General features: G+C 56.4%; 58 protein-coding genes, 2 tRNA genes and 1 other RNA gene (2 of these 61 running past the window's edge). 42 read left to right on the top strand and 19 right to left on the bottom strand.

All coding sequences use genetic code 11. The features are described from left to right. The 7 genes from mlaF to murA all read left to right on the top strand — a co-directional run. A protein-coding gene (gene mlaF, locus AC6CWS_RS18025; protein ID WP_004206196.1) for a phospholipid ABC transporter ATP-binding protein MlaF crosses the window boundary here: on the top strand, positions 1-617 show its 3' portion. It extends 196 nt beyond the left edge of the window; 617 of the gene's 813 nt are visible here — the last part of the coding sequence; its start codon lies beyond the left edge, outside the window; its stop codon occupies positions 615-617. 7 nt (positions 618-624) lie between these two features. Then, a complete protein-coding gene (mlaE, locus tag AC6CWS_RS18020) occupies positions 625-1,407 on the top strand; it encodes a lipid asymmetry maintenance ABC transporter permease subunit MlaE (protein ID WP_004150949.1) in 783 nt (260 codons plus the stop codon). A gap of 4 nt (positions 1,408-1,411) precedes the next feature. Continuing rightward, positions 1,412-1,963, top strand: coding sequence for an outer membrane lipid asymmetry maintenance protein MlaD (gene mlaD, locus AC6CWS_RS18015; protein WP_004206195.1), 552 nt, complete (start codon positions 1,412-1,414; stop codon positions 1,961-1,963). 18 nt (positions 1,964-1,981) lie between these two features. Continuing rightward, complete coding sequence (gene mlaC, locus AC6CWS_RS18010) at positions 1,982-2,617, top strand: phospholipid-binding protein MlaC (protein ID WP_023291126.1); 636 nt, start codon at positions 1,982-1,984, stop codon at positions 2,615-2,617. Then, on the top strand, positions 2,617-2,907 hold the full coding sequence (mlaB, locus tag AC6CWS_RS18005; RefSeq protein WP_023291125.1) for a lipid asymmetry maintenance protein MlaB: 291 nt from the start codon (positions 2,617-2,619) through the stop codon (positions 2,905-2,907). The genes mlaC and mlaB overlap by 1 nt, the downstream gene beginning before the upstream one ends. A 136-nt stretch (positions 2,908-3,043) precedes the next feature. Then, positions 3,044-3,298, top strand: coding sequence for a BolA family iron metabolism protein IbaG (gene ibaG, locus AC6CWS_RS18000; protein WP_004144910.1), 255 nt, complete (start codon positions 3,044-3,046; stop codon positions 3,296-3,298). A gap of 53 nt (positions 3,299-3,351) precedes the next feature. Further along, positions 3,352-4,611 carry a UDP-N-acetylglucosamine 1-carboxyvinyltransferase gene (murA, locus tag AC6CWS_RS17995; protein WP_023291124.1) on the top strand — a complete coding sequence of 420 codons (1,260 nt, stop codon included), beginning with the start codon at positions 3,352-3,354 and terminating at the stop codon, positions 4,609-4,611. A 54-nt stretch (positions 4,612-4,665) separates the two neighbouring features. On the opposite strand, the gene sfsB is transcribed toward murA, so the two are convergent. Together sfsB and ispB are read right to left on the bottom strand one after the other, a co-directional pair. Continuing rightward, the gene (gene sfsB, locus AC6CWS_RS17990) at positions 4,666-4,938 is read right to left on the bottom strand and encodes a DNA-binding transcriptional regulator SfsB (protein ID WP_004206189.1); all 273 of its coding nucleotides are present in this window, start codon (positions 4,936-4,938) and stop codon (positions 4,666-4,668) included. Between the two features lie 203 nt (positions 4,939-5,141). After that, on the bottom strand, positions 5,142-6,113 hold the full coding sequence (gene ispB / locus AC6CWS_RS17985; RefSeq protein ID WP_023291123.1) for an octaprenyl diphosphate synthase: 972 nt from the start codon (positions 6,111-6,113) through the stop codon (positions 5,142-5,144). A 260-nt stretch (positions 6,114-6,373) separates the two neighbouring features. Here ispB and rplU point away from each other — a divergent pair, with 260 nt between their 5' ends. From rplU to cgtA, 4 genes are all read left to right on the top strand, one after another. Beyond that, on the top strand, positions 6,374-6,685 hold the full coding sequence (gene rplU, locus AC6CWS_RS17980; protein WP_002918379.1) for a 50S ribosomal protein L21: 312 nt from the start codon (positions 6,374-6,376) through the stop codon (positions 6,683-6,685). 20 nt (positions 6,686-6,705) lie between these two features. Next, positions 6,706-6,963, top strand: a complete 258-nt coding sequence (gene rpmA, locus AC6CWS_RS17975) for a 50S ribosomal protein L27 (RefSeq protein ID WP_002434222.1) — start codon at positions 6,706-6,708, stop codon at positions 6,961-6,963. 93 nt (positions 6,964-7,056) lie between these two features. After that, entirely contained in the window at positions 7,057-8,022 is a 966-nt protein-coding gene (locus tag AC6CWS_RS17970; RefSeq protein ID WP_004206187.1) for a DMT family transporter, read from the top strand. Between the two features lie 15 nt (positions 8,023-8,037). After that, positions 8,038-9,216 carry an Obg family GTPase CgtA gene (cgtA, locus tag AC6CWS_RS17965; protein WP_004206186.1) on the top strand — a complete coding sequence of 393 codons (1,179 nt, stop codon included), beginning with the start codon at positions 8,038-8,040 and terminating at the stop codon, positions 9,214-9,216. Between the two features lie 52 nt (positions 9,217-9,268). On the opposite strand, the gene dacB is transcribed toward cgtA, so the two are convergent. Next, a complete protein-coding gene (dacB, locus tag AC6CWS_RS17960; RefSeq protein ID WP_023291122.1) occupies positions 9,269-10,702 on the bottom strand; it encodes a serine-type D-Ala-D-Ala carboxypeptidase in 1,434 nt (477 codons plus the stop codon). Between the two features lie 235 nt (positions 10,703-10,937). On the opposite strand from dacB, the gene greA reads away from it, so the two are divergent. Then, positions 10,938-11,414: a transcription elongation factor GreA gene (gene greA, locus AC6CWS_RS17955; RefSeq protein WP_002918375.1), complete on the top strand. Its 477-nt coding sequence runs from the start codon at positions 10,938-10,940 to the stop codon at positions 11,412-11,414. 152 nt (positions 11,415-11,566) lie between these two features. On the opposite strand, the gene yhbY is transcribed toward greA, so the two are convergent. After that, the gene (yhbY, locus tag AC6CWS_RS17950; RefSeq protein WP_002918374.1) at positions 11,567-11,860 is read right to left on the bottom strand and encodes a ribosome assembly RNA-binding protein YhbY; all 294 of its coding nucleotides are present in this window, start codon (positions 11,858-11,860) and stop codon (positions 11,567-11,569) included. A gap of 123 nt (positions 11,861-11,983) precedes the next feature. Between yhbY and rlmE the strand changes: the two genes are divergently transcribed. From rlmE to AC6CWS_RS17915, 7 genes are all read left to right on the top strand, one after another. Further along, a complete protein-coding gene (gene rlmE, locus AC6CWS_RS17945; RefSeq protein ID WP_008806638.1) occupies positions 11,984-12,613 on the top strand; it encodes a 23S rRNA (uridine(2552)-2'-O)-methyltransferase RlmE in 630 nt (209 codons plus the stop codon). A 99-nt stretch (positions 12,614-12,712) separates the two neighbouring features. Continuing rightward, complete coding sequence (gene ftsH / locus AC6CWS_RS17940) at positions 12,713-14,647, top strand: ATP-dependent zinc metalloprotease FtsH (RefSeq protein ID WP_004206183.1); 1,935 nt, start codon at positions 12,713-12,715, stop codon at positions 14,645-14,647. 96 nt (positions 14,648-14,743) lie between these two features. After that, complete coding sequence (folP, locus tag AC6CWS_RS17935) at positions 14,744-15,592, top strand: dihydropteroate synthase (RefSeq protein WP_065882607.1); 849 nt, start codon at positions 14,744-14,746, stop codon at positions 15,590-15,592. Continuing rightward, on the top strand, positions 15,585-16,922 hold the full coding sequence (gene glmM / locus AC6CWS_RS17930) for a phosphoglucosamine mutase (protein WP_065882608.1): 1,338 nt from the start codon (positions 15,585-15,587) through the stop codon (positions 16,920-16,922). The genes folP and glmM overlap by 8 nt, the downstream gene beginning before the upstream one ends. A 229-nt stretch (positions 16,923-17,151) precedes the next feature. Continuing rightward, entirely contained in the window at positions 17,152-17,481 is a 330-nt protein-coding gene (gene secG / locus AC6CWS_RS17925) for a preprotein translocase subunit SecG (RefSeq protein WP_002918369.1), read from the top strand. A gap of 9 nt (positions 17,482-17,490) precedes the next feature. Then, positions 17,491-17,577: transfer RNA gene (locus AC6CWS_RS17920), tRNA-Leu, on the top strand. Between the two features lie 144 nt (positions 17,578-17,721). Continuing rightward, positions 17,722-18,123, top strand: coding sequence for a KPN_03583 family lipoprotein (locus tag AC6CWS_RS17915; protein WP_023291120.1), 402 nt, complete (start codon positions 17,722-17,724; stop codon positions 18,121-18,123). Positions 18,124-18,165: 42 nt separating this feature from the next. Here the strand turns inward: AC6CWS_RS17915 and AC6CWS_RS17910 are convergent, their stop codons facing one another. The 3 genes from AC6CWS_RS17910 to argG form a co-directional block, all read right to left on the bottom strand. After that, complete coding sequence (locus AC6CWS_RS17910) at positions 18,166-18,717, bottom strand: YfaZ family outer membrane protein (protein ID WP_032454172.1); 552 nt, start codon at positions 18,715-18,717, stop codon at positions 18,166-18,168. A gap of 348 nt (positions 18,718-19,065) precedes the next feature. Continuing rightward, entirely contained in the window at positions 19,066-19,695 is a 630-nt protein-coding gene (locus AC6CWS_RS17905; RefSeq protein ID WP_023291118.1) for a winged helix-turn-helix transcriptional regulator, read from the bottom strand. A 172-nt stretch (positions 19,696-19,867) separates the two neighbouring features. Beyond that, positions 19,868-21,211 carry an argininosuccinate synthase gene (gene argG, locus AC6CWS_RS17900; RefSeq protein ID WP_004144895.1) on the bottom strand — a complete coding sequence of 448 codons (1,344 nt, stop codon included), beginning with the start codon at positions 21,209-21,211 and terminating at the stop codon, positions 19,868-19,870. Between the two features lie 307 nt (positions 21,212-21,518). Here argG and AC6CWS_RS17895 point away from each other — a divergent pair. The 12 genes from AC6CWS_RS17895 (at position 21,519) to mtr (ending at position 35,219) form a co-directional block, all read left to right on the top strand. Continuing rightward, a tRNA-Met gene (locus AC6CWS_RS17895) sits at positions 21,519-21,595 on the top strand. A 208-nt stretch (positions 21,596-21,803) separates the two neighbouring features. Continuing rightward, complete coding sequence (rimP, locus tag AC6CWS_RS17890; RefSeq protein WP_002918364.1) at positions 21,804-22,256, top strand: ribosome maturation factor RimP; 453 nt, start codon at positions 21,804-21,806, stop codon at positions 22,254-22,256. A gap of 27 nt (positions 22,257-22,283) precedes the next feature. Beyond that, positions 22,284-23,771 carry a transcription termination factor NusA gene (gene nusA, locus AC6CWS_RS17885; protein WP_002918252.1) on the top strand — a complete coding sequence of 496 codons (1,488 nt, stop codon included), beginning with the start codon at positions 22,284-22,286 and terminating at the stop codon, positions 23,769-23,771. A 24-nt stretch (positions 23,772-23,795) separates the two neighbouring features. Continuing rightward, a complete protein-coding gene (gene infB / locus AC6CWS_RS17880; RefSeq protein ID WP_023291117.1) occupies positions 23,796-26,486 on the top strand; it encodes a translation initiation factor IF-2 in 2,691 nt (896 codons plus the stop codon). Between the two features lie 102 nt (positions 26,487-26,588). Further along, entirely contained in the window at positions 26,589-26,990 is a 402-nt protein-coding gene (gene rbfA, locus AC6CWS_RS17875; protein WP_002918248.1) for a 30S ribosome-binding factor RbfA, read from the top strand. Next, a complete protein-coding gene (truB, locus tag AC6CWS_RS17870; protein WP_065882610.1) occupies positions 26,990-27,934 on the top strand; it encodes a tRNA pseudouridine(55) synthase TruB in 945 nt (314 codons plus the stop codon). Before rbfA ends, truB begins: the two co-directional genes overlap by 1 nt. Before the next feature lie 147 nt (positions 27,935-28,081). Next, on the top strand, positions 28,082-28,351 hold the full coding sequence (gene rpsO / locus AC6CWS_RS17865; protein WP_002918244.1) for a 30S ribosomal protein S15: 270 nt from the start codon (positions 28,082-28,084) through the stop codon (positions 28,349-28,351). Between the two features lie 242 nt (positions 28,352-28,593). Then, complete coding sequence (gene pnp / locus AC6CWS_RS17860) at positions 28,594-30,729, top strand: polyribonucleotide nucleotidyltransferase (RefSeq protein ID WP_023291115.1); 2,136 nt, start codon at positions 28,594-28,596, stop codon at positions 30,727-30,729. Between the two features lie 108 nt (positions 30,730-30,837). Continuing rightward, positions 30,838-31,722: a lipoprotein NlpI gene (nlpI, locus tag AC6CWS_RS17855; protein ID WP_004206169.1), complete on the top strand. Its 885-nt coding sequence runs from the start codon at positions 30,838-30,840 to the stop codon at positions 31,720-31,722. 104 nt (positions 31,723-31,826) lie between these two features. After that, on the top strand, positions 31,827-31,907 hold the full coding sequence (yrbN, locus tag AC6CWS_RS17850) for a protein YrbN (protein ID WP_085903200.1): 81 nt from the start codon (positions 31,827-31,829) through the stop codon (positions 31,905-31,907). Beyond that, positions 31,900-33,831: an ATP-dependent RNA helicase DeaD gene (gene deaD / locus AC6CWS_RS17845; protein WP_023291114.1), complete on the top strand. Its 1,932-nt coding sequence runs from the start codon at positions 31,900-31,902 to the stop codon at positions 33,829-33,831. Before yrbN ends, deaD begins: the two co-directional genes overlap by 8 nt. A gap of 143 nt (positions 33,832-33,974) precedes the next feature. After that, positions 33,975-35,219, top strand: coding sequence for a tryptophan permease (gene mtr, locus AC6CWS_RS17840; RefSeq protein ID WP_032454170.1), 1,245 nt, complete (start codon positions 33,975-33,977; stop codon positions 35,217-35,219). A gap of 44 nt (positions 35,220-35,263) precedes the next feature. On the opposite strand, the gene AC6CWS_RS17835 is transcribed toward mtr, so the two are convergent. From AC6CWS_RS17835 to ubiU, 3 genes are all read right to left on the bottom strand, one after another. Further along, positions 35,264-36,271, bottom strand: a complete 1,008-nt coding sequence (locus AC6CWS_RS17835; RefSeq protein ID WP_017899898.1) for a luciferase-like monooxygenase — start codon at positions 36,269-36,271, stop codon at positions 35,264-35,266. Between the two features lie 143 nt (positions 36,272-36,414). Continuing rightward, positions 36,415-37,293 carry a U32 family peptidase gene (locus tag AC6CWS_RS17830; protein ID WP_023291112.1) on the bottom strand — a complete coding sequence of 293 codons (879 nt, stop codon included), beginning with the start codon at positions 37,291-37,293 and terminating at the stop codon, positions 36,415-36,417. Positions 37,294-37,298: 5 nt separating this feature from the next. Continuing rightward, positions 37,299-38,294 carry a ubiquinone anaerobic biosynthesis protein UbiU gene (ubiU, locus tag AC6CWS_RS17825; protein WP_004206164.1) on the bottom strand — a complete coding sequence of 332 codons (996 nt, stop codon included), beginning with the start codon at positions 38,292-38,294 and terminating at the stop codon, positions 37,299-37,301. A gap of 221 nt (positions 38,295-38,515) precedes the next feature. Here ubiU and ubiT point away from each other — a divergent pair, with 221 nt between their 5' ends. Together ubiT and AC6CWS_RS17815 are read left to right on the top strand one after the other, a co-directional pair. After that, positions 38,516-39,040 carry a ubiquinone anaerobic biosynthesis accessory factor UbiT gene (ubiT, locus tag AC6CWS_RS17820; RefSeq protein WP_002918231.1) on the top strand — a complete coding sequence of 175 codons (525 nt, stop codon included), beginning with the start codon at positions 38,516-38,518 and terminating at the stop codon, positions 39,038-39,040. Continuing rightward, positions 39,034-39,537 (top strand): GNAT family N-acetyltransferase, encoded by a 504-nt coding sequence (locus AC6CWS_RS17815; RefSeq protein WP_065882611.1) that lies wholly within the window; start codon positions 39,034-39,036, stop codon positions 39,535-39,537. The genes ubiT and AC6CWS_RS17815 overlap by 7 nt, the downstream gene beginning before the upstream one ends. Here AC6CWS_RS17815 and AC6CWS_RS17810 read toward each other — a convergent pair. Continuing rightward, positions 39,524-39,814 carry a GIY-YIG nuclease family protein gene (locus AC6CWS_RS17810; RefSeq protein WP_074186135.1) on the bottom strand — a complete coding sequence of 97 codons (291 nt, stop codon included), beginning with the start codon at positions 39,812-39,814 and terminating at the stop codon, positions 39,524-39,526. The two genes, AC6CWS_RS17815 and AC6CWS_RS17810, sit on opposite strands and share 14 nt — an antisense overlap. Before the next feature lie 49 nt (positions 39,815-39,863). Between AC6CWS_RS17810 and AC6CWS_RS17805 the strand changes: the two genes are divergently transcribed. Continuing rightward, positions 39,864-40,307, top strand: coding sequence for a YhbP family protein (locus tag AC6CWS_RS17805; protein ID WP_065882612.1), 444 nt, complete (start codon positions 39,864-39,866; stop codon positions 40,305-40,307). On the opposite strand, the gene AC6CWS_RS17800 is transcribed toward AC6CWS_RS17805, so the two are convergent. After that, entirely contained in the window at positions 40,269-40,805 is a 537-nt protein-coding gene (locus AC6CWS_RS17800) for a type 1 glutamine amidotransferase domain-containing protein (protein WP_004206160.1), read from the bottom strand. The two genes, AC6CWS_RS17805 and AC6CWS_RS17800, sit on opposite strands and share 39 nt — an antisense overlap. Before the next feature lie 128 nt (positions 40,806-40,933). On the opposite strand from AC6CWS_RS17800, the gene AC6CWS_RS17795 reads away from it, so the two are divergent. Both AC6CWS_RS17795 and AC6CWS_RS17790 read left to right on the top strand, forming a co-directional pair. Beyond that, entirely contained in the window at positions 40,934-41,581 is a 648-nt protein-coding gene (locus AC6CWS_RS17795) for an NAD(P)H-binding protein (RefSeq protein ID WP_023291107.1), read from the top strand. Between the two features lie 75 nt (positions 41,582-41,656). Next, positions 41,657-42,697 carry a permease gene (locus AC6CWS_RS17790; protein ID WP_023291106.1) on the top strand — a complete coding sequence of 347 codons (1,041 nt, stop codon included), beginning with the start codon at positions 41,657-41,659 and terminating at the stop codon, positions 42,695-42,697. Positions 42,698-42,817: 120 nt separating this feature from the next. Here AC6CWS_RS17790 and dolP read toward each other — a convergent pair whose 3' ends face one another. From dolP to AC6CWS_RS17770, 4 genes are read right to left on the bottom strand one after another with little or no spacing between them, the layout of a single operon-like run. Next, the gene (dolP, locus tag AC6CWS_RS17785; protein WP_023291105.1) at positions 42,818-43,393 is read right to left on the bottom strand and encodes a division/outer membrane stress-associated lipid-binding lipoprotein; all 576 of its coding nucleotides are present in this window, start codon (positions 43,391-43,393) and stop codon (positions 42,818-42,820) included. A gap of 9 nt (positions 43,394-43,402) precedes the next feature. Then, entirely contained in the window at positions 43,403-43,993 is a 591-nt protein-coding gene (gene diaA / locus AC6CWS_RS17780; RefSeq protein ID WP_002918211.1) for a DnaA initiator-associating protein DiaA, read from the bottom strand. Positions 43,994-44,018: 25 nt separating this feature from the next. After that, positions 44,019-44,405: a YraN family protein gene (locus AC6CWS_RS17775; protein ID WP_023291104.1), complete on the bottom strand. Its 387-nt coding sequence runs from the start codon at positions 44,403-44,405 to the stop codon at positions 44,019-44,021. Further along, positions 44,363-46,471, bottom strand: a complete 2,109-nt coding sequence (locus AC6CWS_RS17770) for a penicillin-binding protein activator (RefSeq protein WP_048298403.1) — start codon at positions 46,469-46,471, stop codon at positions 44,363-44,365. The genes AC6CWS_RS17775 and AC6CWS_RS17770 overlap by 43 nt, the downstream gene beginning before the upstream one ends. Positions 46,472-46,534: 63 nt before the next feature. On the opposite strand from AC6CWS_RS17770, the gene rsmI reads away from it, so the two are divergent. Then, positions 46,535-47,398, top strand: coding sequence for a 16S rRNA (cytidine(1402)-2'-O)-methyltransferase (gene rsmI / locus AC6CWS_RS17765; protein ID WP_023291102.1), 864 nt, complete (start codon positions 46,535-46,537; stop codon positions 47,396-47,398). Between the two features lie 199 nt (positions 47,399-47,597). Here rsmI and garD read toward each other — a convergent pair whose 3' ends face one another. Further along, a complete protein-coding gene (garD, locus tag AC6CWS_RS17760) occupies positions 47,598-49,169 on the bottom strand; it encodes a galactarate dehydratase (protein ID WP_023291101.1) in 1,572 nt (523 codons plus the stop codon). A 563-nt stretch (positions 49,170-49,732) separates the two neighbouring features. On the opposite strand from garD, the gene garL reads away from it, so the two are divergent. From garL to AC6CWS_RS17735, 5 genes are all read left to right on the top strand, one after another. Beyond that, positions 49,733-50,503, top strand: coding sequence for a 2-dehydro-3-deoxyglucarate aldolase (gene garL / locus AC6CWS_RS17755; protein WP_065882614.1), 771 nt, complete (start codon positions 49,733-49,735; stop codon positions 50,501-50,503). A gap of 28 nt (positions 50,504-50,531) precedes the next feature. After that, on the top strand, positions 50,532-51,422 hold the full coding sequence (gene garR / locus AC6CWS_RS17750; RefSeq protein ID WP_065882615.1) for a 2-hydroxy-3-oxopropionate reductase: 891 nt from the start codon (positions 50,532-50,534) through the stop codon (positions 51,420-51,422). A 248-nt stretch (positions 51,423-51,670) separates the two neighbouring features. Next, an RNA gene (rnpB, locus tag AC6CWS_RS17745) (RNase P RNA component class A) lies at positions 51,671-52,053 on the top strand. An 818-nt stretch (positions 52,054-52,871) separates the two neighbouring features. Then, positions 52,872-53,735, top strand: a complete 864-nt coding sequence (locus tag AC6CWS_RS17740; RefSeq protein WP_048298396.1) for a mechanosensitive ion channel domain-containing protein — start codon at positions 52,872-52,874, stop codon at positions 53,733-53,735. Between the two features lie 149 nt (positions 53,736-53,884). Then, positions 53,885-54,292, top strand: a complete 408-nt coding sequence (locus tag AC6CWS_RS17735) for a Spy/CpxP family protein refolding chaperone (RefSeq protein WP_032454162.1) — start codon at positions 53,885-53,887, stop codon at positions 54,290-54,292. Positions 54,293-54,365: 73 nt separating this feature from the next. On the opposite strand, the gene AC6CWS_RS17730 is transcribed toward AC6CWS_RS17735, so the two are convergent. Continuing rightward, a complete protein-coding gene (locus AC6CWS_RS17730; RefSeq protein WP_004206134.1) occupies positions 54,366-54,533 on the bottom strand; it encodes a protein YhaL in 168 nt (55 codons plus the stop codon). Positions 54,534-54,557: 24 nt separating this feature from the next. Next, positions 54,558-54,999, bottom strand: the 3' portion of a protein-coding gene (locus AC6CWS_RS17725; protein ID WP_065882616.1) for a pirin family protein. Its footprint extends 260 nt past the window's final position; the window shows 442 of its 702 coding nt (coding positions 261-702); the start codon falls outside the window, past its right edge; the stop codon is at positions 54,558-54,560.

Raw genomic sequence — 54,999 nt, 5'->3', positions numbered from 1 at the left:
TGTTCGATGGCGAGAACGTGCCGCAGATGACCCGTTCACGTCTGTACACGGTGCGTAAGCGGATGAGCATGCTGTTCCAGTCCGGGGCGCTGTTTACCGACCTCAATGTTTTTGACAACGTCGCCTACCCGCTGCGCGAACATACGCATCTGCCGCCTGCGCTGCTGCATACGACGGTGATGATGAAGCTGGAGGCGGTGGGGCTGCGCGGTGCGGCGAAGTTAATGCCCTCCGAGCTTTCCGGCGGCATGGCGCGCCGCGCCGCCCTGGCGAGGGCCATCGCCCTGGAGCCGGATCTCATTATGTTCGACGAACCGTTCGTCGGGCAGGATCCCATCACCATGGGCGTGCTGGTGAAGCTGATTTCTGAACTCAACAGCACGCTGGGCGTCACCTGCATCGTGGTTTCGCACGATGTGCCTGAGGTGCTGAGCATTGCGGACTATGCGTATATCGTGGCGGATAAAAAGATTGTCGCCCACGGCAGCGCCCAGTCGCTACGGGAGAATGCCGACCCTCGGGTTCGTCAGTTCATTGATGGTATTGCCGACGGCCCGGTGCCGTTCCGTTATCCGGCTGGCGACTATCACCATGATTTATTAGGCATAGGGAGTTGAGCGACTGATGCTGTTTAATGCGCTGGCCGCGCTAGGCCATCGCGGTATTAAAACCACCGCGACCTTTGGACGCGCCGGATTAATGCTGTTTAACGCCGTTGTCGGCAAACCAGAGTTTCGCAAGCACGCGCCGCTGCTGGTTCGTCAACTCTACAACGTCGGCGTTCTGTCGATGCTGATTATCATTGTATCGGGCCTTTTTATCGGTATGGTGCTCGGGCTGCAGGGTTATCTGGTCTTAACCACCTACAGCGCAGAGACCAGTCTTGGCATGCTGGTGGCGCTGTCGCTGCTGCGCGAGCTGGGGCCGGTGGTCGCCGCGCTGCTGTTTGCCGGTCGCGCCGGGTCGGCGCTGACCGCCGAGATTGGCCTGATGCGGGCCACGGAACAGCTCTCCAGTATGGAGATGATGGCGGTGGATCCGCTGCGCCGCGTCATTTCTCCCCGTTTCTGGGCCGGCGTCATTTCGCTGCCGCTGCTGACGATTATCTTCGTCGCGGTGGGGATCTGGGGTGGCGCGCTGGTGGGCGTGAGCTGGAAGGGCATTGACGGTGGTTTTTTCTGGACCGCGATGCAAAATGCCGTCGACTGGCGAATGGATCTGGTGAACTGCCTGATTAAGAGCCTGGTATTCGCCATTACGGTAACCTGGATTGCGTTATTCAATGGTTATGACGCTATCCCCACTTCCGCCGGGATTAGCCGGGCGACTACGCGCACCGTGGTGCATGCGTCGCTGGCGGTTCTGGGGCTGGATTTTGTGCTGACTGCGCTGATGTTTGGGAATTGAGTTCATGCAAACGAAAAAAAATGAAATCTGGGTAGGGGTGTTCTTACTGGTGGCGCTGCTGGCGGCGCTGTTTGTCTGCCTGAAGGCGGCCAACGTCACCTCGTTACGTACCGAGCCGACTTACCGTCTTTACGCGACCTTCGATAATATCGGCGGCCTGAAAGCGCGCTCGCCGGTGCGCATCGGCGGTGTGGTTGTTGGCCGCGTGGCGGACATCACCCTCGACCCGAAAACCTATCTGCCGCGCGTGGAGCTCGATATTGATGAGCGCTACAACCATATCCCCGATACCAGTTCGCTGGCGATCCGCACCTCTGGCCTGCTGGGCGAGCAGTATCTGGCGCTGAACGTCGGTTTTGAAGACCCGGACCTCGGGACGACTATCCTTAAAGACGGCGGTACTATCCAGGACACCAAGTCCGCCATGGTGCTGGAAGATCTGATTGGTCAGTTCCTTTATAACAGCAAGGGCGGCGACAATCAGAATTCTGGCAATGATAAGGCCGAGGCAGAAGGTCATACTGACGCGACGCCGGCAGCCGGCACGACGCATTAATTTCAGGAGAAATACGATATGTTTAAACGCTTACTCATGGTCGCCATGCTGGTGATTGCCCCGCTGACCGCGGTCCAGGCGGCAGACCAGTCCAATCCGTATAAGCTGATGAATGAAGCGGCGCAGAAAACCTTCGATCGCCTGAAGAATGAACAGCCGAAGATCAAGGCCAACCCTAACTATCTGCGCGACATCGTCGACCAGGAGCTTCTGCCGTATGTGCAGGTGAAGTATGCCGGCGCGCTGGTGCTGGGCCGCTATTACAAAGAAGCCACCCCGGCGCAGCGTGAAGCCTATTTTGCCGCCTTTCGTGAATACCTGAAGCAGGCCTATGGCCAGGCGCTGGCCATGTACCACGGTCAGACCTACCAGATTGCCCCTGAACAGCCGCTGGGCAGCGCGACCATCATTCCGATCCGCGTCACCATCCTCGACCCGAATGGCCGTCCGCCGGTACGTCTCGACTTCCAGTGGCGTAAAAACACCCAGACCGGCAACTGGCAGGCCTACGATATGATCGCGGAAGGGGTCAGCATGATCACCACCAAACAAAACGAGTGGAGCGATCTGCTGCGTACCAAGGGCGTTGATGGCCTGACCGCGCAGCTGAAAGCGATCTCCGCTCAGCCGATCACCCTGGAACAGAAAAAATAATGAGCGGGCAGCTGAGCTGGACTCGTGATGGCGAGACGCTGGCGCTGCACGGAGAGCTGGATCAGGATCTACTGGTCCCGCTCTGGGAGGCACGCGCCCAGGCGACGGCGGGGACAGCGATCATCGATCTCAGCCAGACCACGCGCGTGGACACGGCGGGCCTGGCGCTGTTAGTGCATTTTGTCGCGCTGATTCGCCGCCAGGGCCGGGAAGCGCAGCTGATCGGCAAGAGCGAAAATCTGCAAACGCTGGTCGGTCTTTACAACCTGCCTGCCGATATGATCCCATAATCTTTTCAGTGCCTTAGCGCTGAAGCTATTCCGAAAGCCCCGGCAATCTTTTCGCCGGGGCTTTTTGCTTGTTTAAGACCGCGCCACTTTCCTCTAAGATGTTGGGCTGTTTTCACTATCAGATAAATTTGAGCCCATGGAAAATCATGAAATTCAGACCGTGCTGATGAACGCACTCCCCCTCCAGGAAGTCCACGTCTCTGGCGATGGCAGCCACTTTCAGGTTATTGCTGTGGGTGAGATGTTTGATGGCATGAGTCGGGTTAAAAAGCAGCAGAGCGTCTACGCGCCGCTGATGGAATATATTGCTGACAACCGCATCCATGCGCTGTCGATCAAGGCCTTTACTCCGCAGGAGTGGGCGCGAGACCGCAAACTAAATGGCTTCTAAGCTGTGGGGGATCCCCTGCAGCGTATGTGAATTTTTAATAGAGAACAGAATCAATGGATAAATTCCGTGTTCAGGGGCCGACTCGCCTTCAGGGCGAAGTCACCATCTCCGGTGCAAAAAACGCCGCCCTGCCTATCCTCTTTTCCGCGCTGCTTGCCGAAGAGCCGGTAGAGATCCAGAACGTACCTAAGCTGAAAGACATCGATACCACCATGAAGCTGCTGAGTCAGCTGGGCGCGAAGGTAGAGCGCAATGGTTCGGTGTGGATTGACGCCGGCCCGGTCGATGTATTCTGTGCTCCGTACGATCTGGTGAAAACCATGCGCGCCTCCATCTGGGCGCTGGGCCCGCTGGTGGCGCGTTTCGGTCAGGGACAAGTCTCTCTGCCTGGCGGCTGCGCCATCGGCGCGCGTCCGGTCGATCTGCATATTAGCGGGCTGGAACAGCTGGGCGCCGAGATCAAACTGGAAGAAGGTTATGTTAAAGCCTCGGTCAATGGTCGTCTGAAAGGCGCGCATATCGTGATGGATAAAGTGAGCGTCGGCGCCACTGTCACTATCATGAGCGCAGCGACCCTCGCCGAGGGGACGACGATTATCGAAAACGCCGCTCGCGAGCCGGAGATCGTCGATACCGCGAACTTCCTTAACGCGCTGGGCGCAAAAATCAGCGGCCAGGGCACCGATCGCATCACCATCGAAGGCGTGCAGCGTCTGGGCGGCGGCGTTTACCGCGTGCTGCCGGACCGTATTGAAACCGGGACCTTCCTGGTTGCCGCAGCCATTTCCGGCGGCAAGATCCTCTGCCGTCACGCGCAACCAGATACCCTGGACGCCGTACTGGCGAAGCTGCGCGACGCCGGAGCCGACATCGAAACGGGCGAAGACTGGATCAGCCTTGATATGCACGGCAACCGTCCGAAAGCGGTTAACGTGCGTACCGCGCCGCATCCGGGCTTCCCGACCGATATGCAGGCCCAGTTCACGCTGCTCAACCTGGTCGCGGAAGGGACCGGCGTGATCACCGAAACGATCTTTGAAAACCGCTTTATGCACATTCCGGAACTGATCCGTATGGGCGCCCACGCGGAGATCGAGAGCAATACCGCGATCTGTCACGGCGTGGAGCAGCTTTCGGGCGCGCAGGTGATGGCGACCGATTTGCGTGCCTCGGCGAGCCTCGTGCTGGCAGGTTGTATCGCTGAGGGAACCACCATCGTCGATCGCATCTATCATATCGATCGTGGCTATGAGCGTATCGAAGATAAACTGCAGGCGCTGGGTGCCAATATTCAGCGCGTGAAAGGCGAGTAACCGCATCCTGTCAGGGCCCGGGCGTCTATCCCGGGTCCTTGTCGAACAATCACATCACTTGTCCATCTTCTTTTGACGCATCATCTGCGTTCTGTCGATAAACTCATGCGTTACCGGATCATGGTAGCGTGACGGCCAGATGACCCACGGCTGTGTATCCAGCGCCGTGGCGATGATTAATTCGCCTTTCGGCCAGGGGCGGGTCAGGGCGTTCGCCAGCGTTGAAGAACTCAGACCGTGCCGTCGCGACTCTGCCGCCAGCGATGTTCCCCGTTTACGTAATCCCGCAACAATATCTGCGGGATGCCAGTCGATGAACTTATCCATAAATTCTCCTGGTGATAAAGATCCTGATCGGCCCATATGGGCGACGGGGACACTATACCCGCGCACCAGGTAAGGTTCTAACAAGTTCTGTTAAAGCGCCGGAATATTCAGAATGTATCAAGGTATCCGGAAATTTACGCTAGGGAATGGGTTTTTACTGGAACTTTCCCGCGCATTGCGCGGGAAGGGGGAGGGGGAGGGGATTAATGATCGCGCTGAACCGCAATATGCGCCAGCCCGATTAAGGCTTCACGCCAGGGGGTGTCAGGGAGAACCTGCAGCGCGGCAATCGCTTTGTCAGCTTCTTCTTCGGCACGTTTCTGCGTCCATTCCAGCGAACCGCAGGCAGCCATCGTTTCCAGGACGGCATCCAGCAGATGGCGGCCGTTGCCCTGCTCGATTGCCCCGCGAATCATCGCCGATTGATCGGCGGTACCATGGTGCATGGCGTGCAGCAGCGGTAGCGTCGGTTTGCCTTCGTTGAGGTCATCACCGACGTTTTTACCAAGCCGCTCTCCGTCGGAGCTGTAATCGAGTAAATCGTCGATCAGCTGGAAAGCGGTGCCGAGATAGCGGCCATAATCCTGCAACGCGCGCTCTTCTTCCGCAGTGCAGTCGGCCAGTAATCCCGCACACTGCGAGGCTGCCTCAAACAGACGCGCCGTCTTGCTGTAGATGACGCGCATGTAGTTCTCTTCCGTGATATCCGGGTCATTGACGTTCATCAGCTGCAGCACTTCGCCTTCGGCAATGACGTTCACCGCTTCCGACATGACCTCGAGGATCTTCAGCGAGCCCAACTGGGTCATCATCTGAAAGGCGCGGGTATAGATAAAATCGCCGACCAGCACGCTGGCGGCATTGCCAAACGCCGCATTTGCCGTGGCTTTGCCGCGACGCATATCAGACTCATCGACGACGTCGTCATGCAGCAGGGTGGCGGTATGAATAAATTCAATCAGCGCAGCAATGGTGACATGCGCGCTCCCCTGATAACCCACCGCGCGGGCGGCGAGCACAGCAATCATCGGGCGAATGCGTTTGCCGCCGCCGCTGACGATGTAATAGCCTAACTGATTGATAAGCTGAACATCGGAGTTGAGTTGCTCAAGAATCGTCGCATTGACACCCGCCATATCTTGCGCGGTTAACTCATTGATTTTTTCTAAATTCATCGCAAAAGCCGGGCCAAATGTCCTGTTACCATGAATCCAGGTGGGATCACAGAAGGATTAAGACAGAATTAAAAGAAGTTATGATTGTACTGAAAAATTGCCGTAGATAAACGTTGTCGTGAAAGTTGTGTTTTTTTTCTGCATTGATCGCTAATCGCTCTTGTCAAAGGCTCGCGTTTTGCGTAATATTCGCGCCCTATTGTGAATATTTATAGCGCACTCTGAATCACACGAAGAGGTGCGCGGAAGCGGAGTTTTATATGTACGCGGTTTTCCAAAGTGGTGGTAAACAACACCGAGTAAGCGAAGGTCAGACCGTTCGCCTGGAAAAGCTGGACATCGCAACTGGCGAAGCTGTTGAGTTCGCTGAAGTGCTGATGATCGCAAACGGTGAAGAAATCAAGATCGGCGTTCCTTTCGTTGAGGGCGGCGTAATCAAAGCTGAAGTTGTTGCTCACGGTCGTGGCGAGAAAGTTAAAATCGTTAAGTTTCGTCGTCGTAAACACTATCGTAAGCAGCAGGGCCATCGTCAGTGGTTCACTGATGTGAAAATCACTGGCATCAGCGCCTAAGACCTGAGGAGTAGATTTAAATGGCACATAAAAAGGCTGGCGGCTCGACTCGTAACGGTCGCGATTCAGAAGCTAAACGTCTGGGCGTAAAACGTTTCGGCGGTGAAGCAGTTCTGGCAGGTAGCATCATCGTTCGTCAACGTGGTACCAAATTCCACGCTGGCACCAACGTTGGTTGCGGCCGTGACCACACTCTGTTCGCTTTGACTGACGGTAAAGTCAAGTTCGAAGTTAAAGGCCCGAAAAACCGTAAATTCATCAGCATCGTTGCTGAATAAGTTTTTCGCGTCCCGGTAACGGATGAAAGCCCCGCAACACGTTGCGGGGCTTTTTACATTCGTCTACCGGAAAATTTTTGCAGGGAAACAGGCATGAAGCAGCAGGCTGGGATTGGCATTATTCTGGCGCTTACCACCGCGATGTGTTGGGGAGCGTTGCCGATTGCAATGAAGCAGGTTCTTGAGGTGATGGCGCCGCCAACGGTGGTGTTTTATCGCTTCCTGATGGCCAGTATTGGCCTTGGCGCGATCCTCGCGATCAAAGGCAAACTGCCGCCGCTGCGAATTTTTCGCAAGCCGCGCTGGCTGGTCTTATTAGCGATTGCCACCGGCGGCCTGTTCGGTAACTTCATCCTGTTCAGTTCTTCCCTGCAGTATCTCAGCCCCACGGCTTCTCAGGTCATCGGCCAGCTATCGCCGGTAGGCATGATGGTGGCTAGCGTCGTGATTCTGAAAGAGCGCATGCGCGGCACCCAGGTGGTGGGCGCGTTAATGCTGCTCAGCGGGTTGGTGATGTTCTTCAACACCAGCCTGATTGAAATCTTTACCCGCCTGACGGACTACACGTGGGGGGTAATTTTCGGCGTTGCTGCCGCCACGGTGTGGGTAAGCTACGGCGTCGCGCAAAAGGTGTTATTGCGCCGTCTGGCATCACAGCAGATACTATTTTTGCTGTACACTTTATGTACGATTGCATTACTGCCGCTCGCTGAGCCAGGGGTGATATCCCGGTTAAGCAGCTGGCAACTGGCATGCCTGATTTTTTGCGGGCTGAATACCCTTGTCGGCTACGGGGCGCTGGCGGAAGCCATGGCGCGCTGGCAGGCGGCGCAGGTCAGCGCGTTAATCACCTTGACGCCACTGTTTACGCTACTGTTTTCTGATTTATTATCAATGGCCTGGCCCGATGTTTTCGCCAGACCGATGTTAAACCTGATTGGTTATCTCGGTGCGTTTGTCGTGGTTGCGGGCGCGATGTATTCCGCCATCGGTCATCGTCTTTGGGGACGTTGGCGTAAGCGAGAGGCGGTAGTACCGCTGCCCCGCTCAGGCGAATGATTTACGGAGAGTAAAATGAAGTTTGTAGATGAAGCAACGATCCTGGTCGTAGCAGGTGACGGCGGCAATGGTTGCGTAAGCTTCCGCCGCGAAAAATATATTCCGAAAGGCGGCCCGGACGGCGGCGATGGCGGTGACGGCGGCGATGTCTGGCTGGAAGCGGACGAGAATCTGAATACCCTGATCGACTACCGTTTTGAAAAATCTTTCCGCGCCGAACGCGGGCAGAATGGCCAGAGCCGCGACTGTACCGGTAAGCGTGGTAAAGACGTGACGGTAAAAGTGCCGGTCGGGACCCGGGTTATCGACCAGGGCACCGGCGAGACCATGGGCGATATGACTAAACACGGTCAGCGTCTGATGGTGGCGAAGGGCGGCTGGCACGGTCTGGGCAACACCCGTTTTAAATCATCCGTTAACCGTACGCCGCGTCAGAAGACCATGGGTACGCCGGGTGATAAGCGCGACCTGCAGCTGGAGCTGATGCTGCTGGCGGACGTCGGAATGCTCGGGATGCCGAACGCCGGTAAATCCACCTTCATCCGTGCGGTCTCCGCCGCCAAGCCGAAAGTGGCTGACTATCCGTTTACCACCCTGGTGCCAAGCCTGGGCGTGGTGCGTATGGACAATGAGAAGAGCTTTGTGGTCGCCGATATCCCGGGGCTGATTGAAGGCGCAGCAGAAGGCGCAGGCCTCGGCATCCGTTTCCTCAAGCACCTTGAGCGCTGCCGCGTATTGCTGCACCTGATCGACATCGAGCCTATCGACGGTTCTGATCCGGTTGAGAACGCGCGCATCATCATCGGCGAGCTGGAGAAATACAGCGAGAAGCTGGCCTCCAAACCGCGCTGGTTAGTCTTTAACAAGATTGACCTGATGGACAAAGCGGAAGCCGAAGCTAAAGCGAAGGCGATTGCTGAAGCGCTGGGTTGGGAAGAGAAATTCTACCTGATCTCCGCCGCCAGCCAGCAGGGCGTAAAAGATCTGTGCTGGGACGTGATGACCTTCATCATCGAAAACCCCATCGTGCAGGCGGAAGAAGAGCAGAAGCCGGAGAAAGTCGAGTTTATGTGGGACGACTATCACCGTCAGCAGCTTGAAGAGGCCGAAGCCGAAGTGGAAGATGACGAAGACTGGGATGACGACTGGGACGAAGACGACGAAGAAGGCGTTGAATTCATCTACAAACGTTAATCCTGACTTCTCTGGATCAAAAAGGGCCGCATCTGATGCGGCCCTTTTGTTTTTAGTTGTTCTGGTACAAATCTTTATAAAGCCGGCTTTCAAAGCGCACCAACGGTATGCGGCGGTTACGCTGATCGGCTGGCTCCACGGCGTAGCCGGAGAGGTATTGCACGAAGGCCACCTTTTGCCCGCTGGCGGTAGTGATGAAGCCCGCAAGGTTATAAACCCCCTGCAGCGACCCGGTTTTCGCCGAGACTTTGCCATCGACGCCCGCCTGATGGAGGCCGGCGCGATACTGCAGCGAGCCGTCATGGCCCGCCAGCGGCAGCATAGAGATGAAGTTGAGCTCGGTGTCGTGCTGGGCGATATACTGCAACACCTGCATCATGGTCGCCGGGGCGATCAGGTTGTGGCGCGACAGACCAGAGCCGTCGGCGATGATGGTGTTGCCGAGATCAACCCCAGCCTGTTGACGCAGGATCTGACGTACGGCATCGGATCCTGCCCGCCAGGTCCCTGGTACGCCGAACCGGGCATGACCGATGGTACGAAAAACGGTATCCGCAATCATGTTGTCGGATTTCTTCAGCATGATCCGCAGCAGATCGTGCAGCGGCGCCGACTGGGTGGTGGCTAATACCGTGCCGGGCTCATTGGCCAGCGTCTGACGCAGCAGCGTGCCGCTATAGGCGATCCCCGCCTGCTTCAGCTCTGCTTTAAGGATCGCCCCGGCGTAGCTGGCGCCATCCTGTATCGCGAAGGCCAGCGGCAGCGGTTCGCTACGCTGCGGCAGGCAGCCGGTGAGGGTATAGCGATTGAGGTCGCCCGGCACCACGTCCAGTTCGCAATACTGGGCTTCCGATGAGCCACGCGCCAGGGTGCGAACCTGACTGAACATGGTGACCGGATAATAGGAGGCGACGCGAATGAAGGCGAGATCGCCCGGCTTCTGCGCGCTATACAGCGAGACCGAGAAGCAGTTGCGGTCGACAATCGCCGCCGCAGGCGGAGCGCTGAAGCATTGTGTCAGGTCGTTCCACGGCCACCCCGGCGCTTTATCATGGCTGGCGAAGACCGAGGTATCGATAAGCACATTGCCGTCGATACGCTGCACGCCAGCTTTTTTCAGCGTCGCCACCATATTGCGAATATCCTGCCGCTTCAGCGTCGGGTCGCCGCCGAAGCGGGCGATCAGATCGCCTTTCAGCACGCCGCCGTCCAGTGAGCCTTTGGTTTCCAGCGTGGTGGTGAAACGAAAATCGGGACCCAGCTGCAGCAGGGCCGCCAGCGCGGTGATGACCTTTTGCGTACTGGCCGGAAGCGCCATTTGCTGGCTGTGATAGTCGATTTCCGGCGTCGATGCGCCGACCTTTTGCGCCATAAAGGCAAGGTTCGCACCGGCGGGAAGCTGGGTGATGTACTCGTCAATATTCGCCGCCTGAGCGCTAAGCGCTATACCGGCAGTCAATCCGATGATAAATCTGGGAAATCGCATAATCTCGCGCTAACAACCTGAAGCCAGGCCGTCATACTACGGTGCAACGCCCAGTAAAGTAAACGATGACCCATAATGAACTTCGGGGTAAAATACCTATCAAATGAAAAATTGCTGCTGACCTGGGGAGTGTTTCCCGGGTCGGTTTCTTTTTGCTCGTGTCCTGCCCGTGGACAGGACAGGTGGCGGAGCGGAGCTATCCGTTTCCTGAAGGAATGATAAAGAGGTATAACTAATGCAAGCGATTCCGATGACCTTACGTGGCGCTGAAAAACTGCGCGAAGAACTGGATTATCTGAAGTCTGTGCGTCGTCCTGAAATCATTGCCGCTATTGCTGAGGCCCGTGAACACGGCGATCTGAAAGAGAATGCCGAGTATCACGCCGCGCGTGAACAGCAGGGCTTCTGCGAAGGGCGTATCAAGGATATCGAAGCGAAGCTGTCCAATGCGCAGGTTATCGATATCACCAAAATGCCGAATAATGGCCGGGTGATTTTTGGCTCTACTGTCAGCGTGCTGAACCTCGATACTGACGAGGAACAGACCTACCGTATCGTGGGCGATGACGAAGCTGATTTTAAGCAGAATCTGATCTCCGTGAACTCGCCGATTGCCCGTGGTCTGATCGGTAAAGAGCAGGATGACGTCGTGACTATCCGTACACCGGGTGGGGAAGTGGAATACGAAATTACCAAGGTTGAATACCTGTAAGGCGTATTTCCCGCTACGATGTTTATAGATTGTAAAGAAAGGAAAAAGGCCGCATAGCGGCCTTTTATCAACGTCACGAGCATGGCATTTTGCTCGCCTGGCCACAGAAATCCCTCGTTTTACACAAAGTTGTGTCGGGATTGAGGATATTCTTAGCGTGGCAGCGAGATTTTACGCTCTGGCGTTGGGCGGTACAGAACCAGCGTTTTACCGATGACCTGTACGTTACAGGCGCCGGTTTCGCGCACGATGGCTTCCACGATCAAGGCTTTAGTTTCGCGATCTTCTGAGGCGATCTTCACCTTGATGAGTTCATGGTGCCCTAACGCTTGTTCGATCTCGGCCAGTACCCCTTCGGTCAAACCATTGTTGCCAAGCATAACTACCGGCTTGAGCGGATGTGCCAGACCTTTCAGGTGCTGTTTTTGTTTAGTACTCAGATTCATCGTATTTTTTTGCTTACGTTGGGATTGAAAACGGGTCATTCTACCGCCATCTCCCATATATCGCCAAACTACCGCGTCGATTTTTACGCAGTAAAGTACGATGAACCCGAACGGGAATGTTAAATGACAGGTAAAAAGCGTTCTGCCAGCTCAAGCCGCTGGCTTCAGGAACACTTTAGCGATAAATATGTTCAACAGGCACAGAAAAAGGGGTTACGTTCCCGTGCCTGGTTTAAACTTGATGAAATACAGCAAAGTGACAAAATTTTTAAGCCGGGGATGACGATAGTTGACCTCGGCGCTGCTCCCGGAGGCTGGTCGCAGTATGCGGTCACGCAGATCGGCAACAGCGGCCGCATCATCGCTTGCGATCTTTTACCAATGGATCCAATCGTTGGTGTGGACTTCCTTCAGGGCGACTTTCGTGATGAATTAGTCCTGAAAGCGTTACTTGAGCGAGTAGGCGACAGTAAAGTACAAGTGGTCATGTCCGATATGGCGCCGAATATGTGCGGAACACCGGCGGTGGATATTCCCCGGGCGATGTATCTGGTAGAACTGGCGCTTGAAATGTCTCGTGATGTATTAGCGCCAGGTGGTAGTTTTGTAGTGAAGGTGTTCCAGGGCGAAGGCTTCGATGAGTATCTTCGAGAAATTCGCTCCCTGTTTACGAAGGTCAAAGTTCGTAAGCCGGACTCTTCCCGCGCTCGTTCGCGTGAAGTGTATATTGTAGCGACCGGGCGTAAACCATAACCGGCAGATTTCAAATGAAAGTTTGAAAGAAACTGGATATAGCGTATCCTGACGCTGTTTTTAACACAGTTGTAATAAGAGGTTAATCCCTTGAGTGACATGGCGAAAAACCTAATACTCTGGCTGGTCATTGCCGTTGTGCTGATGTCAGTATTCCAGAGCTTTGGGCCCAGCGAGTCGAATGGCCGCAAGGTGGATTATTCTACCTTCCTGCAAGAGGTCAATCAGGACCAGGTTCGCGAAGCGCGTATCAACGGACGTGAGATCAACGTTACCAAGAAAGATAGTAACCGTTACACGACTTACATTCCGGTTAACGATCCGAAGCTGCTCGATAACCTGTTGACTAAAAACGTCAAAGTTGTTGGTGAACCACCAGAAGAGCCAAGCCTGCTGGCTTCCATCTTCATCTCCTGGTTCCCAATGCTGCTGTTGATCGGCGTCTGGATCTTTTTTATGCGGCAAATGCAGGGCGGCGGCGGAAAGGGCGCGATGTCCTTCGGCAAAAGCAAAGCCCGTATGCTGACGGAAGATCAGATCAAAACCACTTTTGCTGACGTTGCCGGGTGTGACGAAGCGAAAGAGGAAGTCGGCGAACTGGTGGAATACCTGCGTGAGCCGAGCCGCTTCCAGAAACTGGGCGGTAAGATCCCGAAAGGCGTCCTGATGGTCGGTCCTCCGGGTACCGGTAAAACGCTGCTGGCGAAAGCGATCGCTGGCGAAGCAAAAGTGCCGTTCTTTACTATTTCCGGTTCTGACTTCGTAGAAATGTTCGTCGGTGTTGGTGCATCCCGTGTACGTGACATGTTCGAACAGGCTAAGAAAGCAGCGCCTTGCATCATCTTCATCGATGAAATCGACGCCGTCGGCCGCCAGCGTGGCGCCGGTCTTGGCGGTGGTCACGATGAACGTGAGCAGACCCTGAACCAGATGCTGGTTGAGATGGACGGCTTCGAAGGTAACGAAGGCATTATCGTTATCGCGGCGACTAACCGTCCGGACGTTCTTGACCCCGCGCTGCTGCGTCCGGGCCGTTTTGACCGCCAGGTGGTGGTTGGCCTGCCGGATGTTCGCGGTCGTGAGCAGATCCTGAAAGTGCATATGCGTCGCGTTCCGCTGGCGCCGGATATCGATGCGGCAATCATTGCTCGCGGTACCCCTGGCTTCTCCGGTGCGGACCTGGCCAACCTGGTCAACGAAGCGGCCCTGTTTGCTGCCCGCGGCAACAAACGCGTCGTATCGATGGTTGAGTTCGAAAAAGCGAAAGACAAAATCATGATGGGTGCGGAACGCCGCTCCATGGTGATGACGGAAGCGCAGAAAGAGTCCACCGCTTACCACGAAGCGGGCCACGCGATTATCGGTCGTCTGGTGCCGGAGCACGATCCGGTGCACAAAGTGACGATTATCCCGCGCGGTCGTGCGCTGGGTGTGACCTTCTTCCTGCCGGAAGGCGATGCGATCAGCGCCAGCCGTCAGAAACTGGAAAGCCAGATCTCCACTCTGTACGGCGGTCGTCTGGCGGAAGAGATTATCTACGGTCCGGAACACGTTTCTACCGGCGCGTCTAACGACATTAAAGTGGCGACGAACCTGGCGCGTAACATGGTGACCCAGTGGGGCTTCTCCGACAAACTTGGTCCGCTGCTGTACGCGGAAGAAGAGGGTGAAGTGTTCCTCGGCCGCAGCGTCGCGAAAGCGAAGCATATGTCCGATGAAACCGCGCGTATCATCGACCAGGAAGTGAAATCGCTGATTGAGCGTAACTACGGTCGTGCTCGCCAGCTGCTGAACGACAACATGGACATTCTGCACGCGATGAAAGATGCGCTCATGAAGTATGAGACCATCGATGCGCCGCAGATTGACGACCTGATGGCTCGTCGCGATGTTCGTCCGCCAGCGGGTTGGGAAGAACCCGGTTCTTCTAACAACTCTGACAACAATGGCACGCCTCGTGCGCCGCGTCCGGTCGATGAACCGCGTACGCCGAACCCGGGCAACACCATGTCAGAGCAGCTGGGCGACAAATAAGCTGCCGCTGTTGATGTCTTGTTTTAACCTTAAAACCCCGGGGCGCCCGCTCCGGGGTTTTTCTTTTTTAACCTCTTCAGTCTCAGGGATTTTGTGATGAAACTTGTAGCCCAGGGCTCAACCCTCGATCTCTCTCACCCCCACGTGATGGGTATTCTTAATGTGACGCCTGACTCCTTCTCCGATGGCGGCGCCCATAATTCGCTGATTGAGGCGGTGAAGCATGCCAATCTGATGATCAACGCCGGGGCGACCATCATTGATATCGGCGGTGAATCGACGCGGCCAGGGGCGGCTGAGGTTAGCGTGGAAGAGGAGCTTGCGCGGGTGATCCCGGTGGTGGAGGCTATCGCCCAGCGCTTTGAGGTGTGGATCTCCGTGGATACCTCCAAAGCGGAGGTTATCCGCGAATCCGCCCGGGCAGGGGCGCATATCATTAACGATATTCGTTCGCTGACCGAACTCGGCGCGCTGCAGGCTGCGGCGGACACCGGGCTGCCGGTGTGTCTGATGCATATGCAGGGACAGCCGAAAACCATGCAGGAGGCGCCGAAGTATGAGGATGTCTTCGCCGATGTGGAGCGCTTTTTTAATGAACACATCGTGCGCTGCGAACAGGCAGGGATCGCAAAAGAAAAATTGCTGCTCGACCCGGGATTCGGTTTCGGTAAAAATCTCACCCACAATTATCAATTGCTGGCCAGGCTGGGAGAGTTTCATCGCTTTGGTCTGCCGCTGCTGGTCGGTATGTCGCGTAAGTCGATGGTAGGTCAGTTGCTGAACGTCGGGCCGTCGGAACGGCTTAACGGCAGCCTGGCGTGTGCCGTCATTGCAGCAATGCAGGGCGCGCAGATTATCCGCGTCCATGATGTCAAAGAAACGGTAGAAGCGCTGCGCGTGGTGGAAGCCACTCTCGCCGCTAAGGGAAAAAAACGTTATGAGTAACCGCAAGTATTTTGGCACCGATGGTATTCGTGGCCGCGTCGGCGATGCGCCGATCACTCCGGAATTTGTGCTTAAGCTCGGCTGGGCGGCGGGCAAAGTGTTAGCGCGTCACGGCTCGCGTAAAATTATCATCGGCAAGGATACCCGTATTTCGGGCTATATGCTGGAATCGGCGCTGGAAGCCGGGCTGGCGGCAGCGGGGCTCTCTGCGTCGTTCACCGGGCCAATGCCAACGCCGGCGATCGCCTACCTGACGCGCGCCTTTCGCGCCGAGGCGGGGATCGTCATCTCCGCTTCACATAACCCTTTCTACGACAACGGCATCAAGTTCTTCTCCATTGAGGGCACCAAGCTGCCGGATGATGTGGAAGAGGCGATTGAAGCCGAAATGGAGAAAGAACTCACCTGTGTGGACTCGGCTGAGCTGGGCAAAGCCAGCCGCATCGTCGATGCCGCGGGCCGCTACATTGAGTTTTGTAAAGGCACCTTTCCTAACGAACTGAGCCTCTCCACGCTGAAAGTGGTGGTGGACTGTGCGCACGGCGCAACCTACCACATCGCGCCCAATGTTTTCCGCGAGCTGGGCGCCCAGGTTATCGCGATGGGCTGCGAGCCTAACGGCCTCAACATCAACGAAGAGGTCGGGGCCACCGACGTGCGGGCGCTGCAGGCGCGCGTGCTGGCGGAAAAAGCCGATCTGGGCATTGCCTACGATGGCGATGGCGATCGGGTGATCATGGTTGACCACGAAGGCAATAAAGTCGATGGTGACCAGATCCTCTACATCATCGCCCGGGAAGGGCTGCGTCAGGGACAGCTGCGCGGCGGCGCCGTCGGTACGCTGATGAGCAATATGGGCCTGGAGCTGGCGCTCAAGCAGCTGGGCATCCCGTTTGCCCGCGCTAAGGTGGGTGACCGCTATGTGCTGGAGATGCTCCAGGAAAAAGGCTGGCGCATCGGTGCGGAAAACTCCGGCCATGTGATCCTGCTGGATAAAACCACCACCGGCGATGGCATCGTCGCCAGTTTGCAGGTGGTCGCGGCGATGGTACGCAACCACATGAGCCTGCATGACCTGTGCAGCGGCATGAAGATGTTCCCTCAGCTGCTGGTGAATGTGCGCTTTACCGAGGGCAGCGGTAACCCTCTGGAGAATGAGCATGTCAAAGCGGTGACCGCAGAAGTGGAAGCGGCGTTAGGTAAGCGTGGCCGCGTCCTGTTGCGTAAATCGGGTACGGAACCGCTGATCCGCGTCATGGTGGAAGGCGAGCATGAAGATCAGGTGCACGAGTTTGCGCATCGCATCGCCGAAGCGGTAAAAAGCGTCTAAGCTTGCCGGCTAAGTGGTTAAAAAGGCGGCGCTTGCCGCCTTTTTTATGATCGAATACCGGCTTTTTGCTGTTTTTTTCTGCAGTTGATACAATGTGTCGAAATTGCCCTTGCGAAGGTCATTCGCTTTGGTTAGTATTCACACCCGCTTCAGTGGGAAACGTTAAAACGTCCCGCTTTATTGGTCGAAGCACTTGGTATGCGGCGAATCCGCAAGGAACAGGTTGATTATGTACGAAGCTCTTTTGGTTGTTTTCCTTATTGTAGCGATTGGCCTCGTAGGTCTGGTTATGCTGCAGCAAGGTAAAGGCGCTGATATGGGAGCCTCCTTCGGTGCAGGCGCTTCCGGCACACTGTTTGGGTCCAGCGGTTCTGGTAACTTCATGACCCGTATGACCGGTATCCTGGCTGCGCTGTTCTTCATCATCAGTCTGGCGCTGGGTAACATCAACAGCAACAAGACCAGTAAAGGAAGTGAGTGGGATAACCTGAGCGCGCCGAAAACAGAGCAAACTCAGCCAACTGCGCCGGCTCAGCCGACCAGCGATATCCCGCACTAAGTATTCTGTACCGAGGTGGTGGAATTGGTAGACACGCTACCTTGAGGTGGTAGTGCCCTAACGGGCTTGTGGGTTCGAGTCCCATCCTCGGTACCAATATTCCAGAAAAAAGACGCTGAAAAGCGTCTTTTTTTGTTTTAATCCCCACCGGTCATTTATTAATAAACATCTCTTCACTGGCTCCCGCCTTTTACTGTCGTTAAAGTCGCCACGTCTAATCAACAGAGGTGAAGTGACACAATGAACAAGATCGGGTTGCTTATCGTCGCCGGCGCGCTCGGTTTAGCGGGATGCAGTTCAACATCGCCATCCAAAACGGTGGAGACGATTAATGCGCTAACCGTACCGGTATCATACAGTGAGCCTGGCGTTGCAGCGAACAATGCCCAGGCGGTGACGCGCTATTTCCAGGACAATACGGCACTGATTGGCCGCCTTAACCATTCGTTGAAAAGTCATTATCTGCAGGATGTTGAGCGCCGCGATGTGTTCGACAGACACAGCGAGGCGTATCAGGTGTATGGCGCTCTGACCCGCCTGGAGCAGATGGCGTCTATGAATGAGGTTTACCGCAAAGAGAATAATGTTGCTGGCCTGCAGGAGATTAACCGCGTACTGAAAAGCGTGCCACAGGCCAGTTAAGAATGAAGCAGGGACTGCCGGATGGCAATCCCTGTGCATGGATTAAAAGCGGAAGTTAACCCCGGCGTAGGCCCCGTCGGCGAGGGTGTTGTCGCGATGGCCGTCTTTCCCCGCCATATCGATATATCGATAGCCTGCTTCGATATTCAGCGACGGCAGCACGTTAAGGCGTACCCCGGCATTGGCCTCCACATAATCATCGACGCCGCTGGACATCGAGTCCGGCGAGTAATAACCCTCACCGAAGAGCGTGAAGTACTGGCCGAGAGGAAGCTCTGCTCCGCCACCCGCGGCGATGGCGTAGCCTTCATCCCCATCTTTAGGGTTCAGATAGATGCCTTTACCGCCCAGCGTCATCAGGAAAGGCCCGAGGTTGAAGTTATAACCCATACCCAGTCCAATGGTGTCGCCGTCATTGTCACTATGCGCCCACTGGGTATTGAACGTCATTCCAGGTTCCCCGGCGCCAAAGCTGGCAGACAGATTGGTAAACTCGCTACCGGCTTCACCATGCAGATTAACGGATGCGCAGGCGGCGCCGCTGGCCCCCACAGCGATCATCAGGGCTACCATTTTTGGAGCAATAGACTTCATTGTTGAATTCCTTCAGATAAAAAAAAGCCCGATACGGGTGTTCGGGCAAAATTAACGGGTTTTTGGATCTCATCGTTATGGTCGAGCAGGCGGTAGGAGAGGGGATCAACTCCCGCTACCGCTGCTCACGCCTGGCCGATTGCCGGCGGCATATCCTGCACCTGCGCAGGCCCGGCGATGCACGCCTTGTATGGCTGTCTGCTGGTCGTGCCCGGCACAGGATGTCCTCCGGTAACTCAGGTAGTTAGCTTAAAATTATTTTTTTGTTACCGTTAGCGTTTATTGGTTTAAATTTAAACAACTTCAGCTGTGAGATGAATAGCCACAAATGACAGAGGTTGGTGCGAGTCAGAATTTTTCAGGAAGTGAGGCAATGCTTTGTAAATAACCCCCCCGGGCAAAGGCAATATAACCGCCTTTCTTTAAGGCTGATAAGACATTAAGAATACTGCTGCGTGAGAGATGAGTCCGGTCCTGAATATATTCAAGAATAGATACGCGCTGTCGTGTCTCTTCAGTTAAGAGCATCATTTCCAGCAGATGGTTACGGATCACCGAATAGGTTCGCTGTTGCAAGACCAGATCGTCACGATACACCATATACGAGGTATGATAGGCCAGCAGGATTGTCACTTCTTCCCACAGATTATGCTGACGAAATAGCGCCGACGCCAGATCGTAGTCGATACGCAGCAGCTCGGATGAGACCTCTGCACGCAGGCTATGACTGCGGCTGGGCTGCAGCATTTCCGCCACGCCGAAAAGGTGAGGTTCATAGACGGTCACCATCAAGAGCCTGTCGGAATTACGAATAATCGACAACTCGCCTTTTTTAAAAATAAAGAGCTGGGTTTTGCCTTTATATTCCCACGTGAGTCTTTTTCTGGCGATCGCGTTAACGGGCGTCGCGTGTGGCTCAAGCACATCGATCAATCGGTCAATGGCCTTCTGCGGCCTGATAGGCGGTTTAATATTCATGATGTTTATCACCAGATACGAATTAATCAATTGAGGATATTATAGTCAACAATTTTGCTGACCAGGCGATAAGGAAATAATGCCTCTTTTCGAATTTTCTGGTGCAGACTGGTAACAAAAAATAAAAAAGCCGGCGGAGAGCCGCCGGCAGAGAGCAAACATCGTCAGGCGATTATTTGCCTTTGTTTTCCAGATTTTCAACCTGCGGTAAACCCGTCGCTGAGGAGGCGCTCAGCAGGCCAGACTGCGCGTAGCCGAACAGCTTCTCGCGGGTATCAGTGATATCCAGATTACGCATGGTCAGCTGGCCGATACGGTCTTCAGCGGTAAACATGGAATCACCTTTTTCCATGGTCAGACGCTCTGCTTTATAGGTCAGGTTGTCTGATACCGTATTGAGGATCGAGTAGTCGTTGCCGCGACGCAGCTCAAGGGTGACTTCGCCGGTGATCTGGCTGGCGACCCAGCGCTGCAGCGAATCACGCAGCATCAGCGCCTGGGAATCGAACCAGCGGCCCTGATACAGCAGACGGCCCAGCTGGCGACCGTGAGCGTGATATTGCTCGATAGTATCTTCGTTATGAATACCGGTCAGCAGACGCTCGTAAGCGATATGCAGCAGCGCCATCCCCGGGGCTTCATAAATGCCGCGGCTTTTCGCTTCGATAATCCGGTTTTCGATCTGGTCGCTCATGCCCAGGCCGTGACGACCGCCGATGCGGTTGGCTTCCAGCATCATCTCGACGTCATCGGCGAAGGTTTTGCCATTAAGCGCTACCGGGTGACCCTGCTCAAAGCGTACGGTGACCTCTTCCGCAGGGATCTTCACGTTTTCGTCCCAGAACTTCACGCCCATAATCGGGTTGACGATCTTGACGCTGGAATTCAGAAACTCCAGATCTTTCGCTTCGTGGGTAGCGCCGAGCATGTTGGAGTCGGTGGAATAGGCTTTCTCGACCGACATTTTATAGTCAAAGCCGCAGGCGATCATAAATTCGGACATTTCGTGACGGCCGCCGAGTTCATTGATGAAATCGCTGTCCAGCCACGGTTTGTAGATCTGCAGTTCAGCGTTGGTCAGCAGGCCGTAGCGATAGAAACGTTCGATATCGTTGCCTTTATAGGTGCTGCCATCGCCCCAGATGTTGACGCCGTCTTCTTTCATTGCCGCTACCAGCATGGTGCCGGTGACCGCGCGGCCCAGCGGCGTGGTGTTGAAGTAGGTCAACCCGCCGGTGGTGTTATGGAAAGCGCCACACTGAATCGCGGCGATCCCTTCAGCGACCAGCTGTTTGCGGCAGTCGATCAGACGGGCGCCTTCGGCGCCGTACTCTTTCGCGCGGCGCGGAATAGCATCGTAGTCGTCTTCGTCCGGTTGACCCAGGTTAGCGGTATATGCATAAGGCACGGCGCCTTTTTTGCGCATCCATAACAGCGCGGCGCTGGTATCCAGTCCACCAGAGAAAGCGATACCAATACGTTGACCAACCGGGAGATGCTTGAGAATCGTCGTCATAAAATAAAACCCTGCTCGATAGACTGTGGTGAGTTCGACTCAACAACCTTAACTGCATTTTTATGCATTAATTGTGAGTATTCATTTAACCATCTTTTACTGGTGACAGGAAGGGCTTCATCATCTTTTTGCTAAAAAAGCCTGAAATACCAGCACAAACGGCAATCGGGGGCGATAAAATGCATGTTGACAAAATATACTAATTGTCGTTACAATTCATCCCGATTTTATGTCCCGTCTTCGGTACCAAATCCCAGCAGTATTTGCGTTTTTTGCTCAAAAAGAGTAAAATATGCCACGTTTCAGGCGCGGGGTGGAGCAGCCTGGTAGCTCGTCGGGCTCATAACCCGAAGGTCGTCGGTTCAAATCCGGCCCCCGCAACCACTTTCCCATTAAGTACTTTTTCAAATATACTGTGAGGACTAGGTGTCCTTCGTAGCCGAATTTGAAAGAATTCTTGCGGAAGGTGTTCCAGATCGCCATGGCGATCTCAGGGTTCAGTTATCTAAAGCCCCGATTTATCGGGGTTTTTTGTTATCTGACTTCAGAATAACTGGGCTATACGCCCTTTTTTTATGTCTTGGGGGTGGGTTTGTCCACATTAGAGCAAAAATTGACAGAGATGCTCACTGCGCCGGTTGAAGCGCTTGGCTTTGAGCTGGTCGGCATCGAATTTATTCGCGGTCGCACATCCACACTGCGCATCTATATTGATAGTGAAGATGGCATCAACGTTGATGATTGTGCTGATGTGAGCCACCAGGTAAGCGCCGTCATGGATGTCGAAGACCCGATCACTGTCGCTTACAACCTGGAAGTCTCTTCGCCTGGTCTCGACCGTCCGATGTTCACCGCCGAACACTATCAACGTTTCACTGGCGAAGAAGTTGCGCTGGTGCTGCGCATGGCGGTTCAGAACCGTCGCAAATGGCAGGGCATTATCAAAGCGGTAGACGGTGAAATGATCACGGTAACCGTCGAAGGCAAAGATGAAGTGTTCGCGCTGAGTAACATCCAGAAGGCGAACCTGGTTCCCCACTTTTAACAGTCTGGATTGAGGTGAAAGGCCCCGATGAACAAAGAAATTTTGGCTGTTGTTGAAGCCGTTTCCAACGAAAAAGCGCTGCCGCGTGAGAAAATTTTCGAAGCGCTGGAAAGCGCGCTGGCAACGGCCACCAAGAAAAAATACGAACAAGAGATCGACGTTCGCGTTGAAATCGACCGTAAGAGCGGCGATTTCGACACTTTCCGTCGCTGGCTGGTTGTAGAAGAAGTCACCCAGCCGACGCGCGAGATCACGCTGGAAGCCGCGCGTTTCGAAGATGAAAGCATGAACGTCGGCGACTACGTCGAAGATCAGATTGAATCTGTCACCTTCGACCGCATCACCACCCAGACCGCTAAACAGGTTATCGTGCAGAAAGTTCGCGAAGCCGAGCGCGCGATGGTGGTCGATCAGTTCCGCGAGCACGAAGGTGAGATCATCACCGGCGTGGTGAAAAAAGTGAACCGCGACAACATCACTCTGGATCTGGGCAACAACGCTGAAGCCGTGATCCTGCGTGAAGATATGCTGCCGCGTGAAAACTTCCGTCCGGGCGACCGCATTCGCGGCGTACTGTACGCCGTCCGTCCGGAAGCGCGTGGCGCCCAGCTGTTCGTGACCCGTTCCAAACCTGAGATGTTGATCGAACTGTTCCGCATCGAAGTGCCGGAAATCGGTGAAGAAGTGCTGGAGATCAAAGCGGCAGCTCGCGATCCGGGCTCTCGTGCCAAAATCGCGGTGAAAACCAACGACAAGCGTATCGACCCGGTTGGCGCTTGCGTCGGTATGCGCGGCGCGCGCGTGCAGGCGGTATCCACCGAGCTGGGCGGCGAGCGTATCGATATCGTCCTCTGGGATGATAACCCGGCGCAGTTCGTGATTAACGCTATGGCGCCGGCAGACGTCGCGTCCATCGTGGTGGATGAAGATAAACACACCATGGATATCGCGGTAGAAGCGGGCAACCTGGCGCAGGCGATTGGCCGTAACGGTCAGAACGTCCGCCTGGCCTCGCAGCTTAGCGGCTGGGAACTCAACGTGATGACCGTTGACGATCTGCAGGCTAAGCACCAGGCGGAAGCGCATGCCGCTATCGATACCTTCACCAAATATCTCGATATTGATGAAGATTTCGCGACAGTGCTGGTTGAAGAAGGCTTCTCCTCACTGGAAGAGCTGGCCTATGTGCCGATGAAAGAACTGCTGGAAATCGACGGTCTGGATGAAGCCACCGTTGAAGCACTTCGTGAGCGTGCGAAAAACGCACTGACTACGCTGGCGCTGGCTCAGGAAGAAAGCCTGGGAGATAACAAACCTGCCGATGATCTGTTGAATCTCGAAGGTCTGGATCGTGCCCTGGCATTCAAACTGGCTGCCCGTGGTGTTTGTACGCTGGAAGATCTCGCCGAGCAGGGCGTTGATGACCTGGCTGATATCGAAGGGATGACCGACGAGAAAGCTGGCGAGCTCATCATGGCCGCTCGCAACATTTGTTGGTTCGGCGACGAAGCGTAATAAACTGTAGCAGGAAGGAACAGCATGACAGATGTGACTATTAAAGCGCTGGCCTCAGAGATTCAGACCTCTGTGGATCGCCTGATACAGCAATTTGCTGACGCAGGCATCCGCAAAACGGCTGATGATTCTGTGACCTCGCAAGAGAAACAAACTTTGTTGACGCACCTGAACCGTGAGCACGGTTCGGCGCCAGACAAGCTGACGTTACAGCGTAAGACGCGCAGTACGTTGAATATTCCAGGTACCGGTGGAAAGAGTAAATCGGTACAAATCGAAGTCCGCAAGAAACGCACCTTTGTGAAACGCGATCCGCAAGAGGCTGAACGCCTGGCCGCGGAAGAGCAGGCGCAGCGTGAAGCGGAAGAGCAGGCCCGTCGTGAAGCTGAAGAAGCAGCGAAACGCGAGGCGCAATTAAAAGCTGAACGTGAGGCCGCAGAACAAGCTAAACGTGAAGTCGCTGATAAAGCGAAACGTGAAGCTGCGGAAAAAGACAAAGTGAGCAATCAACATACCGACGAAATGACCAAAACCGCCCAGGCTGAAAAGATCCGTCGCGAGAACGAAGCCGCGGAACTGAAGCGCAAATCGGAAGAAGAAGCACGCCGCAAACTTGAAGAAGAAGCGCGCCGTGTAGCGGAAGAAGCACGCCGTATGGCAGAAGAAAACGAAAAAAATTGGTCTGAAACTTCAGACAGCCCGGAAGACACCAGCGACTATCACGTCACCACGTCACAGCATGCTCGTCAGGCTGAAGATGATAACGATCGTGAAGTCGAAGGCGGCCGCAGCCGCAGCCGTAGCAGCAAAGCGGCGCGTCCGGCGAAGAAAGGCAACAAACACGCTGAATCTAAAGCCGATCGTGAAGAAGCCCGTGCGGCCGTTCGCGGCGGCAAAGGCGGTAAGCACCGTAAAGGTTCCGCTCTGCAGCAGGGCTTCCAGAAGCCGGCGCAGGCCGTTAACCGTGACGTCGTGATCGGCGAAACCATCACCGTTGGCGAACTGGCTAACAAGATGGCGGTGAAAGGTTCGCAGGTCATCAAAGCGATGATGAAGCTGGGCGCCATGGCGACCATCAACCAGGTCATCGACCAGGAAACCGCACAGCTGGTTGCCGAAGAGATGGGCCACAAAGTTATCCTGCGTCGTGAAAACGAGCTGGAAGAAGCGGTAATGAGCGACCGTGACACCGGCGCGGCGGCTGAACCGCGCGCACCGGTTGTGACCATCATGGGTCACGTTGACCACGGTAAAACCTCGCTGCTGGACTACATTCGTTCCACTAAGGTTGCCTCCGGCGAAGCGGGTGGTATTACCCAGCACATCGGTGCTTACCATGTAGAAACCGACAACGGCATGATCACCTTCCTGGATACCCCGGGCCACGCCGCGTTTACCTCCATGCGTGCTCGTGGTGCGCAGGCGACGGATATCGTGGTTCTGGTGGTGGCGGCAGACGACGGCGTGATGCCGCAGACTATCGAAGCTATCCAGCACGCCAAAGCGGCGCAGGTGCCGGTGGTGGTTGCGGTGAACAAGATCGATAAGCCTGAAGCCGATCCGGACCGTGTGAAGAACGAACTGTCCCAGTACGGCATCCTGCCGGAAGAGTGGGGCGGCGAGAGCCAGTTCGTCCACGTCTCCGCGAAAGCCGGTACCGGTATCGACGACCTGCTGGACGCGATCCTGCTGCAGGCTGAAGTACTCGAGCTGAAAGCGGTCCGTAACGGGATGGCGAGCGGCGCGGTGATCGAATCCTTCCTTGATAAAGGTCGTGGTCCGGTCGCTACCGTTCTGGTTCGCGAAGGTACGCTGCACAAGGGCGATATCGTTCTGTGCGGCTTCGAATACGGTCGTGTGCGTGCGATGCGTGACGAACTGGGTCGCGAAGTGCTGGAAGCGGGTCCGTCCATTCCGGTGGAAATCCTCGGCCTGTCCGGTGTGCCGGCTGCCGGTGATGAAGTGACCGTGGTTCGTGACGAGAAAAAAGCGCGTGAAGTGGCGCTGTATCGTCAGGGCAAATTCCGTGAAGTTAAGCTGGCGCGTCAGCAGAAATCTAAACTGGAAAACATGTTCGCTAACATGACCGAAGGCGAAGTTCACGAAGTGAACATCGTGCTGAAAGCGGACGTACAGGGTTCTGTCGAGGCGATTTCCGATTCCTTACTGAAACTGTCTACCGACGAAGTGAAAGTGAAGATCATCGGTTCCGGCGTAGGTGGTATCACCGAAACCGACGCCACCCTGGCTGCAGCATCCAACGCGATTCTGGTTGGCTTCAACGTTCGTGCCGATGCCTCTGCGCGTAAAGTTATCGAAGCGGAAAGCCTGGATCTGCGTTACTACTCCGTCATCTATAACCTGATCGACGAAGTGAAAGCGGCGATGAGCGGCATGCTGTCTCCGGAACTGAAACAGCAGATCATCGGTCTGGCTGAAGTGCGTGATGTCTTTAAATCGCCGAAATTCGGCGCCATCGCGGGCTGTATGGTTACCGAAGGGACGATCAAACGTCACAACCCAATCCGCGTGCTGCGTGACAACGTGGTTATCTATGAAGGCGAGCTGGAATCCCTGCGCCGCTTCAAAGATGACGTTAACGAAGTCCGTAACGGCATGGAATGTGGTATCGGTGTGAAGAACTACAACGACGTTCGCGTTGGCGATATGATCGAAGTGTTCGAAATCATCGAAATCCAGCGTAGCATCGATTAATCATCGGATGGCTAAGCCGCCGGGGAAGCGAAGCGCCACCCGGCAATCATTTTAAAAAGGGGCTTTAGGCCCCTTTTTTGTCTTTATTCTGGAGAATTTATTATGGCGAAAGAATTTGGTCGCCCGCAGCGCGTGGCCCAGGAGATGCAAAAAGAGATTGCTATCATCCTGCAGCGTGAAATCAAAGATCCGCGTCTGGGCATGATGACCACCGTTTCCGGGGTGGAAATGTCCCGTGACCTGGCCTATGCCAAGGTGTATGTCACCTTCCTCAACGACAAAGATGAAGCCGCGGTGAAAGCGGGCATCAAAGCGCTGCAGGAAGCCTCTGGCTTTATCCGCTCTCTGCTGGGGAAAGCGATGCGCCTGCGCATCGTGCCGGAGCTGACCTTCTTCTACGACAACTCACTGGTGGAAGGGATGCGTATGTCCAACCTGGTCACCAGCGTGGTGAAACACGACGATGAGCGTCGTGTGAACCCGGACGACAGCAAGGAGGACTGATGAGTCGTCCTCGTCGTCGCGGCCGCGACGTGCACGGCGTATTGCTGCTGGATAAGCCTCAGAGCGCCTCCAGCAACGATGTGCTGCAGAAAGTAAAGCGTATATATAACGCCAACCGCGCCGGACACACCGGCGCGCTGGATCCGCTGGCGACCGGTATGCTGCCGATCTGCCTTGGCGAAGCGACCAAGTTTTCCCAATACCTGCTGGACTCCGATAAGCGCTACCGCGTGATAGCTAAACTTGGCCAGCGCACCGATACCTCCGATGCCGATGGCCAGGTGGTGGAAGAGCGCCCGCTGACCTTTAGCGACGAACAGCTGGCGGCGGCGCTGGACAGCTTCCGCGGCGAGACGCAGCAGGTGCCGTCGATGTATTCGGCGCTGAAATATCAGGGCAAGAAGCTGTACGAATATGCCCGTCAGGGGATTGAGGTCCCGCGTGAAGCTCGGCCGATTACCGTTTATGAGCTGCTGTTTATTCGCCATGAAGGCGATGAGCTGGAGCTGGAGATCCACTGCTCGAAAGGCACCTACATCCGGACGATTATCGATGATTTAGGTGAGAAGCTCGGCTGCGGCGCGCATGTGATTTTCCTGCGTCGCCTGGCGGTGAGCAAATACCCGGTTGAGCGGATGGTGACCCTCGAGCAGCTGCAGGCGCTGGTCGATCAGGCGGCGGCGCAGGATATTCCTGCCGCGCAGCTGCTCGATCCGCTGCTGATGCCCATGGACAGCCCGGCGTCGGACTATCCGCTGGTGACGATCCCGGAGACCTCCGCGGTCTACTTTAAAAACGGCAACCCGGTACGTCAGTCAGGCGCGCCGCTTAACGGGCTGGTGCGGGTGATGGAAAGCGAATCCGGCAAGTTTCTCGGCATGGGCGAAATTGACGATGAAGGCCGCGTGGCGCCACGTCGTCTGGTGGTGGAATACCCGGCGTAAGCGCTTTTCTTGCGATAAAAGCCTGCTACGAGTAGAATATCGCCGCTTAACGTCCGCTAAAGTGTTTTAACATTTTCGGGTGTTGCATCAGGGGTCGCTGAATTAGAGATCGGCACCCTTTCTTTCTTTTAATTTTGGAGTTCTAAAATGTCTCTAAGCGTTGAAGCTAAAGCAAAAATCGTTTCTGAGTTTGGTCGTGGCGAAAACGACAGCGGTTCTACCGAAGTTCAGGTTGCACTGCTGACTGCACAGATCAACCACCTGCAGGGCCACTTTGCAGAGCACAAAAAAGATCACCACAGCCGTCGTGGTCTGCTGCGCATGGTTTCTCAGCGTCGTAAACTGCTCGACTACCTGAAACGTAAAGATGTTGCACGTTACTCTGCGCTGATCGAGCGTCTGGGTCTGCGTCGCTAATTCTGCGAGTTTCAGAAAAAGGGGCCTGACGGCCCCTTTTTTCGACCGGGCGGCAGCAATTCATTCAAAACTCATGTATTGTTGCTAGTAATGATCTTCATGCAGAGGTTCGCGCGGCTAATGAGAGGCTTCATCCGCAGGGGCGGGTAAAGGTTGTCATTAGTCGCGAGGATGCAGAGGATCGGGTCAATAGACGCTATGTCGTAGATATGGCGTGATTTATAGATAAAAAGGATAGAATTTTGCTTAATCCGATCGTTCGTAAATTCCAGTACGGCCAGCATACCGTGACCCTGGAAACCGGCATGATGGCGCGCCAGGCAACGGCCGCTGTAATGGTTAGCATGGATGACACTGCGGTATTTGTGACCGTTGTGGGCCAGAAAAAAGCGAAGCCAGGCCAGGACTTTTTCCCGCTGACGGTTAACTACCAGGAGCGTACCTACGCTGCCGGTAAAATCCCAGGTGGTTTCTTCCGTCGTGAAGGCCGCCCAAGCGAAGGCGAAACCCTGATCGCGCGTCTGATTGACCGCCCGGTTCGCCCGCTGTTCCCGGAAGGCTTCGTTAACGAAGTTCAGGTTATCGCCACCGTGGTTTCCGTTAACCCGCAGGTTAACCCGGATATCGTCGCGATGATCGGCGCTTCCGCAGCGCTGTCCCTGTCTGGTATTCCGTTCAATGGCCCAATCGGCGCCGCGCGCGTGGGTTACATCAACGACCAGTACGTACTGAACCCAACCCAGGAAGAGCTGAAGTCCAGCAAACTGGATCTGGTGGTTGCCGGTACCGAAGCGGCCGTGCTGATGGTGGAATCCGAAGCGGAACTGCTGAGCGAAGACCAGATGCTGGGCGCGGTGGTCTTTGGCCACGAGCAGCAGCAGATTGTTATTCAGAACATCAACGACCTGGTGAAAGAAGCCGGTAAACCGCGTTGGGACTGGCAGCCGGAAGCCGTCAACGAAGCGCTGAACGCGCGCGTGGCTGCGCTGGCTGAATCCCGCCTGAGCGATGCTTACCGTATCACCGACAAACAAGAGCGTTACGCTCAGGTTGATGTGATCAAATCTGAAACCATCGCTACGCTGGTTGCAGAAGATGAAACCCTGGACGCTAACGAACTGGGTGAAATCCTGCACGCTATCGAGAAAAACGTGGTTCGTAGCCGCGTGCTGGCCGGTGAGCCGCGTATCGATGGCCGCGAAAAAGATATGATCCGTGGTCTGGACGTTCGTACCGGCGTTCTGCCGCGTACTCACGGTTCCGCACTGTTCACCCGTGGCGAAACGCAGGCGCTGGTTACCGCGACTCTGGGTACCGCACGCGATGCGCAGAACATCGACGAACTGATGGGCGAGCGTACCGACTCCTTCCTGTTCCACTACAACTTCCCTCCGTACTCCGTAGGCGAAACTGGCATGGTGGGATCTCCGAAGCGTCGTGAAATCGGTCACGGTCGTCTGGCTAAGCGCGGCGTTCTGGCCGTGATGCCGACTATCGACGAATTCCCGTACACCGTTCGCGTGGTGTCTGAAATCACCGAATCCAACGGCTCTTCTTCCATGGCTTCCGTCTGTGGTGCCTCTCTGGCGCTGATGGACGCTGGTGTGCCGGTGAAAGCCGCCGTGGCGGGTATCGCCATGGGCCTGGTGAAAGAAGGCGACAACTTCGTCGTGCTGTCTGACATCCTCGGTGACGAAGACCACCTTGGCGATATGGACTTCAAAGTAGCGGGTTCCCGCGACGGTATCTCTGCGCTGCAGATGGATATCAAAATTGAAGGTATCACCAAAGAAATCATGCAGGTTGCATTGAACCAGGCTAAAGGTGCGCGTCTGCACATCCTGGGCGTGATGGAGCAGGCGATTAACGCGCCGCGCGGCGACATCTCTGAATTCGCACCGCGCATCCACACCATCAAGATCAACCCGGACAAGATCAAAGACGTTATCGGTAAAGGCGGTTCTGTTATCCGTGCCCTGACCGAAGAGACCGGCACCACCATCGAAATCGAAGATGACGGTACCGTGAAGATCGCAGCGACCGACGGCGACAAAGCACAACATGCAATCCGTCGTATCGAAGAGATCACCGCTGAGATCGAAGTTGGCCGTATCTACAATGGTAAAGTGACCCGTATCGTTGACTTTGGCGCGTTCGTTGCCATCGGCGGCGGTAAAGAAGGTCTGGTTCACATCTCGCAGATCGCCGACAAGCGCGTTGAGAAAGTGACTGACTACCTGCAGATGGGTCAGGAAGTACCGGTTAAGGTTCTGGAAGTTGACCGCCAGGGCCGTGTCCGTCTGAGCATCAAAGAAGCAACTGAACAGACTCCGTCTGCCGCAGCGCCGGAAGTTCCGGCTGCCGAGCAGGGCGAGTAAGGTTGCCGTTAGCCCTCCGCTTTTGCGGAGGGCGTTTTACGGGCAGGACGCCTCGTTTGCAGCCGGGGAACAGGACGTTCATCCAATCGTTGTCTTCGGGAGTGGGAAATGAAGCCTTTTTTGCGCTGGTGTTTCGTGGCGACAGCTCTCACGCTGGCAGGATGCAGTAGCACCGCCTGGCGTAAGGACGCCGTCCTCGCAGTACCATTGCAACCGACTTTACAGCAAGAAGTTATTCTGGCACGTATGGAACAAATTCTTGCCAGTCGGGCTTTATCCGATGACGAACGCGCACAGCTTTTATATGAGCGCGGAGTGTTGTATGATAGTCTCGGTCTGAGGGCATTAGCGCGAAATGATTTTTCACAAGCGCTGGCAATCCGACCCGATATGCCTGAAGTATTCAATTACTTAGGCATTTACTTAACGCAGGCAGGCAATTTTGATGCTGCCTATGAAGCGTTTGATTCTGTACTTGAGCTTGATCCAACTTACAACTACGCGCACTTGAACCGCGGTATCGCCCTGTATTACGGCGGCCGGGCTAAGTTAGCGCAAGATGATCTGCTGGCGTTTTATCAAGACGATCCCAATGATCCTTTCCGTAGCCTGTGGCTTTATATCGCCGAGCGTAAACTCGACGAGAAGCGGGCGCTTGAAGCACTCAGAGAGCGCTTAGACAAGTCGGACAAAGAGCAATGGGGATGGAACATTGTCGAGTTCTACCTTGGCGACATTAGCGAAAAAGAGCTGATGACTCGTCTGAAGGCAGACGCAACGGATAACACCTCGCTCGCTGAGCATCTCAGTGAAACCAACTTCTATTTAGGTAAGTACTACCTAAGTCTGGGGGACAAGGACAGCGCTACGGCACTGTTCAAACTGGCGGTCGCCAACAACGTACATAACTACGTTGAGCACCGATACGCATTGTTGGAATTATCGCTCTTGGGCCAGGAGCAAGATGACCTGGCAGAATCGGACCAGCAATAGCTGACGAACACATCAGCCCATAGTTTTTTGCTTGCCATCACCTTCGCGGGTGAGGGCGTTGTTGTTCGTTAATACACCTACTTTGAGCCGGTTCACACTTTTCAATGAAAATTACCGTAAATTTTCACGATGAGTTATGTAGACTGGCCGCCATTAATTTTGAGGCACACGTACTACATGGCTGAATTCGAAACCACTTTTGCAGATCTGGGCCTGAAGGCTCCTATCCTTGAAGCGCTTACCGATCTGGGTTACGAAAAACCATCTCCGATCCAGGCTGAGTGCATTCCGCATCTGCTGGACGGCCGCGACGTTCTGGGTATGGCCCAGACCGGTAGCGGTAAAACCGCAGCGTTCTCTTTACCGCTGCTGAACAACATCGATCCTGAGCTGAGAGCACCACAGATCCTGGTGCTGGCGCCGACCCGCGAGCTGGCGGTACAGGTTGCTGAAGCAATGACGGAATTCTCTAAACATATGCGCGGCGTAAACGTGGTTGCCCTGTACGGCGGCCAGCGTTATGACGTGCAGCTGCGCGCCCTGCGTCAGGGTCCGCAGATCGTTGTCGGTACCCCGGGTCGTCTGCTGGACCACCTGAAGCGCGGCACCCTGGACCTCTCTAAACTGAGCGGCCTGGTACTGGATGAAGCAGATGAAATGCTGCGCATGGGCTTTATCGAAGACGTAGAAACCATTATGGCGCAGATCCCGGAAGGGCATCAGACCGCGCTGTTCTCCGCCACCATGCCGGAAGCGATCCGTCGCATTACCCGCCGCTTTATGAAAGAGCCGCAGGAAGTGCGTATTCAGTCCAGCGTGACGACTCGTCCGGACATCAGCCAGAGCTACTGGACTGCCTACGGCATGCGTAAAAACGAAGCGCTGGTGCGTTTCCTGGAAGCGGAAGATTTTGATGCGGCGATTATCTTCGTCCGTACCAAAAACGCGACCCTGGAAGTGGCTGAAGCGCTGGAGCGTAACGGCTACAACAGCGCGGCGCTGAACGGCGACATGAACCAGGCGCTGCGTGAGCAGACCCTGGAGCGTCTGAAAGACGGTCGTCTGGATATCCTGATTGCGACTGACGTTGCAGCCCGTGGTCTGGACGTTGAGCGTATCAGCCTGGTGGTGAACTACGACATCCCGATGGATTCCGAGTCTTACGTTCACCGTATCGGCCGTACCGGTCGTGCGGGCCGCGCCGGCCGCGCGCTGCTGTTCGTTGAGAACCGCGAGCGTCGTCTGCTGCGCAACATCGAACGTACGATGAAGCTGACCATTCCGGAAGTTGAACTGCCGAACGCAGAGCTGCTGAGCAAACGTCGTCTGGAAAAATTCGCCGCGAAAGTTCAGCAGCAGCTGGAAAGCAGCGATCTGGACCAGTACCGTGCGCTGCTGGCGAAAATCCAGCCGACGGCGGAAGGCGAAGAGCTGGACGTGGAAACGCTGGCTGCTGCGCTGCTGAAAATGGCCCAGGGCGAACGCTCGCTGATCGTGCCGCCGGATGCGCCGATGCGTCCGCGTCGTGAGTTCCGTGACCGTGACGATCGCTTCGAGCGTCGTGGCGACCGCAACGACCGCGCTCCGCGTGGCGATCGCGAAGATCGTCCGAAGCGTGAGCGTCGTGACGTAGGCGATATGGAACTGTATCGCATTGAAGTGGGTCGCGATGACGGTGTTGAAGTACGTCATATCGTTGGCGCGATCGCTAACGAAGGCGATATCAGCAGCCGTTACATCGGTAACATCAAGCTGTTCGCTTCTCACTCTACCATCGAACTGCCGAAAGGGATGCCGGGCGAAGTGCTGCAGCACTTTACTCGTACCCGTATCCTGAACAAGCCGATGAACATGCAGCTGCTGGGCGATGCGCAGCCGCGCACCGAACGTCGTGGCGGCGGTGAACGTCGTGAAGGCGGTCGTAGCTTCGGCGGTGAGCGTCGTGAAGGCGGTCGTGGCTTCGGTGGCGAGCGTCGTGAAGGTGGTCGTGGTGATGGTCGTCGTTTCAGCGGCGAACGTCGTGAAGGCCGTGCGCCGCGTCGTGACGATGCATCCGCGCCGCGCCGCGATGACTCTGCCGGTCGCCGTCGCTTCGGTGGCGATGCGTAATTAACGCAGCCCGCTAGCGTAAACTAAATAATACAGCCCCGATCGTTATGATTGGGGCTTTTTTTATTTCTTTTGTACTCGTGTACTGGTACAGTGCGTCACACCCATCGTGGGAAAGTATTTTTGACTGGAGATTTCGGTAAATGGCGACACTAACCACTACGGCAACCCGTCCGTCCCTGTTTGGCGGCGTGGTGATCATCGGCGGCACGATTATCGGCGCGGGCATGTTCTCGCTGCCGGTGGTGATGTCCGGCGCGTGGTTTTTCTGGTCGCTGGCGGCGCTGGTCTTCACCTGGTTCTGCATGTTGCACTCCGGTCTGATGATCCTCGAGGCCAACCTTAACTACCGGATCGGCTCCAGCTTCGACACCATTACCAAAGATCTGCTCGGCAAGGGCTGGAACCTGGTCAACGGCGTGTCGATCGCCTTTGTGCTGTATATTCTGACCTACGCCTATATTTCAGCCAGCGGCTCGATACTGCATCATACGTTTAGCGAGATGTCGCTGAACGTACCGGCGCGGGCGGCGGGTTTTGGCTTTGCGCTGCTGGTGGCATTTATCGTCTGGATGAGCACCAAAGCGGTGAGCCGCATGACGGCTATCGTGCTTGGCGCTAAGGTGATCACTTTCTTCCTGACCTTCGGCAGTCTGCTGGGGCACGTCGAGCCGACGACGCTGTTTAACGTCGCGGAAAAGAACGCCTCCTATGCGCCATACCTGCTGATGACGCTGCCGTTCTGCCTGGCCTCGTTTGGCTACCACGGCAACGTGCCGAGCCTGATGAAATACTACGGAAAAGATCCACGTACCATCATCCGCTGCTTAACCTACGGTACGCTGCTGGCGCTGGGTCTGTACGTGGTCTGGCTGCTGGTGACGATGGGCAATATCCCGCGCCCGCAGTTTATCGACATCGCGCAGAAGGGCGGCAACATTGATGTGCTGGTGCAGGCCCTGAGCGGGGTGCTGAACAGCCGGAGCCTGGATCTGCTGCTGGTGGTGTTCTCTAACTTTGCCGTCGCCAGCTCGTTCCTTGGCGTCACGCTGGGGCTGTTCGACTACCTGGCGGATCTGTTTGGCTTTGACGACAGCGCGCTGGGGCGCTTTAAAACTGCGCTGCTGACCTTTATTCCGCCGATGATTGGCGGGTTGGTGAAACCCGATGGCTTCCTCTACGCCATCGGCTATGCCGGCCTGGCGGCGACGATCTGGGCGGCGATTGTACCGGCGCTGCTGGCTCGCGCCTCGCGTAAACGCTTCGGCAGCCCACAGTTCCGCGTATGGGGCGGAACACCGATGATTGTGCTGATCCTGCTGTTTGGCCTGGGCAATGCGGTCGTGCACATTCTGTCGAGCGTTAATCTGCTGCCGGTTTACCAGTAAGAGGCTTACCCGGTGGCGCGACGTCCACCGGGCCTGGATTTTGATTAACCCAACAATTCCTCTTTCACCTGCATCGCTAAATCGAAAGAATGCAGGCGCGCCTGGTGGTCGAAGATTTGGCCATTGACCATGATTTCGTCCGCCTCGGTTTCCCGCAAAATCGACTCTAAGCCGTGGCGGACTTTGGTTTTATCACCCACCAGCGACATGCGCAGCGCCTGCTGCACGCCATACTGCTCGGACGCTGACCACAGCTGATGCATATTTTCCACCGGCGGCGGTAGCTGTCCGGTTTCGCCGCGACGTAGCTTCACAAACGCCTGCTGCATGGAAGTGAAGAGAAACTCCGCGTCGCGGTTGCTGTCGGCGGCGATGATATTGATGCACACCATGGCATACGGTTTTTCCAGCCGCGCTGAGGGCGTAAAGTTGCTGCGATACAGGTGCAGGGCCTGGAACAGCATATCCGGCGCGAAGTGCGAAGCGAACGCGAACGGCAGGCCGAGCTGCGCCGCCAGCTGGGCGCTGTAGAGGCTTGAGCCCAGCAGCCACACCGGAATTCGTTCGCCATAGCCGGGAACCGGGCGCACGTGCGGGTTCGGATCGCGGGCGTCAAACCAGTCCACCAGCTCCGCGACATCGCGCGGGAAGTTATCGACATCGCCGCTCATATGGCGACGCAGGGCGCGCATGGTGGGCTGATCGCTGCCCGGCGCGCGGCCAAGGCCGAGATCGATGCGTCCCGGGTAGAGCGTATTGAGCGTACCGAACTGCTCGGCAATCACCAGCGGAGAGTGGTTGGGCAGCATCACCCCGCCGGACCCCAGATGCAGGGTGGTGGTATTGGCTGCGAGATAGCCAATTAGCACCGAGGTCGCTGCGCTGGCAATGCCGACCATATTGTGGTGCTCCGCCAGCCAGTAGCGGTGATAGCCGCGCGATTCGGCCAGCCGGGCGAGATCCAGAGAGTGGGTAAAGGCTTCTTTAGCAGAAGATCCTTGCGGGATCGGCGCCAGATCGAGCACCGAGAACGGAACAGATTTGTCAGTCATAAAGGCTCACTTTGCTACAGCATCGTCATCAGATTGAAGGTCTTCTTCCAGCCTGGCGCATCCAGGACGCGCCAGCCAGAAAAGCTGCATCTTTAATAATGCATTAAAATCTGAGCACTGCTGTTAACAAAGTGAGCGGTTTATCAGGCCTGCAGCGCCAGCCCAGGCAGCCGTTTCCAGTAGCCGTTGCAATCGCTGTTGCCGGTGAGCGCCAGCGGCGCAGCGCCGTTTTCATTGGCGCGGAAGGCGTCGAGCATGGCGAAGGTCTCGTTGCCCATCGGCGACAGGCGCACCATATCCACCAGGCCGTGCATGGACGTCAGCTCATTGCCGAGGTTGTAGACATAGCCGCTCATGGTCTGGATACCGTTGAGCACGAACACCTGCTGGTTCTCCTGGGACAGCATGCTGCGCCCGGTTGGGTACTTGATGCAGCAGGTCTCGCACTCATCCTTTGGCCGATCTTCCGAGCGGGCGGTAAAGCAGCGGGCGGAATAAGCCAGCGGCAGATGGCCGTAGCTCAGCACTTCGACTTCAAACTGATTGCGAATACCCAGCTCTTCGCACTGGGTCAGTAAATTAGCCAGCCAGTCGCGGGAAAGCTCCACCGGCATGCACCAGCGCACCATACCTTGCTTAAGCAGCAGACGCAGAGTGACGGCGTTGTAGCAGTTCAGCGCATGCCCGGCGACGAACGGCAGCTTGCGTTCGGCGCAGAGGTTCACCACGCCCAAATCGCTGGCCTCAATCAGGAACTCACCGTTATCGACATAGCGCTTCAGCTCGCCCAGTTCAGAGGAGGCCTGCACCAGCGCGAGGGTAGACAGCACCACCTGCTTGCCGCTGCCGGCCAGCGCTTTCGCCATCTCGATCCAGTCGCCGACTTTGGTGGCGCGGCGTTTGCTGCACACCGCTTCGCCGAGATAAATGGTGTCGGCGCTGCAGTTTGCCGCCTGCTGGTAAAAATCTTCCAGCGTCTCTTTTGGCCAGTAGTAAAGCACCGGCCCTAATGAATATTTCATGTTTCTCACTGCCATTTACGGTGATAGGCGCCAAGGGTGGTTTGTGTCCCTTCGGACATGGAGCCAAGGGTTTCCATCCATGCGGATTGCGGCACGAAATTCTGCGGATCGGCTTTGCAGCGATCGATCGCCTGGCGCCAGACTTTCGCCACCTGGGTGACGTAGGCTGGGCTGCGCTGACGGCCTTCGATTTTCACTGAGGCGATATTGGCGGCCATCAGCTCCGGCAACAGTTCCAGAGTGTTGAGGCTGGTGGGCTCCTCCAGCGCGTGATAGCGCTCGCCATCGACCAGGTAGCGGCCTTTACACAACGTTGGGTAGCCCGCGTTTTCCCCATCCTGATAGCGGTCAATCAGCACCTCATTGAGACGCGATTCCAGCCCCTGCGGGGTTTGCTGCCAGCGCACGAAGCGCGCAGGCGAACAGGCGCCGACGGTGTTGGGCGATTCGCCGGTCAGGTAGGAAGAGAGATAGCAGCGGCCTTCCGCCATGATGCACAGGCTGCCGAAGGCAAAGACTTCCAGCGGCACCGGCGTGGCGCGGGCCAGCTGTTTCACCTGGTGAATAGATAACACCCGCGGCAGTACGACGCGCGCCACGTCGAAGTTGCGATGATAGAAGCGAATGGCCTCTTCATTGGTGGCGGAAGCCTGTACCGACACATGGCGTTCTATATGCGGATAGCGCTCCGCGGCGTACTCCAGCATGGCGATATCGGCCAGAATGAGCGCATCGGCGCCCAGCTGAGCCGCCATATCCACCGCGCGCTGCCAGCGGGCGTAGCCGTCGGGGTGGGCGAAGGTGTTGATGGCGATATGCAGCTTACGACGGTGCTGATGCACAAAGCTGACGGCTTCCTGCAGTTTCTTTTCGGTGAAATTAAGGCCGGCAAAGTGGCGGGCGTTGGTGTCATCTTTCAGCCCGATATAGACGGCATCGGCGCCGTTTTCGATGGCCGCCTTAAGCGCCGGAAGGTTACCGGCTGGGCAGAGCAGCTCCATAATTTTTCCTGAAAAATGCGGCCCGTCAGGGACGCTGAATGGTTAACGAGCAGGGATTTTAGTTAACCTTCTGGTGACAATTTTTGATTTGAGGCAGTTAAAAGTGTATTGGCGGCGCCAATAACTGGCTGCCGTCATCGCGTTTTTGTTGATTTACGCCGCTATGTTGTTTATGTGATATGGCACAATAGCGGCACAATTGCATTCATGGAGTAAAGCTTGTGTTGGATAAACTGCGTTCCCGGCTGGTCCACTTTGGCCCGTCTTTAATGAGCGTGCCGGTTAAGCTGGCGCCTTTTGCCCTCAAGCGCCAGGTGCTGGAGCAGGTGCTTAGCTGGCAGTTTCGCCAGGCGCTGGCGGAGGGTGAGCTGGAGTTTCTCGAGGGGCGCTGGTTAAGTATTCATGTGCGTGACATCGGTCTGCTGTGGTATACCTCGGTAGTCGATGGTCGTCTGGTGGTCAGCCAGCAGGCCGACGCCGACGTCAGCTTCAGCGCCGACGCCAGCGATCTGTTAATGATCGCCGCGCGCAAGCAGGATCCGGATACGCTATTCTTCCAGCGTCGTCTGGTTATTGAAGGCGATACGGAGCTGGGGCTGTATGTAAAAAATTTGATGGACGCCATTGAGCTCGAGCAGATGCCCAAAGCGCTGCGCGTGATGTTGCTGCAACTGGCGGATTTTGTCGAAGCTGGACTGAAGAGCCCGCAGAAACCTGAACAGACATCGGTAGGTGAGGCATGCTGATTCGAGTGGAAATTGGGATTGATGCACCGGGAATCGACGCGCTGCTGCGTCGTACCTTCGGCCGCGATGCCGAAGCGCAGCTGGTGCACGATCTGCGTGAAGATGGACTGATCACGCTGGGGGTAGTGGCAACGGATGATGAAGGCCAGGTGATCGGCTACGTTGCCTTCAGCCCGGTTGCGGTGGAAGGTGAAGAGCTGCAGTGGGTCGGCCTGGCGCCGCTGGCGGTGGATGAACGCTATCGCGGACAGGGCATTGGCCGGCAGCTGGTCTATGAAGGGCTGGATTCGCTGAATGAGTTTGGCTATGCCGCGGTGGTGACGCTGGGCGACCCGGCGTTATACCGTCGCTTTGGTTTTGAACCGGCCGCGCGCTTCGATCTCCGCTGCCGCTGGCCGGACAGCGCGGAGGCGTTCCAGGTGCATCGCCTGGCGGATGAAGCCCTCGAAGGCGTCCACGGCCAGGTCGAATACAGCGACCACTTTAATCGTTTTTAAGCCTTGCCAGCAGGGTTTCAACGGTATCCTCTCCGGCAACGAGGCGCTCTTTTTCGCGCTTCGTTAGCTGCTTAATGCGGTATTCCAGCCGCAAAGCAAGTGAGTGTTCACCAACTTCATGACTAAAGGCCAGTCGCAGGTCGCCTTTGCCGCGCAACGCCTTCGCGCCTTTCCCTGCCTGATGCTGGCGAAAGCGGCGCTGCACATCGGTGGTGATGCCGGTATAGAGGCGATTATCCGCGGTTCGAATGAGATACAGAAACCAGCACACGGTCACAAAGTCACTATGGTAAGGTGTATGCACCATAGCATAACGGAGAAGAAAGATGGATACGCTTGCCGCCATTGGCCGCTGGCTGAGTAAACAGCACGTCGTCACCTGGTGCGTCTCCCGTGACGACGAGCTGTGGTGTGCGAATGCCTTTTACGTCTATGACCCGGATGCCGTGGCCTTTTATCTGCTCAGCGAGGAGCACACCCGCCACGGCCAGATGACCGGCGAGCGGGCGAAGGTGGCCGGGACGGTCAACGGTCAGCCCAAGACCGTGGCCCTGATCCGCGGCGTGCAGTTCCAGGGCGAGATCCGTCGTCTGCGCGGCGACGAAGAGGCGCGAATGCGCCAGCGCTACGTCAAGCGTTTCCCGGTGGCCCGCATGCTGTCTGCGCCGGTCTGGGAGATTCGTCCGGACGAAATCAAGTTTACCGACAACACGCTGGGGTTCGGGAAAAAGCTACACTGGCGGCGCGATGCCGGCGCCGAGCAGGCGTAGCGCTTCGCGATTGAAGGCCGGCAGATCGTCCGGCGTTCTGCTGGTGACCAGCTGTTCGTTATCGACCACCACCTCCTGGTCGTAAAACTCGCCCCCGGCGTTTTTCACATCCACAACGATCGGTTTTACCGCCGTGAGCTTGCGCCCGCGGATCACATCGGCGCTGATCAGCAGCTGCGGGCCGTGGCAGATGGCGAAGACCGGCTTCCCGCCGTTGACAAAATCGCGCGTAAAGGTGACAAAGCGTTCATCCCCGCGCAGCTGGTCCGGGGAATAGCCCCCTGGCAGCAACAAGGCATCAAATTCACCCGGTGTGACGTCATCAATGGCCCGATCGATGGCGACCTCTGCTTCTCCCTGTTTACCCTTCACCGTCTTGCCAGCCTGCTTTTCGATCGTCACGACCTGATGCCCGGCGAGCTTAAACGCCTCGGCGGGAGAGGTAAATTCAGAATCTTCAAAGTCGTCGGTAATGAGCACGGCTATCTTTTTACTCATGCTTCCTCCGCTGTCTGGATGGTCAATGAGGTAATTCCATGATGATGGTGGATACTTACCTTGTAAGGTATTAAGCCTGGAACATGAGCGCGAAAGTGCAAGGCAGAGAATTCCGTAAAGGAGAATCAATGAGTCAGGTATTATTGACCGGCGCGACCGGGTTAGTTGGCGGTCACTTACTCCGGCTGCTGCAGAATGAACCCCGCATCAGCACCATCGCCGCCCCGACGCGTCGCCCACTGGCGCCGGCGGAAGGCGTGTTTAATCCGTACGATCCGCAGCTGACCGATGCCCTGGCGCAGGTGGTCGACCCGGTCGATATCGTCTTCTGCTGTCTGGGAACGACGCGCCGGGAAGCGGGAAGTAAAGAGGCCTTTGTCCATGCCGACTTTACGCTGGTTGTTGATACGGCGCTGACCGGCAAACGGCTAGGCGCTCAGCATATGCTGGTGGTCAGCGCGATGGGCGCTAACGCCCACTCGCCATTTTTCTACAATCGGGTGAAGGGGGAAATGGAGGCGGCGCTGATCGAGCAGGGATGGCCGCGGCTGACTATTGCCCGGCCGTCGATGCTGTCAGGCGAGCGGGAAAAAAAACGGGCCAATGAGACCTTCCTCGAACCGCTGTTCCGACTCTTACCGGGGAACTGGAAATCCATTGCGGCCCGCGACGTGGCGATTGCCCTGCTGGAGGAGGCGCTGTCGCCCACTCACGAAGGGGTGCAAATTCTGTCATCGTCCGAGCTGCGGGAGCGCGCCGCGCGGCAGGCGGAATAGCGGTTTGCAAACGCAGGCTTCCGGCGTAGTATTCACGGCTTCAATTCATATCCACATTTCTTGCTGGGGAATGCTATGGCTGGTCAGTCTTCATCTCAGGCGGCGTCACCATTTCAATGGTGGAAACCCGCGCTTTTCTTTCTCGTCGTGATTGTCGGCCTGTGGTTCGTCAAATGGCAGCCGTACTACGGGAAAGCCTTCACCGCGGCGGAAACCCACAGTATCGGTAAATCCATTCTCGCCCAGGCCGACGCTAATCCGTTAAAGGCGGCGTGGGACTACGCGATGGTTTACTTCCTTGCCGTCTGGAAAGCGGCGGTGCTCGGCGTGCTGCTCGGGTCGCTGATTCAGGTGCTGATCCCGCGCGACTGGCTGCTGCGCACCCTGGGGCAATCGCGTTTTCAGGGGACGCTGCTGGGGGCGATTTTCTCGCTGCCAGGCATGATGTGCACCTGCTGCGCCGCGCCGGTCGCGGCCGGGATGCGCAAACAGCAGGTGTCGATGGGCGGGGCGCTGGCGTTCTGGATGGGCAATCCGCTGCTCAACCCGGCGACATTGGTGTTTATGGGCTTTGTTCTGGGCTGGCAGTTTGCGCTGGTTCGCCTGGTGGCGGGCCTGGCGACGGTGCTGATTGTCGCAACGCTGGTGCAAAAATGGGTAAAAGAGGCGGCGACGCAGCCTGCCGTGGTGCCTGAAGCGCAACCGGAAGCGGCCCAGGGCGGTTTCTTTAGCCGCTGGCTGCGGGCGCTGTGGACGTTGTTCTGGAACACCATCCCGGTTTATATCCTTGCGGTACTGGTGCTGGGGGCGGCGCGCGTCTGGCTGTTCCCGCACGCTGATGGCGTGGTGGATAATACCTTGTTCTGGGTCATCGCGATGGCGATCGCCGGCTGCCTGTTTGTGATCCCTACCGCGGCGGAAATTCCGATTGTCCAGACGATGATGCTGGCAGGGATGGGCGTCGCGCCGGCGCTGGCGCTGCTGATTACGTTGCCGGCGGTGAGCGTGCCGTCGCTGATTATGCTGCGCAAAGCCTTCCCGGCCAAAGCGCTGTGGCTGACCGGCGGGCTGGTGGCGCTGTGCGGCGCGATTGTCGGTGCGCTGGCGCTGGTGTAGTGTGCTGTAAACGTACGGATAGCCGGATGGTGTGCCGGGCGGCGCTACGCCTAACCCGGCACATAACGAACAGGGGACTGCAGCCCGGCTAAGCGTAGCGCCAGCCGGGAAACTGCAGCTTTATTTGATGTAGGTAAAGGCGGTAGTCACCCGGGACACGCCGCTCACCCGGCTGGCGATATCCGCCGCCGCGCGGCCTTCACGGTCGGTCACCAGCCCCATCAGGAAGACTTCGCTGTTTTCCGTGGTCACCTTCACGTTCGAGGATTTGACCTGATCGGTGCCCAGCAGCTGCGAACGCACCTTGGTGGTAATCCAGGTATCAGAAGAGGCGGTGCCTAAACCAATCGGCTGGCCCTGGCGCACTTCGTTAAACACTTCCGTGGTTCCTTCCACGCCCATGGCGATTTGCTTGGCGCGGGCTGAGAGGTCCGGCGTCGGCGACTGACCGGTCAGCAGGACTTTGCCCTGATAAGCGGTAACGTTGATGCGGGCCTGTTTCTTAATCTGTTCATCTTTCGACAAGGCGCTATTGACGCGCAGTTCCAGGGTGCTGTCATCGACCTGGGTTCCCACCGTACGCGGGTCCGTTGCGGCTTTAGTGCCGACTGCTGCCGTTCCGACTACCGCGGCGGCAACGCAGCCCTGCAGCAGTAGTGCAGAAAGCAGGATGGCGAGGGGCGAGAGAGCCTTCATGTGTTCTCCTTAATCGTCCTGGTGTGGAAAAAGAGTGTTATCTATCAAATCGCACAGACAGTTGACGGTCAGCATATGCATCTCCTGGATACGCGCGCTGCGGTGCGAGGGGATGCGAATTTCGACATCCTGCTGACCTAACAGGCCCGCCAGCTCACCGCCGTCATAGCCGGTCAACGCGACGATGGTCATGTCGCGGGTCACGGCGGCTTCCACTGCCTTGACGATGTCCCGGCTGTTACCGCGCGTGGAGATTGCCAGCAGCACATCGCCGGCATGTCCCAGGGCGCGCACCTGCTTGGCGTAAATCTCGTCATGCAGGCGATCGTTAGCGATGGCAGTTAAGACCACATTATCGGTGTTTAGTGCAATGGCGGGTAAACCAGGGCGTTCCGTTTCAAAACGATTAATCATGCTGGCAGCAAAATGCTGTGCGTTGGCGGCGGAAGTGCCATTACCACAACAGAGGATTTTGTTGCCGTTGAGCAGGGACTGCACGAGCGTCATCGCCGCCCGGGAGATGGCGTCCGGGAGTGCTTCTGCTGCGGCAATTTGGGTTTGAATGCTTTCGGTAAAGCAGGCTTTGATTCTGTCGAGCACGGGATCCCTTACTTCTGGTATTACGCTATTCGCCAAAGGCGTTTTTTAGCCATTGGATGTCGTTTCCGGTGAAGGCTACCACATCGAAACGGCAATCCACAGTCTCAAAGCTCCCATTCTGTCGGCAGAGCCACAAACGGGCGGCTTTAAGGAGGCGTTGCTGTTTTTGCGGGGTGACGCTGGCCGCCGCGTCACCGTACAGGGCGCTGCGGCGGTAGCGCACCTCGACAAAGACGGTGACGGCGCCGTCGCGCATGATGAGGTCAATTTCGCCGCCACGCTCGCGGGCGTTGGCGGCGATAAAACGCAGGCCCTGGCCTTCCAGCCAGCGGCGAGCACGGTGTTCCCATGCATCGCCGGTCTGTTTGCTTAGCTGGCCGGGACGATTTGTCCCTGCTGGTACTTGAGCCATGACAGTTTCCTGTTAATCACGCAGTCCTGAGTCGCCGTCAGATCGCCGGTATTCCCGTTCAGTTCGAAGCCCGGCGTCTGGCGCATTTGCGTGAAGTGGTTTGCCAGCGACCAGGCGTCAGCGCCCATCGCATACAGACGCGCCAGCGAGTAGTCATTGCGCACCGCAGACAGCGCCTGCTGCATCAGCGCCGGGTTGCTGCCAGCCAGCATCGGGATTTCGCTATACTGCAGGCCTTCCATCTCCAGACGGAAATCCGGACCTGCGGTGCCCTGCGCGCTACGCGAGCTGGCGTACAGGGTGACATTGCTCTGGCTGCCGTTGCGCATCGCGATCATGGGTTTGATATAGCCAATCTGTTCCGGGGTGGCGAGGATGTAGGCCGCGTCGACGCTGCCGCCGCTGCTAACCGGCATCTCATCCGCACTGCCGAGGACGCTGTTCTGCGCTGATGGCAGGGTGGAGACCGGGGTGCCGCTCAGCGCAATGCCCCCTCCGCCGTTAACGCCGGCGCGCAGCTCCGCCGTGGAGCCAAAACGCTGCTGCAGGACGCTGGCGCCGCCCAGCTTCAGCCACTCGTCGGCAAACGCGCTGACCACACGATCGCCCAGCGCGCCGCGCGGAACCAGCAGCAACGGCGTCTGTTTGCCCTGTTGATGGATATGTCGGGCGGCGTCACGCGCTTCGTCTTCCGGCGACAGCGCGAAATAGCAGATATTAGCGCGGCCTTCGACCTTCTCCGGCTGGTTGAGCGCCAGCACGTTGAGCGGCGTATTGCTCTTGATAACATCTTCGACGTTCTCTTTCAGCAGCGGTCCGACGACGAGGGTGGCGCCGTCCTGCTGAGCCTGAGCAAGCAGCTGGCCGATCGGCTGGCTGGTGGTATCGTAAATTTTCAGTTCTGCAGAGGGGTTGGCGGCGGTGGCGACCACTGGCTGCGGCTGTGCGGCCGGGGCAGTGACCGGCTGGGTGGCCGGAGAGGCGGTGGTCTGCGGCGCGGCGACCGCTGCCGGGGCCTGAGCGGCCGGCTCCGCGGCTGGCGTTGCCTGGGTTTGCGCCGGGGCCTGCACCGGTTCAGCGCGACTTCCGGTAGCCGTAAGATCGCTAATTTCCGCCTGCGACGGGCTTACCACGTCATCATTACCGGACGCGTTCGCCGCCTGGGCGACCTGAGCGGGAACCGCGCTGCCCGTCACCGACGGCGCGCCGTTTTTGGCGGCTTCGAAGCCCTGCTGGATGGTACGGCCGAAGATCGACGCCTGGCCGTTCAGCGGCAGGAAAAGCGCAATCTTGTTGATGGAGGCGGGCTTATAGTTTTGCATGTTCACCAGCGCCGTCGGCAGCATTTTGGCGCCCGGGTTTTGCGGGTAGCGCGTCTGCCAGTCTTTGACGCCGGCTTTCAGCAGCGTGGGATCGTTGCGGTTGTCAAACCACATCCGCTGCAGATCCAGCCAGCCCTGGAGGGTATTTTCATCGGCATTGATCACCAGCGCATTGGCCTGATCCTGGGTCATCGCGGTCAGCGCTTGCCAGGTCGCGTCAATATTTTGCTGGCGCTGTTTGGCATCGCTCAGCAGCGGCTGCTGGGCGATTAAGGCGCGCAGCAGCGTAACCGATGGTTTACCCTGGCTGGCATCGATTTGCGCCTGCCAGTAGCGCGCCTGCTGAGGCTGCTCCAGGCTTGCCGGGTCAAGCTTAGCCAACAGCGTACGGGCCCCCTGATAGTCGTTCTGCGCCAGCTTCACTTCTATCGCCAGCAGTGACTGTTCACGGGCCTGGGTGCTGTCCAGGTTCGACGGCAGCTGGTTAAACAGGTCGATGGCCTGCTGCTTCTTTCCTTCCTGCAGCAGTGCACGAATGGCGAGTAATTGCCAGTTGGTCTTGCTATCATTCGTGCTTTGCTGCATCTGCTGCAAGTAGAAACTGGAGTTGGCCTGCGACGTACCCTGCATAAACGCCGTACTTTGATCCTGCGTGTGGGTGCCGCAGCCAGCAAAAAGAAGAGTAGCCAGCAATACGGGCAGACAGCGCGCGGGCTTAGAACGAAGAAATGTTGACGGTACCATAAGTGTCCAGTGATATTTTTTTGGCTCAATGCTCAATATTAAATCGGCAATACGGACGAGACAATGAAACAACACGAATCAGCGGATAATTCTCAGGGGCAGCTCTATATTGTGCCCACTCCGATAGGAAATCTGTCTGATATCACGCAGCGCGCACTGGAAGTGTTGCAAGCCGTTGATTTAATTGCTGCGGAGGATACCCGCCACACCGGTTTGCTGCTGCAGCATTTTGCGATTAACGCCCGCTTGTTTGCGCTTCATGACCATAACGAGCAGCAAAAGGCGGAAACACTTCTCGCTAAACTGAAAGAAGGGCAAAACATCGCGCTGGTCTCCGATGCCGGCACGCCGCTGATTAACGACCCAGGCTACCATCTGGTGCGCACCTGTCGTGAAGCGAATATTCGCGTCGTACCGCTGCCGGGACCCTGCGCGGCCATCGCCGCCCTCAGCGCCGCCGGTTTGCCCTCCGATCGTTTCTGCTATGAAGGCTTCCTGCCGGCGAAATCGAAAGGCCGTCGCGATACCCTGAAAGCGCTGGAAGAAGAGCCGCGTACCCTCATCTTCTACGAGTCGACCCACCGGCTGGTGGAGAGTCTGGAAGATATCTGCGCGGTACTGGGAGAATCCCGCTACGTGGTGCTGGCCCGCGAGCTAACCAAAACCTGGGAATCGATCCACGGGGCGCCGATTGGCGAGCTGGTGGCGTGGGTCAGGGAAGACGAAAACCGGCGCAAAGGCGAGATGGTGCTGATCGTCGAAGGCTTTAAGGCGCAGGAAGAGGCGCTGCCGGCGGCGGCGCTGCGTACCCTGGCGCTGCTGCAGGCGGAGTTGCCGCTGAAGAAAGCCGCTGCGCTGGCCGCGGAGATCCACGGTGTGAAGAAGAATGCGCTGTATAAGTATGCCCTGGAGCAGCAGGGGGAGTGATCCTGTAAAACCAGTGAAAGCCTGGCAAGCCGCCCTTGAGATTGTGAAGGGCGGCTTGAGCGTCATCCGACATGTCGGAAGAAATGTCGGAAGAAATGTCGGAAGAAAAGTGCAGCCCGCCTTCCTTGCCGCACAGCACCCCTAACCAACCAGCCCGGATAAATCCGGGCTTAAAGTGGTTAAACCCTTACGCTCTCGATCAGGTCACCGGCGCCGGGTTAAACACCGCCAGCTGGTTATGCAGACCCCATTGATCGGAGAAGGTTTTCTTGCGTCCGCTGGCGACGTCGAGAATGAATTCGAACAGCTTCAGCCCCACATCCTCAATCGTCTCTTCGCCGGTGGCGATGGTGCCGGCGTTAATGTCCATTAAGTCATACCAGCGGTTAGCCAGCTCGGTACGGGTCGCCATTTTTATCACCGGTACCGCCATCAGTCCGTAAGGCGTGCCGCGGCCGGTGGTGAATACCTGCACCGTGATGCCAGAGGCCACCTGCTGGGTGCCGCAGACAAAATCGCTGGCGGGGGTGGCAGCGTAAATCAGGCCGCGTTTGGTCGGGCGCTGCCCAGGGGAAAGCACCTCAACGATGGCGCTTTTGCCTGATTTGGCAATCGACCCCAGCGCTTTTTCCACCACGTTGGCCAGGCCGCCTTTCTTGTTGCCGGGGGAGGGGTTGGCGCTGCGGTCGGTTTTGCCCATGTCGAGATAGTTATCGTACCAGGCCATCTCTTCCAGCAGGCGTTGACCCACCTCTTCGTTGATTGCCCGCGGGGTCAGCAGATGGATAGCGTCGCGGACTTCGGTCACCTCTGAGAACATCACCGTCGCGCCGCAGCGCACCAGCAGATCGGAGGCGTAACCCACCGCCGGGTTGGCGGTCACGCCGGAGAAAGCGTCGCTGCCGCCGCACTGCATACCCACCACCAGCTCAGAGGCCGGGCAGGTTTCCCGCTGACGCTGGTTGAGTTTCGCCAGATGGCGCTCGGCGACCTGCAGAATGTCATCGACCATTGATTTAAAGCCCACGTGCTTTTCATCCTGCAGGCTGACGATGCTGGCGCTGTCCACCGGGATGCTTTTGACATCTTCGGTCCCCTGCAGCAGGCGTTCGGGCTGCAGCTTTTCACAGCCAAGGCCAATGACCATCACTTCGCCGCCGAAGTTCGGGTTAAGGGCGATATTGTGGATGGTGCGAATCGGCACCACCGCCGCTGGCGCATTAATCGCTACGCCGCAGCCATAGAGGTGATTCAGACCCACCACGCCGTCGACGTTGGGATAGTTCGGCAGCAGGTCGCGTTCAATGAGTTTCACCACGTAATCGACCACGCCCGCAACGCAGTGCACGCTGGTGGTGATACCCAGCAGATTTTTGGTGCCCACGCTGCCGTCGGCATTGCGGTAGCCTTCGAAGGTGTAGCCTTCCAGCGGCGGTAGCGGGGCGGGCACTTTGGTGGCCAGCGGCAGGGTGTTCAACGGCGGGGCGGTAGGCAACTCCACTAACGACTCGTCAATCCAGCTTCCCTGGGGGATGTCGCGCACCGCGAAGCCAATCACTTCTCCGTAACGGATAATTTCACCGCGGGCAGGGATATCCGCCAGGGCGACTTTATGCCCCTGTGGGATGTGCTCGATGAGCGTCAGGCCGTCCGGGAAACGCGTTCCGGCGGTCAATCCCCGATCGTTGACAATAATCGCCACATTATCTGTTGGGTCAACTTTTATATAAAACGCGGTCGGCGATGGTTGTCGAATTGAAATATCGGCCATTGTCCAGTTATCTCCAAACAGGTGCTAAAAATATAATTAAATGGTCATTCTGGCGGGGTAGAGCAGAATAATGAAATAAAGAATGTCAGGTGTGTCGGCATGAAGATGTGATCTAAATCACTCCTTATCGCTATGGACGCGTGCGGTGGGCGGGCAATCGTAAGAAGTGTGGATTAGCGCCCATGGCTTAAGGCGATTGCCCAACTTAAGCTTTAAAAAATGTATTTATATTGTGTTTATGCATAGTGTCTGGCGAGTTGGCGCTGACTATACTGAGTCGTGTTTTTGTGACGTCCGATATCTGCATGGTTGGCCTTTGAATCGCGGGTTAATAATTTAGCCATGACCTAATGAATAATAAAAGATGGTTAATTTGCGATGGGCTTACATTTTCCGGACTCAAGGTCAGGGAATAAAAAAGGACACCCATTCGCCGGTTTACTCTGCGGATAATATTTGGGGTCAGGCGATACGCTTTTCCAGCCTAATGGGCTCTCTCGCCGGGCTGGTGATATAACGAATGAATTGCAGAAGTTAGCAACGGTTAACGCAAGGTAAAAATCATGGATAACGCAATTTTCCCGAACAAATTTAAGGCCGCGCTGGCGGCTCATCAGGTGCAGTTTGGCTGCTGGTGCGCGCTGGCCAATCCGATTAGCACCGAGGTGTTGGGTCTGGCGGGTTTCGACTGGCTGGTACTGGACGCGGAACACGCGCCGAACGACGTCACCACGCTTATCCCGCAGCTTATGGCGCTGAAAGGCAGTTCCAGCGCTCAGGTGGTTCGCGTGCCGACCAACGAGCCCATCATTATTAAGCGCATGCTGGATATCGGCTTCTATAACTTCCTGGTGCCGTTTGTCGAGACGGCTGAACAGGCGGCGCAGGCGGTGGCTTCTACCCGCTATCCGCCGGAAGGGATCCGTGGGGTTTCCGTTTCCCATCGCGGCAATATGTTCGGCACCGTGCCGGACTACTTCGCCCAGTCCAATAAGAACATTTCCGTTCTGGTACAGATTGAGAGCCAGATCGGGGTGGACAACGTCGAGGCGATTGCCGCGATCGAAGGTGTCGACGGCCTGTTCGTCGGCCCGAGCGACCTGGCCGCCGCGCTAGGTCATCTGGGCAATGCCGCCCATCCTGAGGTGCAGCGCGCCATCCAGCATATCTTCGCCAGCGCGAAGAAGCACGGTAAGCCAAGCGGCATTCTGGCGCCGGTGGAGGCCGATGCGCGGCGCTACCTGGAGTGGGGCGCCTCTTTTGTCGCCGTCGGCAGCGATCTGGGCGTCTTCCGTTCCGCAACCCAGAAACTTGCTGATGCCTTTAAAAAATAGTCACCAGGATGAAGAGAGAGAGAACAATATGACAATCAAAGTGGGTTTTATCGGTCTTGGCATTATGGGCAAGCCGATGAGCAAAAATTTGCTGAAGGCGGGTTACTCGCTGGTGGTGTCTGACCGTAACCCGGAAGCGATTGCCGACGTGATTGCCGCGGGCGCAGAGACCGCGACCACGCCGAAGGCGATTGCCGAGCAGTGCGACGTGATCATCACCATGCTGCCGAACTCGCCGCATGTCAAAGAGGTGGCGCTGGGGGAGAACGGCATTATTGAAGGCGCGAAACCGGGCACCGTGGTGATCGACATGAGCTCTATTGCGCCGCTGGCCAGCCGGGAAATCAGCGAAGCGCTGAAGGCTAAAGGCATTGATATGCTGGACGCGCCAGTAAGCGGCGGCGAACCAAAAGCGATCGACGGCACCCTGTCGGTAATGGTCGGCGGCGACAAGGCGGTCTTCGACAAATATTACGAGCTGATGAAAGCGATGGCCGGCTCCGTGGTGCATACCGGCGACATCGGCGCGGGCAATGTGACCAAACTGGCCAATCAGGTGATTGTCGCCCTGAACATCGCGGCCATGTCCGAAGCGCTGACTCTGGCCACCAAAGCCGGCGTCAATCCGGATCTGGTTTATCAGGCGATCCGCGGTGGTCTGGCGGGGAGTACCGTGCTGGATGCCAAAGCGCCGATGGTGATGGATCGTAACTTCAAGCCGGGCTTCCGGATCGATCTGCATATTAAAGATCTGGCCAATGCGCTGGATACCTCCCACGGCGTGGGCGCTCAGCTGCCGCTGACGGCGGCGGTAATGGAGATGATGCAGGCGCTGCGTGCGGACGGTCTGGGCACCGCTGACCATAGCGCGCTGGCTTGTTACTACGAAAAGCTGGCGAAAGTGGAAGTGACTCGCTAACAAGAAGAGCTCTGCGCGGCCCGGTGGTTATGCCTGGCGCAACAGTATCAGACTGCCACGGCGGGGCGAGCCTGGACGCGGTATCGGCGTCGTCTTCCGCGTGTTTACCTCGGTTGCGACGCAGTAAGCGGCGTTTCGCGCGCGTTGGACAATATTTCTCGTGCGTCGCGCAATAGCGCTGCCGCCCTGCAGGCCGGGATGACGACAGAGGGATGACAACGGGCGGTAAACCCACTATACTGCGCGCCGAAGCTGACCAGACAGTCGCCGCTTCGTCGTCGTCCTCTTTCGGGGGGAGACGGGCGGAGGGGAGGAAAGTCCGGGCTCCATAGGGCAAGGTGCCAGGTAACGCCTGGGGGGTGTCACAGCCCACGACCAGTGCAACAGAGAGCAAACCGCCGATGGCCCGCGCAAGCGGGATCAGGTAAGGGTGAAAGGGTGCGGTAAGAGCGCACCGCGCGGCTGGTAACAGTCCGTGGCACGGTAAACTCCACCCGGAGCAAGGCCAAATAGGGGTTCATAAGGTACGGCCCGTACTGAACCCGGGTAGGCTGCTTGAGCCAGTGAGCGATTGCTGGCCTAGATGAATGACTGTCCACGACAGAACCCGGCTTATCGGTCAGTTTCACCTCTTTATGTCAAAACCCCGCTTCGGCGGGGTTTTTGCTATCTGAATCCGTGACGCGGATGAATGACTGTCCACGACGCTATACCCAAAGAAAGCGGCTTATCGGTCAGTTTCACCGCTTTATGTCAAAACCCCGCTTTGGCGGGGTTTTTGCTATCTGAATCTGTGACGCGGATGAATGACTGTCCACGACGCTATACCCAAAAGACAGCGGCTTATCGGTCAGTTTCACCGCTTTATGTCAAAACCCCGCTCCGGCGGGGTTTTTGCTATCTGAATCCGTGACGCGGATGAATGACTGTCCACGACGCTATACCCAAAAGAAAGCGGCTTATCGGTCAGCTTCACCGCTTTATGTCAAAACCCCGCTTCGGCGGGGTTTTGCTATCTGAATCTGTGACGCGGATGAATGACTGTCCACGACGCTATACTCAAAAGAAAGCGGCTTATCGGTCAGCTTCACCGCTTTATGTCAAAACCTGCTTCGGCGGGGTTTTTGCTATCTGAATACCGGCAACAGGATGAATGACTGTCCACGACGCTATACCCAAAAGAAAGCGGCTTATCGGTGAGTTTCAACTATCTCTATAAAACCTCTCGACGAAGGTGTTTATTTTTAATTTCAGTCGGTTGTAAATCAGGTTTGTAGAATATCCACTTTTAAACAGTTTTTTGGCTGCTTTAAACACCGGATTCGTTAATACTGTCACGCTACGATGTTTTATTGTCTATCCGTTAGTCTCCATTCCCTGATTTGCAGCGGTCATCATTCAGCTTAATGGATAGCAGGTTTATAGGTTATCCAGACAGGAGTGATAGACGTGAAAAATGTAGTATTATTCCCGCAGCTCAAATCGGCAATAGCCTGGCTTATCGGTCATGGTGAAACAATTATGCAGTTTGCCTGGAATATCGTGGCAGCGCTGATTATTCTTTTTGTCGGGCGAATGCTTGCAAAAGTCCTCGCTAAAGCCTTCGAGAAAATTCTCTTACGACGCAACGTCGATGCGACAATCGTTCATTTCTTTGCTGCGCTCGTTCGTTATATTACGATGGCTTTTGCGATAATCGCCGCATTAGGTCGGGTAGGGATTGAGACGTCTTCCATCATCGCGGTTATTGGCGCGGCAGGGCTGGCAATTGGTCTGGCGCTGCAAGGCTCGCTTTCTAACTTTGCCGCTGGTGTTCTGTTGGTCACTTTACGTCCTTTTCGGGCCGGCAATTTTGTGCAGGTCGGCGCGATTTCTGGTATGGTGCAGTCCGTACATGTTTTTTCAACAACGCTACTAACCGTTGATAATAAAGAAGTTATTATTCCAAATGGTAAAGTCATCGCCGACAGTATTGTGAATTATTCCTGCCATCCTTTTCGGCGAATCGATCTGACCCTCGGCGTGGCCAGCGAGACTAAAATTGTGCAGGTTAAGCAGGTCATTCAGGCTATCATTGATAGTGAAAAGCGAATCGATCAATCTCGTGGTACTACGGTTCGTCTGCTTGAAATGATGCCGGGCACACTTAACTTCACTGTTCGTGTCTGGGTGAAAAATAGCGAATATTGGGAGACTTATTTTGATTTTCTTGAGGCGATTAAAGAAGCGCTCGATGAACATCAGATCACCCTCGCCGCGCAACGGATGGATATTAATTTAACCTCCTCGACGTTATCGGACCTAAAAAAATAAACAATGTGGATGTTTAGCTTATAGATCATTTGATCTATGAATGCATTCAACCTCTTTTACAATTATGTTCATGCTTTTTTACACATCGCCATTATTGTTCAGGGAATAATAGTGCGTCTTATCATGACGCACTTATACAGGATAATAAAATGACAAAAGTATCACGAGCTATATTATTGACCGCCGCCGTTGCAGGTTTTTCGCTGGCGGCGCAGGCCGCGGAAGTGACTGCGCCAGCACCCGCTAAGGACCCTATCGTTCAGCACTTAAAACTGACTTCCGATCAGGTGAGCAAAATTAACAGTCTGCATCAGCAAATGGAAAAAAACGTTGAGCAGATTTCACAGCAAGACATTAAAGATGGCGCGCTGATTAACGTGATTGATTCCGGTAAATGGAATGAGAAAGCGGTGAAGGATCAGCTGGCGGCATTCAGTAAAATTGATCAACAGGTACGTTATTATCGCGTGAAGTACTATTTTGATGTGAATCAGGTTCTGACGCCAGAGCAGCGCACCCAGGTGAAAAAAGATCTTGCCGACGCGCTGAGTGAATAATGCCATCAGCCCCTTTCGGGGCCGGTATTAGCGGCAGGCCATCAACGATAGCCGAATAATCCATGCTGCAGCTTCAGGCGAGACTTTCTTCATCCCGCAGGCGAATCTCCGCCTCGGCGACGATGGCCTCCAGTTCGCTAAGCATCTCATCATAACCAAAGCTGACGACGCCGACGGTTTCCGGCGGCGTCGGGGCTAGCGGCGTCGGAGACGCCTTTTTTCTGTTTTTCTTCTTACTCACTGACAGACTCCATCCCTTCCGTTGTTACACCGGTAAATCTATCAGCAAAGCGCGCAGCGGCGTATCGGCGACGAGGGTAATGTTAGCTTCGTCACGAATAAATGCCCCATCACCACAGGTGAGAGCCTGTTTGGGTTGTTCCTGCGCGACGGCATGGACGGTGCCGTGGATCGACTGCAGGTAGGCGCGCGGGCCATGCAATTGCACGTTGATCTGCTCACCTTTTTCCAGCGCGATATGATAGACCCAGGCCTGCTGGCGAAGCTGGAGGCTATTATTCCCCCCATCCGGTGAGGCCAGCAGCTGTAGCGGCGCCTTGGCGACCTCGATTTTCTGCTGCAGCGGGTTTTCCCGCTGCGGGCAGGCATCGAGCCATAGCTGCATTCGCGTTAACGACTGCTCTTTGCTCAGATTGTGCTCGCTATAGCTCACGCCAGGCTGAGTGGCGATAATCAACGCGTCGCCG

The organism is Klebsiella sp. M041, from assembly GCF_059759695.1.
This window is presented reverse-complemented; position numbering and strand designations above follow the sequence as displayed.

What these genes read in the sequence shown, in the direction of transcription:
- mlaE (WP_004150949.1), top strand. Translation starts at nt 625, where the DNA reads ATGCTGTTTAATGCGCTGGCCGCGCTAGGCCATCGCGGTATTAAAACC.
- mlaD (WP_004206195.1), top strand. Translation starts at nt 1,412, where the DNA reads ATGCAAACGAAAAAAAATGAAATCTGGGTAGGGGTGTTCTTACTGGTG.
- mlaC (WP_023291126.1), top strand. Translation starts at nt 1,982, where the DNA reads ATGTTTAAACGCTTACTCATGGTCGCCATGCTGGTGATTGCCCCGCTG.
- mlaB (WP_023291125.1), top strand. Translation starts at nt 2,617, where the DNA reads ATGAGCGGGCAGCTGAGCTGGACTCGTGATGGCGAGACGCTGGCGCTG.
- ibaG (WP_004144910.1), top strand. Translation starts at nt 3,044, where the DNA reads ATGGAAAATCATGAAATTCAGACCGTGCTGATGAACGCACTCCCCCTC.
- murA (WP_023291124.1), top strand. Translation starts at nt 3,352, where the DNA reads ATGGATAAATTCCGTGTTCAGGGGCCGACTCGCCTTCAGGGCGAAGTC.
- sfsB (WP_004206189.1), bottom strand. Translation starts at nt 4,938, where the DNA reads ATGGATAAGTTCATCGACTGGCATCCCGCAGATATTGTTGCGGGATTA.
- ispB (WP_023291123.1), bottom strand. Translation starts at nt 6,113, where the DNA reads ATGAATTTAGAAAAAATCAATGAGTTAACCGCGCAAGATATGGCGGGT.
- rplU (WP_002918379.1), top strand. Translation starts at nt 6,374, where the DNA reads ATGTACGCGGTTTTCCAAAGTGGTGGTAAACAACACCGAGTAAGCGAA.
- rpmA (WP_002434222.1), top strand. Translation starts at nt 6,706, where the DNA reads ATGGCACATAAAAAGGCTGGCGGCTCGACTCGTAACGGTCGCGATTCA.
- AC6CWS_RS17970 (WP_004206187.1), top strand. Translation starts at nt 7,057, where the DNA reads ATGAAGCAGCAGGCTGGGATTGGCATTATTCTGGCGCTTACCACCGCG.
- cgtA (WP_004206186.1), top strand. Translation starts at nt 8,038, where the DNA reads ATGAAGTTTGTAGATGAAGCAACGATCCTGGTCGTAGCAGGTGACGGC.
- dacB (WP_023291122.1), bottom strand. Translation starts at nt 10,702, where the DNA reads ATGCGATTTCCCAGATTTATCATCGGATTGACTGCCGGTATAGCGCTT.
- greA (WP_002918375.1), top strand. Translation starts at nt 10,938, where the DNA reads ATGCAAGCGATTCCGATGACCTTACGTGGCGCTGAAAAACTGCGCGAA.
- yhbY (WP_002918374.1), bottom strand. Translation starts at nt 11,860, where the DNA reads ATGAATCTGAGTACTAAACAAAAACAGCACCTGAAAGGTCTGGCACAT.
- rlmE (WP_008806638.1), top strand. Translation starts at nt 11,984, where the DNA reads ATGACAGGTAAAAAGCGTTCTGCCAGCTCAAGCCGCTGGCTTCAGGAA.
- ftsH (WP_004206183.1), top strand. Translation starts at nt 12,713, where the DNA reads ATGGCGAAAAACCTAATACTCTGGCTGGTCATTGCCGTTGTGCTGATG.
- folP (WP_065882607.1), top strand. Translation starts at nt 14,744, where the DNA reads ATGAAACTTGTAGCCCAGGGCTCAACCCTCGATCTCTCTCACCCCCAC.
- glmM (WP_065882608.1), top strand. Translation starts at nt 15,585, where the DNA reads ATGAGTAACCGCAAGTATTTTGGCACCGATGGTATTCGTGGCCGCGTC.
- secG (WP_002918369.1), top strand. Translation starts at nt 17,152, where the DNA reads ATGTACGAAGCTCTTTTGGTTGTTTTCCTTATTGTAGCGATTGGCCTC.
- AC6CWS_RS17915 (WP_023291120.1), top strand. Translation starts at nt 17,722, where the DNA reads ATGAACAAGATCGGGTTGCTTATCGTCGCCGGCGCGCTCGGTTTAGCG.
- AC6CWS_RS17910 (WP_032454172.1), bottom strand. Translation starts at nt 18,717, where the DNA reads ATGAAGTCTATTGCTCCAAAAATGGTAGCCCTGATGATCGCTGTGGGG.
- AC6CWS_RS17905 (WP_023291118.1), bottom strand. Translation starts at nt 19,695, where the DNA reads ATGAATATTAAACCGCCTATCAGGCCGCAGAAGGCCATTGACCGATTG.
- argG (WP_004144895.1), bottom strand. Translation starts at nt 21,211, where the DNA reads ATGACGACGATTCTCAAGCATCTCCCGGTTGGTCAACGTATTGGTATC.
- nusA (WP_002918252.1), top strand. Translation starts at nt 22,284, where the DNA reads ATGAACAAAGAAATTTTGGCTGTTGTTGAAGCCGTTTCCAACGAAAAA.
- infB (WP_023291117.1), top strand. Translation starts at nt 23,796, where the DNA reads ATGACAGATGTGACTATTAAAGCGCTGGCCTCAGAGATTCAGACCTCT.
- rbfA (WP_002918248.1), top strand. Translation starts at nt 26,589, where the DNA reads ATGGCGAAAGAATTTGGTCGCCCGCAGCGCGTGGCCCAGGAGATGCAA.
- truB (WP_065882610.1), top strand. Translation starts at nt 26,990, where the DNA reads ATGAGTCGTCCTCGTCGTCGCGGCCGCGACGTGCACGGCGTATTGCTG.
- rpsO (WP_002918244.1), top strand. Translation starts at nt 28,082, where the DNA reads ATGTCTCTAAGCGTTGAAGCTAAAGCAAAAATCGTTTCTGAGTTTGGT.
- nlpI (WP_004206169.1), top strand. Translation starts at nt 30,838, where the DNA reads ATGAAGCCTTTTTTGCGCTGGTGTTTCGTGGCGACAGCTCTCACGCTG.
- yrbN (WP_085903200.1), top strand. Translation starts at nt 31,827, where the DNA reads ATGAAAATTACCGTAAATTTTCACGATGAGTTATGTAGACTGGCCGCC.
- deaD (WP_023291114.1), top strand. Translation starts at nt 31,900, where the DNA reads ATGGCTGAATTCGAAACCACTTTTGCAGATCTGGGCCTGAAGGCTCCT.
- mtr (WP_032454170.1), top strand. Translation starts at nt 33,975, where the DNA reads ATGGCGACACTAACCACTACGGCAACCCGTCCGTCCCTGTTTGGCGGC.
- AC6CWS_RS17835 (WP_017899898.1), bottom strand. Translation starts at nt 36,271, where the DNA reads ATGACTGACAAATCTGTTCCGTTCTCGGTGCTCGATCTGGCGCCGATC.
- AC6CWS_RS17830 (WP_023291112.1), bottom strand. Translation starts at nt 37,293, where the DNA reads ATGAAATATTCATTAGGGCCGGTGCTTTACTACTGGCCAAAAGAGACG.
- ubiU (WP_004206164.1), bottom strand. Translation starts at nt 38,294, where the DNA reads ATGGAGCTGCTCTGCCCAGCCGGTAACCTTCCGGCGCTTAAGGCGGCC.
- AC6CWS_RS17815 (WP_065882611.1), top strand. Translation starts at nt 39,034, where the DNA reads ATGCTGATTCGAGTGGAAATTGGGATTGATGCACCGGGAATCGACGCG.
- AC6CWS_RS17805 (WP_065882612.1), top strand. Translation starts at nt 39,864, where the DNA reads ATGGATACGCTTGCCGCCATTGGCCGCTGGCTGAGTAAACAGCACGTC.
- AC6CWS_RS17800 (WP_004206160.1), bottom strand. Translation starts at nt 40,805, where the DNA reads ATGAGTAAAAAGATAGCCGTGCTCATTACCGACGACTTTGAAGATTCT.
- AC6CWS_RS17795 (WP_023291107.1), top strand. Translation starts at nt 40,934, where the DNA reads ATGAGTCAGGTATTATTGACCGGCGCGACCGGGTTAGTTGGCGGTCAC.
- AC6CWS_RS17790 (WP_023291106.1), top strand. Translation starts at nt 41,657, where the DNA reads ATGGCTGGTCAGTCTTCATCTCAGGCGGCGTCACCATTTCAATGGTGG.
- dolP (WP_023291105.1), bottom strand. Translation starts at nt 43,393, where the DNA reads ATGAAGGCTCTCTCGCCCCTCGCCATCCTGCTTTCTGCACTACTGCTG.
- AC6CWS_RS17775 (WP_023291104.1), bottom strand. Translation starts at nt 44,405, where the DNA reads ATGGCTCAAGTACCAGCAGGGACAAATCGTCCCGGCCAGCTAAGCAAA.
- AC6CWS_RS17770 (WP_048298403.1), bottom strand. Translation starts at nt 46,471, where the DNA reads ATGGTACCGTCAACATTTCTTCGTTCTAAGCCCGCGCGCTGTCTGCCC.
- rsmI (WP_023291102.1), top strand. Translation starts at nt 46,535, where the DNA reads ATGAAACAACACGAATCAGCGGATAATTCTCAGGGGCAGCTCTATATT.
- garD (WP_023291101.1), bottom strand. Translation starts at nt 49,169, where the DNA reads ATGGCCGATATTTCAATTCGACAACCATCGCCGACCGCGTTTTATATA.
- garL (WP_065882614.1), top strand. Translation starts at nt 49,733, where the DNA reads ATGGATAACGCAATTTTCCCGAACAAATTTAAGGCCGCGCTGGCGGCT.
- garR (WP_065882615.1), top strand. Translation starts at nt 50,532, where the DNA reads ATGACAATCAAAGTGGGTTTTATCGGTCTTGGCATTATGGGCAAGCCG.
- AC6CWS_RS17735 (WP_032454162.1), top strand. Translation starts at nt 53,885, where the DNA reads ATGACAAAAGTATCACGAGCTATATTATTGACCGCCGCCGTTGCAGGT.